The sequence below is a fragment of the Leifsonia sp. 466MF genome (assembly GCF_900100265.1).
Classification (GTDB): domain Bacteria; phylum Actinomycetota; class Actinomycetes; order Actinomycetales; family Microbacteriaceae; genus Leifsonia.
In genome coordinates this window covers 55,505-111,118 of record NZ_LT629696.1, presented here as the reverse complement: position 1 = coordinate 111,118, position 55,614 = coordinate 55,505, and the positions used below count along the sequence as shown (strand labels likewise).

At 69.7% G+C, this 55,614-nt stretch carries 56 protein-coding genes; 17 read left to right on the top strand and 39 right to left on the bottom strand.

Annotation, left to right across the window (positions count from 1 at the left end; translation table 11 throughout):
- Positions 1-128 precede the first annotated feature (128 nt).
- The 5 genes from BLR91_RS00550 to BLR91_RS00530 are packed head-to-tail and all read right to left on the bottom strand — an operon-like array spanning position 129 to position 5,226.
- Positions 129-1,082, bottom strand: coding sequence for a glycoside hydrolase family 43 protein (locus BLR91_RS00550; protein WP_089878340.1), 954 nt, complete (start codon positions 1,080-1,082; stop codon positions 129-131).
- On the bottom strand, positions 1,079-2,047 hold the full coding sequence (locus BLR91_RS00545; RefSeq protein ID WP_089878343.1) for a glycoside hydrolase family 43 protein: 969 nt from the start codon (positions 2,045-2,047) through the stop codon (positions 1,079-1,081). Before BLR91_RS00545 ends, BLR91_RS00550 begins: the two co-directional genes overlap by 4 nt.
- A 2-nt stretch (positions 2,048-2,049) precedes the next feature.
- The gene (locus BLR91_RS00540) at positions 2,050-2,940 is read right to left on the bottom strand and encodes a carbohydrate ABC transporter permease (protein WP_018192416.1); all 891 of its coding nucleotides are present in this window, start codon (positions 2,938-2,940) and stop codon (positions 2,050-2,052) included.
- The gene (locus BLR91_RS00535) at positions 2,937-3,920 is read right to left on the bottom strand and encodes a carbohydrate ABC transporter permease (protein WP_089878346.1); all 984 of its coding nucleotides are present in this window, start codon (positions 3,918-3,920) and stop codon (positions 2,937-2,939) included. Before BLR91_RS00535 ends, BLR91_RS00540 begins: the two co-directional genes overlap by 4 nt.
- Positions 3,913-5,226 (bottom strand): ABC transporter substrate-binding protein, encoded by a 1,314-nt coding sequence (locus tag BLR91_RS00530; RefSeq protein ID WP_018192418.1) that lies wholly within the window; start codon positions 5,224-5,226, stop codon positions 3,913-3,915. The genes BLR91_RS00535 and BLR91_RS00530 overlap by 8 nt, the downstream gene beginning before the upstream one ends.
- 205 nt (positions 5,227-5,431) lie before the next feature.
- Between BLR91_RS00530 and BLR91_RS00525 the strand changes: the two genes are divergently transcribed.
- From BLR91_RS00525 to BLR91_RS00515, 3 genes are all read left to right on the top strand, one after another.
- Positions 5,432-6,442, top strand: a complete 1,011-nt coding sequence (locus BLR91_RS00525) for a LacI family DNA-binding transcriptional regulator (protein WP_018192419.1) — start codon at positions 5,432-5,434, stop codon at positions 6,440-6,442.
- 52 nt (positions 6,443-6,494) lie between these two features.
- Entirely contained in the window at positions 6,495-8,282 is a 1,788-nt protein-coding gene (locus BLR91_RS00520) for a glycoside hydrolase family 2 protein (protein ID WP_089878350.1), read from the top strand.
- Positions 8,283-8,358: 76 nt separating this feature from the next.
- Positions 8,359-8,784 (top strand): hypothetical protein, encoded by a 426-nt coding sequence (locus BLR91_RS00515; protein ID WP_089878352.1) that lies wholly within the window; start codon positions 8,359-8,361, stop codon positions 8,782-8,784.
- A gap of 80 nt (positions 8,785-8,864) precedes the next feature.
- Here the strand turns inward: BLR91_RS00515 and BLR91_RS00510 are convergent, their stop codons facing one another.
- The gene (locus BLR91_RS00510) at positions 8,865-9,599 is read right to left on the bottom strand and encodes a GNAT family N-acetyltransferase (protein ID WP_089878355.1); all 735 of its coding nucleotides are present in this window, start codon (positions 9,597-9,599) and stop codon (positions 8,865-8,867) included.
- Between the two features lie 37 nt (positions 9,600-9,636).
- Between BLR91_RS00510 and BLR91_RS00505 the strand changes: the two genes are divergently transcribed.
- Positions 9,637-9,969 (top strand): hypothetical protein, encoded by a 333-nt coding sequence (locus BLR91_RS00505; RefSeq protein WP_089878358.1) that lies wholly within the window; start codon positions 9,637-9,639, stop codon positions 9,967-9,969.
- An 83-nt stretch (positions 9,970-10,052) separates the two neighbouring features.
- Here the strand turns inward: BLR91_RS00505 and galU are convergent, their stop codons facing one another.
- From galU to BLR91_RS00480, 5 genes are all read right to left on the bottom strand, one after another.
- A complete protein-coding gene (gene galU / locus BLR91_RS00500) occupies positions 10,053-11,102 on the bottom strand; it encodes a UTP--glucose-1-phosphate uridylyltransferase GalU (protein WP_029042931.1) in 1,050 nt (349 codons plus the stop codon).
- A 107-nt stretch (positions 11,103-11,209) separates the two neighbouring features.
- A complete protein-coding gene (locus BLR91_RS00495; RefSeq protein ID WP_020076563.1) occupies positions 11,210-12,610 on the bottom strand; it encodes a UDP-glucose dehydrogenase family protein in 1,401 nt (466 codons plus the stop codon).
- Between the two features lie 21 nt (positions 12,611-12,631).
- Entirely contained in the window at positions 12,632-14,119 is a 1,488-nt protein-coding gene (locus BLR91_RS00490) for a glycoside hydrolase family 26 protein (protein WP_020076562.1), read from the bottom strand.
- Positions 14,112-15,644, bottom strand: a complete 1,533-nt coding sequence (locus BLR91_RS00485) for a glycosyltransferase family 2 protein (protein ID WP_089878360.1) — start codon at positions 15,642-15,644, stop codon at positions 14,112-14,114. The genes BLR91_RS00490 and BLR91_RS00485 overlap by 8 nt, the downstream gene beginning before the upstream one ends.
- 441 nt (positions 15,645-16,085) lie before the next feature.
- Entirely contained in the window at positions 16,086-16,487 is a 402-nt protein-coding gene (locus BLR91_RS00480) for a DUF7144 family membrane protein (protein WP_018192428.1), read from the bottom strand.
- A gap of 169 nt (positions 16,488-16,656) precedes the next feature.
- On the opposite strand from BLR91_RS00480, the gene BLR91_RS00475 reads away from it, so the two are divergent.
- The gene (locus BLR91_RS00475; RefSeq protein WP_018192429.1) at positions 16,657-17,247 is read left to right on the top strand and encodes a nitroreductase family protein; all 591 of its coding nucleotides are present in this window, start codon (positions 16,657-16,659) and stop codon (positions 17,245-17,247) included.
- Between the two features lie 81 nt (positions 17,248-17,328).
- On the opposite strand, the gene BLR91_RS00470 is transcribed toward BLR91_RS00475, so the two are convergent.
- From BLR91_RS00470 to BLR91_RS00460, 3 genes are all read right to left on the bottom strand, one after another.
- Complete coding sequence (locus BLR91_RS00470) at positions 17,329-18,393, bottom strand: zinc-dependent alcohol dehydrogenase family protein (RefSeq protein ID WP_020076559.1); 1,065 nt, start codon at positions 18,391-18,393, stop codon at positions 17,329-17,331.
- A gap of 67 nt (positions 18,394-18,460) precedes the next feature.
- Positions 18,461-20,614, bottom strand: a complete 2,154-nt coding sequence (locus BLR91_RS00465; RefSeq protein ID WP_089878363.1) for an ATP-dependent Clp protease ATP-binding subunit — start codon at positions 20,612-20,614, stop codon at positions 18,461-18,463.
- Positions 20,615-20,692: 78 nt separating this feature from the next.
- The gene (locus BLR91_RS00460; RefSeq protein ID WP_089881650.1) at positions 20,693-21,106 is read right to left on the bottom strand and encodes an ester cyclase; all 414 of its coding nucleotides are present in this window, start codon (positions 21,104-21,106) and stop codon (positions 20,693-20,695) included.
- Between the two features lie 145 nt (positions 21,107-21,251).
- On the opposite strand from BLR91_RS00460, the gene BLR91_RS00455 reads away from it, so the two are divergent.
- Together BLR91_RS00455 and BLR91_RS00450 are read left to right on the top strand one after the other, a co-directional pair.
- The gene (locus BLR91_RS00455; protein ID WP_089878364.1) at positions 21,252-21,959 is read left to right on the top strand and encodes an HNH endonuclease family protein; all 708 of its coding nucleotides are present in this window, start codon (positions 21,252-21,254) and stop codon (positions 21,957-21,959) included.
- Positions 21,960-21,968: 9 nt separating this feature from the next.
- Positions 21,969-22,313 (top strand): hypothetical protein, encoded by a 345-nt coding sequence (locus BLR91_RS00450; RefSeq protein WP_018192434.1) that lies wholly within the window; start codon positions 21,969-21,971, stop codon positions 22,311-22,313.
- 31 nt (positions 22,314-22,344) lie between these two features.
- Here BLR91_RS00450 and BLR91_RS00445 read toward each other — a convergent pair whose 3' ends face one another.
- From BLR91_RS00445 to BLR91_RS00440, 3 genes are all read right to left on the bottom strand, one after another.
- Entirely contained in the window at positions 22,345-22,545 is a 201-nt protein-coding gene (locus BLR91_RS00445; RefSeq protein WP_157694697.1) for a hypothetical protein, read from the bottom strand.
- A 20-nt stretch (positions 22,546-22,565) separates the two neighbouring features.
- Complete coding sequence (locus BLR91_RS19900; protein ID WP_157694698.1) at positions 22,566-23,240, bottom strand: hypothetical protein; 675 nt, start codon at positions 23,238-23,240, stop codon at positions 22,566-22,568.
- Between the two features lie 384 nt (positions 23,241-23,624).
- On the bottom strand, positions 23,625-24,206 hold the full coding sequence (locus tag BLR91_RS00440) for a dihydrofolate reductase family protein (RefSeq protein WP_089878369.1): 582 nt from the start codon (positions 24,204-24,206) through the stop codon (positions 23,625-23,627).
- Positions 24,207-24,295: 89 nt separating this feature from the next.
- On the opposite strand from BLR91_RS00440, the gene BLR91_RS00435 reads away from it, so the two are divergent.
- Positions 24,296-24,925, top strand: coding sequence for a MerR family transcriptional regulator (locus BLR91_RS00435; RefSeq protein WP_089878372.1), 630 nt, complete (start codon positions 24,296-24,298; stop codon positions 24,923-24,925).
- A complete protein-coding gene (locus tag BLR91_RS00430) occupies positions 24,922-25,863 on the top strand; it encodes a hypothetical protein (RefSeq protein WP_089878375.1) in 942 nt (313 codons plus the stop codon). The genes BLR91_RS00435 and BLR91_RS00430 overlap by 4 nt, the downstream gene beginning before the upstream one ends.
- A gap of 100 nt (positions 25,864-25,963) precedes the next feature.
- On the opposite strand, the gene BLR91_RS00425 is transcribed toward BLR91_RS00430, so the two are convergent.
- Positions 25,964-27,487 carry an APC family permease gene (locus tag BLR91_RS00425; RefSeq protein WP_089878378.1) on the bottom strand — a complete coding sequence of 508 codons (1,524 nt, stop codon included), beginning with the start codon at positions 27,485-27,487 and terminating at the stop codon, positions 25,964-25,966.
- Positions 27,488-27,745: 258 nt separating this feature from the next.
- On the opposite strand from BLR91_RS00425, the gene BLR91_RS00420 reads away from it, so the two are divergent.
- Entirely contained in the window at positions 27,746-28,645 is a 900-nt protein-coding gene (locus tag BLR91_RS00420; protein WP_089878381.1) for a glycerophosphodiester phosphodiesterase, read from the top strand.
- Between the two features lie 9 nt (positions 28,646-28,654).
- Here BLR91_RS00420 and BLR91_RS00415 read toward each other — a convergent pair whose 3' ends face one another.
- The 3 genes from BLR91_RS00415 to BLR91_RS00405 are packed head-to-tail and all read right to left on the bottom strand — an operon-like array spanning position 28,655 to position 32,911.
- Complete coding sequence (locus BLR91_RS00415) at positions 28,655-29,791, bottom strand: class I SAM-dependent methyltransferase (RefSeq protein WP_089878383.1); 1,137 nt, start codon at positions 29,789-29,791, stop codon at positions 28,655-28,657.
- 59 nt (positions 29,792-29,850) lie between these two features.
- Positions 29,851-31,242 (bottom strand): APC family permease, encoded by a 1,392-nt coding sequence (locus tag BLR91_RS00410; protein ID WP_089878386.1) that lies wholly within the window; start codon positions 31,240-31,242, stop codon positions 29,851-29,853.
- Between the two features lie 46 nt (positions 31,243-31,288).
- On the bottom strand, positions 31,289-32,911 hold the full coding sequence (locus tag BLR91_RS00405) for an amidohydrolase (protein ID WP_089878389.1): 1,623 nt from the start codon (positions 32,909-32,911) through the stop codon (positions 31,289-31,291).
- 83 nt (positions 32,912-32,994) lie between these two features.
- On the opposite strand from BLR91_RS00405, the gene BLR91_RS00400 reads away from it, so the two are divergent.
- Positions 32,995-33,675, top strand: a complete 681-nt coding sequence (locus BLR91_RS00400) for a TetR/AcrR family transcriptional regulator (protein WP_089881652.1) — start codon at positions 32,995-32,997, stop codon at positions 33,673-33,675.
- Positions 33,676-33,682: 7 nt separating this feature from the next.
- Here BLR91_RS00400 and corA read toward each other — a convergent pair whose 3' ends face one another.
- Entirely contained in the window at positions 33,683-34,651 is a 969-nt protein-coding gene (gene corA / locus BLR91_RS00395) for a magnesium/cobalt transporter CorA (RefSeq protein WP_018192442.1), read from the bottom strand.
- Positions 34,652-34,732: 81 nt separating this feature from the next.
- Between corA and BLR91_RS00390 the strand changes: the two genes are divergently transcribed.
- Positions 34,733-36,115, top strand: coding sequence for an alpha/beta hydrolase (locus BLR91_RS00390; RefSeq protein WP_089878392.1), 1,383 nt, complete (start codon positions 34,733-34,735; stop codon positions 36,113-36,115).
- A gap of 74 nt (positions 36,116-36,189) precedes the next feature.
- On the opposite strand, the gene BLR91_RS00385 is transcribed toward BLR91_RS00390, so the two are convergent.
- From BLR91_RS00385 to BLR91_RS00375, 3 genes are all read right to left on the bottom strand, one after another.
- Positions 36,190-37,377, bottom strand: coding sequence for a glycine C-acetyltransferase (locus tag BLR91_RS00385; protein ID WP_089878394.1), 1,188 nt, complete (start codon positions 37,375-37,377; stop codon positions 36,190-36,192).
- A gap of 2 nt (positions 37,378-37,379) precedes the next feature.
- Positions 37,380-38,423, bottom strand: a complete 1,044-nt coding sequence (gene tdh / locus BLR91_RS00380) for an L-threonine 3-dehydrogenase (protein ID WP_026307314.1) — start codon at positions 38,421-38,423, stop codon at positions 37,380-37,382.
- Positions 38,424-38,566: 143 nt separating this feature from the next.
- Complete coding sequence (locus BLR91_RS00375; RefSeq protein WP_231918770.1) at positions 38,567-39,415, bottom strand: fascin domain-containing protein; 849 nt, start codon at positions 39,413-39,415, stop codon at positions 38,567-38,569.
- Between the two features lie 165 nt (positions 39,416-39,580).
- Here BLR91_RS00375 and BLR91_RS00370 point away from each other — a divergent pair, with 165 nt between their 5' ends.
- On the top strand, positions 39,581-40,318 hold the full coding sequence (locus tag BLR91_RS00370) for a cysteine hydrolase family protein (RefSeq protein ID WP_089878402.1): 738 nt from the start codon (positions 39,581-39,583) through the stop codon (positions 40,316-40,318).
- Between the two features lie 104 nt (positions 40,319-40,422).
- Here BLR91_RS00370 and BLR91_RS00365 read toward each other — a convergent pair whose 3' ends face one another.
- From BLR91_RS00365 to BLR91_RS00335, 7 genes are all read right to left on the bottom strand, one after another.
- Positions 40,423-40,836: a heat shock protein transcriptional repressor HspR gene (locus tag BLR91_RS00365; protein ID WP_018192448.1), complete on the bottom strand. Its 414-nt coding sequence runs from the start codon at positions 40,834-40,836 to the stop codon at positions 40,423-40,425.
- 2 nt (positions 40,837-40,838) lie between these two features.
- Entirely contained in the window at positions 40,839-41,831 is a 993-nt protein-coding gene (locus tag BLR91_RS00360) for a DnaJ C-terminal domain-containing protein (RefSeq protein ID WP_018192449.1), read from the bottom strand.
- A 132-nt stretch (positions 41,832-41,963) separates the two neighbouring features.
- Complete coding sequence (locus BLR91_RS00355) at positions 41,964-42,629, bottom strand: nucleotide exchange factor GrpE (RefSeq protein WP_018192450.1); 666 nt, start codon at positions 42,627-42,629, stop codon at positions 41,964-41,966.
- A gap of 2 nt (positions 42,630-42,631) precedes the next feature.
- Positions 42,632-44,494, bottom strand: coding sequence for a molecular chaperone DnaK (gene dnaK / locus BLR91_RS00350; protein ID WP_018192451.1), 1,863 nt, complete (start codon positions 44,492-44,494; stop codon positions 42,632-42,634).
- 165 nt (positions 44,495-44,659) lie between these two features.
- The gene (locus tag BLR91_RS00345; protein WP_231918769.1) at positions 44,660-45,505 is read right to left on the bottom strand and encodes a siderophore-interacting protein; all 846 of its coding nucleotides are present in this window, start codon (positions 45,503-45,505) and stop codon (positions 44,660-44,662) included.
- Between the two features lie 51 nt (positions 45,506-45,556).
- Entirely contained in the window at positions 45,557-46,081 is a 525-nt protein-coding gene (locus BLR91_RS00340; protein ID WP_231918768.1) for an AAA family ATPase, read from the bottom strand.
- A gap of 35 nt (positions 46,082-46,116) precedes the next feature.
- Positions 46,117-46,746, bottom strand: a complete 630-nt coding sequence (locus BLR91_RS00335) for a pyridoxal 5'-phosphate synthase (RefSeq protein WP_089878409.1) — start codon at positions 46,744-46,746, stop codon at positions 46,117-46,119.
- Between the two features lie 80 nt (positions 46,747-46,826).
- Between BLR91_RS00335 and BLR91_RS00330 the strand changes: the two genes are divergently transcribed.
- Positions 46,827-47,558 (top strand): GTP pyrophosphokinase, encoded by a 732-nt coding sequence (locus tag BLR91_RS00330; RefSeq protein WP_018192455.1) that lies wholly within the window; start codon positions 46,827-46,829, stop codon positions 47,556-47,558.
- 4 nt (positions 47,559-47,562) lie between these two features.
- Here BLR91_RS00330 and BLR91_RS19895 read toward each other — a convergent pair whose 3' ends face one another.
- The gene (locus BLR91_RS19895; RefSeq protein ID WP_157694699.1) at positions 47,563-48,528 is read right to left on the bottom strand and encodes a hypothetical protein; all 966 of its coding nucleotides are present in this window, start codon (positions 48,526-48,528) and stop codon (positions 47,563-47,565) included.
- A 146-nt stretch (positions 48,529-48,674) separates the two neighbouring features.
- Here BLR91_RS19895 and BLR91_RS00320 point away from each other — a divergent pair, with 146 nt between their 5' ends.
- The gene (locus BLR91_RS00320; RefSeq protein ID WP_089878412.1) at positions 48,675-50,105 is read left to right on the top strand and encodes an MFS transporter; all 1,431 of its coding nucleotides are present in this window, start codon (positions 48,675-48,677) and stop codon (positions 50,103-50,105) included.
- Between the two features lie 15 nt (positions 50,106-50,120).
- Here the strand turns inward: BLR91_RS00320 and BLR91_RS00315 are convergent, their stop codons facing one another.
- The 3 genes from BLR91_RS00315 to BLR91_RS00305 form a co-directional block, all read right to left on the bottom strand.
- A complete protein-coding gene (locus BLR91_RS00315; RefSeq protein WP_089878415.1) occupies positions 50,121-50,480 on the bottom strand; it encodes a cupin domain-containing protein in 360 nt (119 codons plus the stop codon).
- A complete protein-coding gene (locus BLR91_RS00310) occupies positions 50,480-51,205 on the bottom strand; it encodes an alpha/beta fold hydrolase (protein WP_020076530.1) in 726 nt (241 codons plus the stop codon). The genes BLR91_RS00315 and BLR91_RS00310 overlap by 1 nt, the downstream gene beginning before the upstream one ends.
- A gap of 150 nt (positions 51,206-51,355) precedes the next feature.
- Positions 51,356-52,057: a MarR family winged helix-turn-helix transcriptional regulator gene (locus BLR91_RS00305; RefSeq protein ID WP_231918767.1), complete on the bottom strand. Its 702-nt coding sequence runs from the start codon at positions 52,055-52,057 to the stop codon at positions 51,356-51,358.
- Between the two features lie 55 nt (positions 52,058-52,112).
- On the opposite strand from BLR91_RS00305, the gene BLR91_RS00300 reads away from it, so the two are divergent.
- Together BLR91_RS00300 and idi are read left to right on the top strand one after the other, a co-directional pair.
- Positions 52,113-53,048: a MarR family winged helix-turn-helix transcriptional regulator gene (locus BLR91_RS00300; protein ID WP_089878421.1), complete on the top strand. Its 936-nt coding sequence runs from the start codon at positions 52,113-52,115 to the stop codon at positions 53,046-53,048.
- Entirely contained in the window at positions 53,045-53,596 is a 552-nt protein-coding gene (idi, locus tag BLR91_RS00295; RefSeq protein ID WP_018192460.1) for an isopentenyl-diphosphate Delta-isomerase, read from the top strand. Before BLR91_RS00300 ends, idi begins: the two co-directional genes overlap by 4 nt.
- A gap of 85 nt (positions 53,597-53,681) precedes the next feature.
- Here the strand turns inward: idi and BLR91_RS00290 are convergent, their stop codons facing one another.
- Genes BLR91_RS00290 through dcd form a run of 3 tightly spaced genes read right to left on the bottom strand, consistent with a single transcriptional unit; the run spans position 53,682 to position 55,592 of the window.
- Positions 53,682-54,425: a glycoside hydrolase family 16 protein gene (locus BLR91_RS00290; RefSeq protein WP_089878424.1), complete on the bottom strand. Its 744-nt coding sequence runs from the start codon at positions 54,423-54,425 to the stop codon at positions 53,682-53,684.
- Between the two features lie 10 nt (positions 54,426-54,435).
- Positions 54,436-54,963 (bottom strand): hypothetical protein, encoded by a 528-nt coding sequence (locus BLR91_RS00285; RefSeq protein ID WP_089878425.1) that lies wholly within the window; start codon positions 54,961-54,963, stop codon positions 54,436-54,438.
- A 26-nt stretch (positions 54,964-54,989) separates the two neighbouring features.
- Positions 54,990-55,592, bottom strand: a complete 603-nt coding sequence (gene dcd, locus BLR91_RS00280) for a dCTP deaminase (protein ID WP_018192463.1) — start codon at positions 55,590-55,592, stop codon at positions 54,990-54,992.
- Positions 55,593-55,614: the final 22 nt, after the last annotated feature.

Below are 55,614 nucleotides of genomic sequence, written 5' to 3'. Positions count from 1 at the left end.
GGTACAAAATTGTCCTCCATTCAACCTACACAATGGGGACTTTTCCTGTAGTCTCAAAGAGCGGCGGAGGAACCCGAATATCCATCCGGCGTAACCCCGAAACGTATGCCGGGCCGTGTGAAGAAACCCTAGTCTTCCCACAGCCCGGCATCGTGGTTTAACGGCGGAAGCACAGCACGGCGGATGCGCAGGGCGCCCAGGTGCAGCTGACGTGCGGTCGCGTCCGCGTTCCAGGAGTGGAACGCGATCACGTCCGTGCCGTCCGGCGCGACGGTGAGCGAGTTGTGGCCGGGACCGCGCAGGTCGCCTCCGCTCTTCAGCAGCGCCGGCTGGTCCACATGGCTCCAAGGTCCGAGCGGATGCTCGGCAGCGGCGACGCCGACGGCGTACCCGGGCCCCGTCCAGGCGCCGCCGGAGTACGTCAGCCAGTACTGCCCGCCGCGGTGCAGCACGGCAGGCCCTTCGAGCGTGTGCCAGTCGAACCGTCGACCGTGGATGAGCCGGTCGCGTTCATACAGCTGCCAGTCGGCGTCGGGGGCGAGCACCGGGACCGGCGGTCCGTCCAGGGTCGTCATCCCCTCGTCGAGCGGGGCGACGGCGAGGTGGGTGCCCGGGCGCTCGTGGTCGAGTACGTCATGCGCGAAGTAGAGGTACCAGCGGCCATCGACGTCCTGGAACGGGTGCGCGTCGATCGCGAAGACCTCGCCCGGGGTCAGGTCGACGCCGAGGTCGCGGAAGGGTCCGACCGGGGAGTCGGAGCGCGCCACCCGCAGGTGGTGGCCCTCGATGCCGCGGCCGACCGAGTAGTACATCCAGTAGGCGCCGTGCGCGTAGGCCACCTCGGGCGCCCAGTAGTCCGCCCCGAGAGTGTCGTCCACGCGTTCCAGCACGGCCCCGGCGCTCTCCCACTGCACCAGGTCGGGCGAGCGCAGCGCCTCGAACACGCGGTCGCCTTCGCTGCCCGGATGGGTGCCGTAGGCGACGTACCCGCCGTCGGGCAGACGCAGCACGAACGGGTCGGCGAAGTACCCCTCCCAGACCGGACCCCAATGCCGGTCCACGTGGAGGAGGGCACCGGTCACGGCGCGAGCTCCGGCAGGCCGCCCTTCCACGTCACTTGGACGGCGTGCATGCCACGGTAGGCGAACGCCTCGTCCCACGAGTGGAAGAGCATCCAGTCCTTGCCCTGGAAGGTCACGAGGTCCTCGCCGCCGGGCCCGAGGTACCGTCCCTTCGAGCCGGGGGTCGAGAGCAGCGGCTCCTTCTCCTTGGTGTACGGCCCGAGCAGGCCCTTCGCCGTCGCGACACCGGTCACGTAGGAGGAGTTGGCGTAGTCGTTGGCCGAATAGAGCAGCACGTATTCGTCGTCGTGGCGCACGATCACCGGCGCCTCGACGAGCGTGCCCTCCCACGACTCGGTCTGCTTGATCAGCCGGGTCGGCTGCCCGGTCAGCGAGGCGCCGTCGGCCGACAGCGGCTGAGCGGAGATCCAGGTGTCGTAGCCGCAGCAGTTGCCATCGTTCTTCCAGACCAGGTAACGCTGGCCGCTCTCGTCGGCGGTCACGCTGGCGTCGATCGCACCGCCTTCGTCTTCCGGGCAGACCAGGGGCTTGTCCGCCGTCGAGGTGAACGGCCCCTCCGGCCGGTCGGCGAACGCGACGCCGATGCACTGGAACTTGCTGGCGGCGTCCGACGCGGTGAAGTACAGGGCGAACCGGCCGTCGGCGAGCTCCGCCGGGCCGGGGGCCCAGGTCTTGCCCTTCACCGCCCACGACGGCAACTCGGGCATCGCATCCTCGTCGCTCAGCGTCCACGTCTTCATGTCGTCGGAGGTGGCGACCTGCACGTTCACGGCGGCGGTGTTGGTCGCGTACGCGTACACCCGGTCGCCGACGACCAGCGCGCCGGGATCGGGGAAGTCGCTGTCGATCTGGAAGGGCGCGACCTCGGTCGACGGCGACGCGCTGGGCTCCGAGCCGGCCGAGCATCCCGCCAGCGCCGCCGCCAGAGCGATGGCCGTCGCCGTGACAGCGGCCGTGCGGCGCATCCTCACCCCTTGACCCCGCTGGTGGCGACGCTCTCGACGATCTGCTTCTGGGCGAAGAAGAACAGGATGAGCACCGGCACCGACGCGATCACGGCGCCCGCCATCACGATGGCGTAGTGCGTGGAGTATGCGCCCTGCAGCTGCGACAGACCGGGCTGGAGCGTCAGGTTCTCCGGGCTGAGCAGCACGTAGACCGGCCACAGGAAGTCGTTCCAGTTGGCGAGGAAGCTCAGCACCGCGAGCGTCGCGAGCGCCGGGCGGGCCAGCGGCAGCACGATCTGGAGGAAGATCCGGAAGTCGCCGGCGCCGTCGATCCGCGCCGCCTCCTCGATCTCCGCCGGAAGGCCCACGAAGAACTGCCGGAGGAAGAACACGCCGAACGCACTCGCCGCACCCGGGATGGTGATCGCCCAGATCGTGTCGAGCCAGCCGAGGTTCTGCACGATCAGGTAGTTCGGGATGAGGAAGATGACCGGCGGGACGAGCAGGGTGGAGATGATCAGGCCGAAGACGATCCGCTTGCCCCAGAACTCCAGGCGGGCGAGCGCATAGGCGGCCATGCTCGCCGTGACCAGAATGAGCACCGTCTGCAGGGCGGCTGCCGCGAGGCTGTTCAGGAACCAGCGGAACACCGGCTGCTGACCGCTCGACAGCGTCGTGTACGCCTCGGTCGAGAACGGGTTCGGGAACGCCGAGTACGGGTTGCGGATGGCGTCGCCGTCCGTCTTGAACGAGGTCAGCAGGATCCACGCCAGCGGCAGGATGACCACCAGCGCCAGCACGATCAGCACGGCGTAGAGCAGGGTCTTGCGGGCTGCCGCCTGCGGCGTCTGCTTGCGCCGCGCGCGGATGGTCCGGGGCGTCTCGGTCTTCTCGGGGGCCGTCGTCGTCATGAGGCGCTCTTCTCTGCCCGCTCCCGCTGGAGGCGGAAGTTGATGATGCTGATGATCGCGAGGAAGGCGAACAGCACGTAGCTCATCGCCGCCGCGGCGGCCAGGTTGTTCTGCGACAGGCCCTGGTCGGCGATGTACATGATCGCCGTGCGTGTCGTGTTGCCCGGACCGCCCTTCGTGATGAGGAACGCCTGACCGAACATGTTCGCGCTCGCGAGGATGGTGATCGTGATGACGAAGGTCATGACCTGGCGGAGGCCCGGCAGCGTCACGCTGATGAACTGGCGCCAGGCGCCTGCTCCGTCGAGCGCGGCGGCTTCGTAGAGGTCCGGGCTGATGCCCTTCAAGCCGGCCAGGATGATGACGGTGTTGAAGCCCATGGTCCACCACACGGTGACGCCGGCCAGCGTGACCCACACCCACGGCACGTCGACTGTCCAGGGCAGGTTGTCGGGCAGGCCGATCACCCCCAGCAGGTGGTTGATGATGCCGGACTGGGTGTCGAGGAGGTACTTCCAGATGACGCTGATGACGGCGACACCGAGCACGTACGGGGCGAAGAAGACGCCGCGGAAGAACGAGCCGGCGCGGATCCTCTGGTTGAGCAGCACCGCGATCAGCAGCGGGATGATCAGGAGGAAGGGGACGCTCGCGAGCGTGAAGATGCCGGTGGCGGCCATCGACTGCCAGAAGTCGCCCGACGTCGCACTGCCGGGGGTGAACAGGTCGATGTAGTTCTGCAGCCCGATGAACTTCTGGGTGGCCCGGAACGGGCTCCAGTTCGTGAGGCTGATCCACAGGCCGAACACCGCGGGCGCCAGCACGAACACGATGAAGAGGATGAGGAACGGCGCCAGGAAGATGTAGGCGACGCCGGTGCGCCGGGGTGCGCCGGGACGCCGGCCGGCCTTCCTGCCGGAGCGGGACGGGCGTGGCGCCCCGGTCTCCCGGGGCGCCACGATCGAAGCGGTGTCAGTCACCGTACTTCTCTTTGTTCTGCTTCAGCAGGGTGTCGGCCTTGGCGGCCGCGTCATCCAGAGCCTGCTTCGGGTCCTTCTTGCCGGTGATGGCCTCGTTCACCGCGACGGTGATCGTCGCCTCCACCGTGGTGATGCCCGGTGCGATGGGCTCGTAGTGCGCGTAGGGCAGCTCGTCGAGGAACGGCTTCAGGTTCGGGTAGGTCTGCACCAGCTTCGGGTCATCGCGAACCGAGTTCTTGGCGGGCAGCTCACCGGTCTTCGGCCAGTCGGCCGAGTTGTCGTTCATCCACTTGACGAACGTCGCCGCGGCGGCGGTCTTGTTCTTGTCCTGGCCCTTGTTGTTCATGAACATCCAGTGGGTGGAGCTCGACCAGACGGCCTTCTCGTCACCGATCTGCGGTACGGCGACCGCCTGCCACTTCAGCTTGTCGAACGCGGTGTTGGTGGTCTGCCAGACACCGTTCCAGTTGAAGGCGGTCTTGCCGGCGATGAGGGCGTTGATGTTGCCGTCCTGCGCCACGTCGGCCGGGCTGTAGCCCTTCTTGATGAGGTCGGTCATCCAGGTGAGCGCCTTGACGCCCGCGTCCGAGTTGAATGTCGCCTTCGAGACGTCCTTGTTGAAGAGGTCTCCGCCGTACTGCCAGAGGAGGCTCTCGAACTCGAAGGTCCCGGTGAAGACGTAACCGTCGACCCACTCGCCCTGGACGCCCGCGGCCTTCAGCTTCTCGAGCGCCGCCAGGTAGGAGTCCTTGTCCTGCGGGATGCTGTTCGGGTCGACCCCGGCCGCCTGCAGCACGTCCTTGTTGACGTACAGGCCGAGCGGAGTGATGCTCCACGGCACCGCGTACTGGCTGCCGTTGTACTTGCCGGCGTCGAGCAGCCCCTCCGGGAAGTCGTCGGCCTTGTAGCCGAGGGACTTCACGATGCTGTCCGCCTTGAGCACGAGACCCTGGGCCGCGTAGGTGGCGATGTCGTCGCCGTGGCCGACCGCGACGTCCGGCCCCTTGCCCGCCTTCACGGCCAGGGGCATCTTGCGGGCGATGTCCGCCCACTCCATCGGAACATCCTTGACGACGATGTTCTTGTGCTCGGAGTTGAACTTGTCGATCAGCTTCGGCACGAGCACGGGAGCGGCGCCGCCGGTCCAGCCGTTCCAGAAGCTGATGGTGACCTTCGGTCCGGTGTAGTCGGCGGAGGAGACGTCTCCGCCACCCCCGGAGCTGCTGCTTCCGCAGGCCGTCAGCGCGAGCCCGAGGCCCGCGGTGACCGCCACTGCGATCGCACGTGCGGCGAATCGCTTCTTCATGTGATCTCTCCCTTGAGTGAGCCTTTCACGCAGCCCTTCCATCGGGCCGGCGGCGTGATCGGTGGTGCTGGAGCCGGATACACTCGGCATGCTTGGCGAATTTACAGCGCTGAACAGAGCGTGTCAACCTCACAATGTCTGCATTGGTTGGCTCCCTGTAGAGTGACCCCGCAGGCACCCGATCGATGACGCGGAAGGAGGCGCCATGGCCGTCAGGCTTCAGGATGTGGCGGAGCACGCGGGCGTGTCCATGAAGACCGTCTCGAACGTGGTCCGCAACTACGCGCACGTCAGCCCGGCGATGCGGGAGCGTGTGCAGCGCGCGATCGACGAGCTCGGCTACCGCCCCAACATCATGGGACGCCGCCTCGCGACGGGCCGGACCGGGCTTCTGGCCCTGGCGTTCGCCGACGTGACGCTGCCCTACTTCGCCGAGCTCGCGCGTGTGGTCGCCGACGAGGCGGAACGTCGCGGCTACCGCGTGCTGCTGGAGCAGACCGAGGGGACGATCGAGGGTGAGCGTGCGGTCGTCTCCGCGGGCGAGTCCGGCCTGGTCGACGGAATGATCTTCCAGCCGAGCGTCATGAACTCCGCCGAGCTGGCGCAGTCGCGCACCGACATCCCCCTGGTCGTCCTGGGCGAGAACGCCGCCCCGCTGACCGTCGACCGCATCATGATCGACAACGTGGAGGCCGCCAGGACGGCGACGGAGCACCTGCTGTCGCTCGGCCGGAAGCGGATCGCGTTCGCCGGCCACGAGAGCGCGCGCCCGACGCGGACGTCGAAGCTCCGCATCGCCGGATACCAGCAGGCGCTCGAGGACGCGGGCATCACCCCCGAGCCGGAGCTGCTGATCTCGAGCATCGCCGTGTCGGCGGGCAACGCGGTGCGCGCGGTCGGCGCCGCCCTCGACGCCGGACTGCGGTTCGACGGCCTGGTCTGCCGCGACGACCTCGCCGCCATCGGCGCCCTGCGCGCCCTGCAGGAGCGCGGCATCCACGTGCCAGACGACGTCGCGGTGACGGGATGGGACAACACGCCGATGACGGCGGTCACCTACCCGTCGATCACCTCGGTCGCGCCGGACATGCGCGGGCTCGCGTCGCGCGCGGTGGAGATGCTCCTGGAGCGCGTCGGCGGATTCGACGGCATGGGCCGGCATGAGCTCGCGCCCTTCTCGCTGGTCACCCGCGAGAGCGCGCCGGCTCTCCCCTGAGGCAGCGGATTTCCGACTTTACAGCGCTGCACGAATCGTGCATGCTAATGGGATGCTCACCGAGGAACGCCGCACGGATGCGGCCACCGCCCAGGACGGCCGCTACCCGCGGCCGCAGCTCGTCCGGGCCGACTGGCTCGACCTCTCCGGTCCGTGGACGTTCGCATTCGACGACGACGACCGCGGGCTGCGCGAGCACTGGGAGTCGTCCCGGTCGCTGGCCGGTGTCATCCAGGTGCCGTTCCCGTTCGAGTCGGACGCTTCGGGCGTCGGCGACACCGGCTTCCATCCGGTCGTCTGGTACCAGCGCACCGTCCTGCGCGACGAGGTCCCGGCCGGCGAGCGCCTGCTGCTGAACTTCGGCGCGGTCGACCACGCCTGCGAGGTCTGGATCGACGGACGCTCGGCCGGACGACACGAAGGCGGCTCGACCCCCTTCGCCCTCGACATCACCGACCTCGTCGGCGACGGCGACTTCTCCATCACCGTCCGCGCGCAGGACGACCCCGCCGACGTGGCGCAGCCGCGCGGCAAGCAGGATTGGCGGCATCACCCGCATTCCATCTGGTACCACCGCACCACCGGGATCTGGCAGCCGGTGTGGCTGGAAGCCGCGCCCGCGCTACGGGTCGAGCAGCTGCACTGGCTGACCGACGTGCCGGCCGGCGAGGTCACGGCGCAGCTCCGCCTGAGCCGGTCGGCGCCTGCGGGCACGACCGCGCGGATAACCGTGCAGCTGGGCGGCGAACCGCTCGCGAGCGTCGAGACCGCGATCGCGGGGCGGGAGGTGGAGATCCCGTTCCGCATCCACCGCCAGACCAACGGGCAGGCCTACGAGGAGCTGCTGTGGTCGCCGGCGCATCCCACGCTGCTGGATGCGACCGTCGCGCTGAACGGCGCGGAGGGCGCGGGCGACGTTGTCGCGTCGTACTTCGGTCTGCGCTCGACCGCCGTCGAGGGCGGCCGGTTCCTGCTCAACGACCGTCCCCTCTATCTGCGCTCCGTGCTGAACCAGGGCTACTGGCCGGAGTCGCACTCGGCCGCGCCGAGCGCGGACGCCCTGCGGGCAGAGGCCCAGCTCATCCTCGACCTCGGCTTCAACGCGGCGCGCCTGCACCAGAAGTACGAGGACCCCCGCTTCCTGTTCTGGGCCGACAAGCTCGGTCTTCTCGTCTGGGGCGAGGCGCCGGCGGCGTACGCGTTCAGCCCGGAGGCCGTGCGGCGCAGTGTCGCCGAATGGTCGGCGATCCTCGACCGCGACCGGTCGCATCCCTCGATCGTCACCTGGGTGCCGCTCAACGAGAGCTGGGGCGTGCAGCACCTCGCCCACGACCCCCGGATGGTGTCGTACGCGAAGGCGCTCGTGCACCTCACGAAGACGGTCGACCCGAGCCGGCCGGTCATCTCCAACGACGGCTGGGAGCACGCGGCGTCCGACATCCTGTCCATCCACGACTACGACCACGATCCGGAGCGGGTCCGCGAGCGGTATGCGACGCGCGAGGGCATCCTCGGCGCGCCGTTCACCCTCCCGGGCCGTCGCCTGGTGGTCGACGCTGAGCAGCGGCTCGACGCCCCCATCATGCTGACGGAGTTCGGCGGCATCTCGTACACCGAGAACGGGCCGGAGGACGCCTGGGGCTACTCGACGGCGACCAGCGCGGCGGACCTGGTGGAGCGGCTGCGCGCCCTCGTCGGCGCGGTGCGGTCGTCCGCTCCCCTCGCAGGCTACTGCTACACGCAACTGGCCGACACCGGTCAGGAGACGAACGGGCTGGTCTTCGAGGACCGCCGGCCGAAGGCGCCGGTCGAGGAGCTGCGGGCGATCTTCGGCGCGTGACCGCCCCTGGTGCCGCGGGGCCGGGAAAGAGCAGAATGACGCCGACGCCGTAACCGTCTCTCCTCGAGGAGCGCTCATGTCCGAATCCGCCGCAGCGGTGACTCCCGCCGCGCACCTCCGCCGCCGTTCCCGCGAGGCACTGACGGCCCTCGCCGTTCAGTACCTGCTCGGCATGGCGGCCAACCTGATCGGCGAGCCGGACAGCACCTTCGTCCGTGTGGTCGACACGATCATCGTCATCCTGCACATCCTGATCGCGATCGGACTCGTCGTCGTGAGCATCCGCGTCCTCCTCGCGGCCCGGGCGGCCGGCGTCGGCGAGCGTCTCGCGCTGTGGGGCTTGATCGTGATGGTGATCACGTTCCTCGCCGGTGTCCTCACGATCGCGATCGGCAGCGATTGGGCCTCGTACGTGATGGCCGTCGGCTTCCTCGTCGCGGCCGCGCTGTACGCCGGGACCTTCCTGGCCTCCTACCGCCCGGAGCGCGCGGCGGAGGTGTAGCACCTCCCCTGCCCCTGCAGATTCGTGCCGAATGTGCGGTTAGCCGCGGCCATACCGCACATTCGTGCCGAATCTTCGGGTCAGGACCAGTAGGAGTAGTGCGACGCCGGCCGGAAGCCGAGCGACGCGTACAGGCCGTGAGCCGCGGCGTTGTCCGCGAGCACCTGCAGCCATAGGCCGCTGACGCCGTGCTCGGCGGATGCAGTGGCGAGCGTCTGGACGAGCGCGCGGGCGAGCCCGCGGCGCCGGGCCTCCGGGCGCGTCGCGACGGCGTAGAGCCCTCCCCACTCGCCCACGAGCGCGAGCCGGGCCACGGCGTCCGGCGCGGCCGGGTCGCCGTGGGCGGCGTACAGCGCCGGTCCGCCGCGGAGGATGCGCGCGGCGACATCGCGCTCGGCGGCCCCGCCCCGGCCGTCGACGGACCACCAGGTGTCGAGCCACGCGTCGTCCGGACGGTCGGTGATCCGCACCGCGGGATCGACCGCGGCCACCGCGGCGGCGGCACGGTCGGCGACGAGGATGTCGGTCGGCGAGTGGTCGCGATACCCGCGTCGACCGAGTGCATCGGTCAGCGCGGGAGACGAGGCGGGGCTCACTTGGAACACCGGAGGCAGGGACCGCGCGGCGTACCAGCGCTCGGCAGCATCCACCGCGGAGTCGAGATCGCCGACGGGACCGGAGGTCAGCACCGAGTTCGCTCGGTTGGTGACGCCGGAGGAGGCGCGCAGCGTCCACCCGTCCAGCTGCTCGCGCTCGAGCGCCGGCCAGCCGCGGTCGGCGAAGCGGTCGAGGGTGGCGGCGTCAGGCAGGAGCACCTGTCGACGCTAGCGCAGGCGGCGTACCGTGCGTCGCATGACCGACACCCGAACCGAGACCCCGGCCGACAGCCCGGCCGCGGAACCACTCACCGAGAGCGAGATCGCCGGGCTGAGCGCGAAGACCGTCGCCCACGTCATCCACTACCGGCGGAAGACCTACGTGACCAAGCCGTCCGAAGGCTATGCGCTGCTCAAGCGCGTCCGCACCCTGCTTCGCGACGGGACGACGGATCTCGTCCCGCTGGTGCACCGCGACGGATTCGTCTGGTTGGCCGTCGGGCCCAGCATCCCGATCGCGATCGACGAGATCGAGACCGACCCGGGGCACAGCGAGAAGCACACGCTCAAGCGGCTCGGCCTCGACTAGCCGAAGTACGACCCCCGTCGCGACTCGGCCCGAGTCGTGACAGCTGGTCACGACTCGGGCCGGTACGAAAGCGCGCTCGGTCGTCAGGCGACGGGAGCGGGGACCAGTTCGCGCGTCGGCGCGACCTTGGCGGCCGCGGTCTTCACCCGCGGCTTGGGCGTCGCGGCTGCGGCGGCCGCGGCGGGTGCCGGGACGGCGACCGGGAGCGCGGGGAACGTCGGGATCGGCGCGGTCTCGGCCGGCCCTGCGTTCGTGGCGAACTCCTTGAGCCACGGCAGGAGCTCGGGTCCGAGATCCTCGCGGGCGACGGCCATCTGCACGATCGCCTTCAGGTAGTCGAGCCGGTCGCCGGTGTCGTAACGGCGGCCGCGGAAGATGACGCCGTGCACGCCGCCCGTCCAGGCGGGAGCGGTCGCGAGCCCTTCGAGCGCATCCGTCAGCTGGATCTCGCCGCCCTTGCCCGGCTCCGTCTTCTCCAGGATGTCGAAGATCTCGGGCCGCAGGACGTACCGCCCGATGACCGCGTAGTTCGACGGCGCGTTCTCGCGACTGGGTTTCTCGACGAGGCCGGTGATCCGCACCACGTCGTCATCGTCCGTCTCGACCACCGCGGCGGCGCCGTAGAGGTGGATGGACTCCGGCGGCACCTCCATCAGGGCGACGACGGTCGTGTTGAGCGCGTGCTGCACTTCGAGCATCCGCGCGAGCAGCGGGTCGCGCGCGTCGATGATGTCGTCGCCGAGGAGCACGGCGAACGGCTCGTGCCCGATGTGCATCTTGGCGCGGAGCACCGCGTGACCGAGGCCCTTCGGATCGCCCTGCCGCACGTAGTGCATGTCGGCGAGTGAGGTCGAGTAGCTGACCTTGAGGAGCTTGTCGCGGTCGCCCTTCTTCTCGAGGGCGTCCTCCAGCTCCGCGTTGCGGTCGAAGTGGTTCTCGAGCGCGTTCTTGTTGCGGCCGGTGATGAGGAGCACGTCGTTGAGGCCCGAGGTGACGGCCTCCTCGACGACGTACTGGATGGCCGGCTTGTCGACCACCGGGAGCATCTCCTTCGGCATGGCCTTGGTCGCGGGCAGGAAGCGCGTTCCCAATCCCGCCGCCGGAATAACCGCCTTCGTGACATAACTGGTCATTGGTCGTTCTCCTTGTCTTCTTCGCCGAGGTGCACGTTGTTGTGGCCGACACGCCGTGCGACTGCGCAACAACGTGCACCTCGACGAAAGGTGGGGGCGAGGTCGGGTCAGCGGACGGGGGCGAGGGCGGCGAGGTCGTCGGCCAGCGGGGCGAGCTCGGGCACGGTGCCCATCGCGAGCACGCTCCACCCGGCGCGGTTCCAGGCGGCGGCGTCGAGGCAGTTGCGGCCGTCGATGACCGTCCGGCCCCGGACCAGCTCACGCAGGGCGGCCGGGTCGGCGGTCGTGAACTCGTCCCATTCGGTCAGCACGACCGTCAGATCGGCTCCGGTGAGCGCCTCCTCCATCGAGTCGGCATACCCGAGGGTGGGATAGAGCCGCTGCGCGGTCTCGCGGGCCTGCGGGTCGTAGACGACGACCTGCGCACCGCGGAGGTGCAGGGCGGCGGCGACGTTGAGGGCGGGCGAATCGCGCACGTCGTCCGTGTGCGGCTTGAAGGCCGCACCCAGCACGCCGATACGGCGGTTGAGCACCGAACCGCCGAGCGCCTTCAGCGCCAGGTCGATGACCCGCTGACGGCGACCCATGTTGATCTCGTCCACCTGCTGCAGCAGGCCGACCGCGGCGTGCGCTCCCAGCTCGTTGGAGCGGTACATGAGAGCACGGATGTCCTTCGGAAGGCACCCGCCGCCGAAGCCGAGGCCGGCGTTGAGGAACTGGCGCCCGATCCGCACATCGTGGCCGAGGGCGTCCGCGAGCAGCGAGACGTCCGCGCCGGCTGCGTCGCACACCTCGGCGATCGCGTTGATGAACGAGATCTTCGTGGCGAGGAAGGCGTTGGCGCTGACCTTCACCAGCTCCGCCGTCGGCAGGTCGGCCACGAGGACCGGGCAGCCCTCGGAGATCGGCTTCTCGTAGATGCGGCGGAGGGTGGCCTCGGCCTTCGCGGAGGTTCCTCCGAACACGAGACGGTCGGGCGAGAGGGTGTCGTCCACCGCCTTGCCTTCGCGCAGGAACTCGGGATTCCAGACGAGCTCGACGTCGATCCCCGCGGGCACGGCGTCCGCGATGATCGCGCGGAGCCGCGCGCCCGTCCCGACCGGCACCGTCGACTTGCCCACGATCAGCCCATCGTGCGTGAGGTTCTCGGCGATGCCGCGGGCCGCAGCCTCCACGTAGGAGAGGTTGGCCGCGAACGAGCCCGACTGCTGGGGCGTTCCGACGCAGATGAAGTGCACATCGGAGACGGCGACGGCCTCGGCGAGGTCGGTCGTGAACGTGAGGCGCCCTGCGGCGACGTTCCGGCGGATGAGCTCCGGCAGGCCGGGCTCGAAGAACGGAGCGCGTCCCTCCTTCAGCTCCTCGACCTTGCGCGGGTCGGTGTCGACGCCGACGACGTCGAAGCCGAGCTCGGCCATGGCGGCCGCGTGGGTGGCGCCGAGGTAGCCGGTGCCGATCACGCTGATGCGGGGAGCGGGCTGGTCCTTGGACTTCTTGGGAGCGGTCATGGCGATCGTCCTTTCTGGTGGTCAGGGAGCGGGAGTGAGGGCGAAGTCGTCCTCAGGTCTGGTCAGGCCGGTGATGAAGGCGGAGAGCGAGTCCGCCCGGGAGTCGATGCGCCAGTCGTTGGTGGCGCGGACGCCTTCGACGTAACTGGTCACAGCGAGGTTGAACCAGGAGAAGCCGATGATGTCGTCGTTCTCCGGTTTCGCGAGCGCCTGGAAGAAGGACGTGATCCAGGCGGCCTTGTGGCCTTCCGTCTCCGACGCCCCGACCTCGGCGAGGATGATCGGCTTGCTCGTGATGGAGCGCAGCTCGTTCAGGCTCGCTTTGAACGTGTAGTCGAAGCTGAAGTCGTTGTCGGGCTTGTACGGCGGGCGCAGGTAGCCGGAGAGTCCGACCCAGTCGACGTACGCGTCGCCCGGGTACAGCGACTCGAGGTAGCCGGGCGCCTTGTGCGTGGCGGGCAGGTTGTTGACGATGTTCGGCGCCCAGACCCAGACGACCAGGTTGTTGGCGCCCTCCTGCTGGAAGACGTCGTGGACGTGACGCCACATCTTCACGTAGTCGCCCGCGCTGTTGCCGTTGATCGAGTTGCCCTGGCCGTCGGTCTCGGACCAGGGATACCAGACGCCGTTCATCTCATGGTCGAGGCGGATCGCCAGCGGCAGTCCGGTGGCCACGATGTCCTTGGCGTACTGGTGCAGGTACGAGTCGAAGTCGCCGCGGATGATGTTCGGCAGCGAGTACGCCGGAGCATTGACGGTGTCGTTGCCCGCGTCGATGGGACGCGACTCCCACGTCATCATCGGCATCCGGCCCTGCTGCCAGGAACGGGTGACCGCGTTGGCCCGGAAGGTCTCATCCCAGCCGCTGAAGTAGCCGACCATGTTGGGCGAGACGCCGACCTTCGAGCTGGTGGCGTCGAAGGTGGCCCAGTTGAACGGAGCCTGCTCGGTGTACATGCCGTAGTAGCGCTTGGCGGGATTGAGCAGGTCGGCGCGGGCCGGCGCGGTGATCGGCGCGGCGGCATCCCCGCCGGACGACCCGGACGAACCGGAGCCGCTGTGGCCGGATGCGGTCGAGCCCGACGCCGTCGAGCCCGAGGTGCCCTTCGCCTGGGCCGCGGACAGCTGCGCCTTCACGCTGGCGAGCTGGCTCTCGGCCGCGGCGGCCTTCTGCTGCGCGGTGGCGAGCTGCTTGGCTGCAGCGGCCTGGGCCGCCAGCGTCGCCTTCTGCAGCGCGGTCAGCTTGCCCTTCTGCGAGGCGATCGTCTCGGTGGCCTTGTCGAGGTTGCGCTTGAGTTCGGCGTTCTGAGCCGCGAAGGGCGTCACGGCCGTTGCCGCCTGGTCGACGGCCTTGCGGAGCGGAGCACCGGTCGGCGAGACCCAGACGTAGGCGGAGATCCCGACGAGGACGGCCGTGAGCACGAGGGCGGCCACGGCGGTCGCCTGCGAGCGGGACTTGGACTGGGACCACCAGGCGGCGGCCCGTGCGGGGGCGGTCTGGTCAGACAAGGAAGAGAGCCTCCAGGGTCAGGATCGCGATTCCGATCAGATACGGGATGGCGGCGAGCGGGTTGAGCTTGCGGCGGCTGGCCTTCTTGGGCTTGGCGGCGGGAGCGGTGGCTGCCGCCTTGACCTCGGCCCGCGTCGCGAGCTGCGTTCGGGTGGCCAGCGCGGTCGCGGTGGTCATGCCGCCGACGGAGTCCGGCAGCACGGCGGGCGTGTGACCCGACGGAGCGCCCGCGGTGGCGTGCGCCGCGATCTCCTCCTCGGAGCTGATCTCGCCCGGGCCGCCGGCGTAGGCGCCGGCGCGGGTGCCCCATCCACTGGCGTGCGCCATCCGGAAGAACCCGATCAGGCGGATCGGCATGAGGAAGAACGTCGACACGATGATGAACACCGGCAGGCGGAAGAAGTCGCTGGGCTTCTCGGAGAGGTGGCGGATCTGCCGGATGGACATGCTGATCACCGAGGACGCGACCATCAGGGCCACGACGGTGAGGATGCCGCCCTCGATCCCGTAGGACTTCAGGAAGCCCTCGTAGAAGTTGTAGCCGCCACCGGTGATCGAGCGGTAGATCCAGCCGCCGATGACGCCGGCCAGCATGAACGGAAGGATGATGTCCATCACGAAGAAGAACGCCAGCACCGGGGCATGCCCGAGCATCCACGGGAGCATGCGGAGGGTGTTGTACTGGCTGCCGCGCGCCCAGCGGAGCTGCTGCTTGAAGAGCTTCTTCACCTTCAGCGGGGCGTCCGTGTAGACGAGGCTGGTGTGCTGGTAGACGGTGCGGTAGCCCTCCTTCAGCGTGAGGTTCGTCAGCGTCCGGTCGTCGGAGACCTCGAGGAAGACGCCGAGGAACTTCTCGGTCATGAACTTGTCCATGACCCGCATCAGGATCGAGCGGCGGAAGGCGATGGTCCGGCCGGGGAGGCAGCCGATCTGGCCGACGACGCTCTGCGCGGGCATCGAATAGAGCGCCCGCGAGTTCTCCAGCCAGTCCGCCCAGCGGGTGATCCAGCTGCGGGTGGGCTCCAGGATGCGCTGCTTCGTGGTCACGCCGCCGACGCGGTCGTCCGCGAACGGCTTGACCAGCTCCGCCAGCGTTCCCTCGGTCCAGATCGTGTCGGAGTCGACGAGGACCGTGATCTCGCCGGTCGACATCTTGGTGCCGATCATGACGGCGTTGCGCTTGCCCGGGATGGGCGTGTGGACCCAGCGCACCAGCGGCGCGAACTCCTCGCACACCTCGGCGAGCTCGGGGTTGGGGGCGCCGTTGATGACGACGATGATCTCGCCGGGCTTCTGCTCGACCATGCGGCCGAGGACGTCGCGGAACAGGTCGAGCGGCTCGTCCACGACCGGGACGACCACGCTGGTCGTCCCGTGGAACTCGCCGGTGTAGGCGCGGTAGCGGCGGGACATGAGCACTTTGACGATCCAGATGACCCAGATCAGTGCCGAGTAGATCGCGAAGAGGTAGAACTCGGGGTGCCCGCCCAGCATGTGGCGGAGCTGCAACAGGAAGATGAACACGGACGGGACCTCTCACGGTGGGGTGGGGGTGGCATCCACAGCACTGGGGATCTGGTCGGGTTCGGGTGAGGTCAGTTCTACGGGGCGTGGGAGCGCCCCCGCAAGTGGGGGTGGAACGGGCATCCTCAGCGTGTCGCGCCGTCCCCCTCGGGGTGGTGTCCGCAGACACGCGGACAGCCGAAATGGCATGCGGGATGAGCACCTCTCGACGGAGGGCGTGAGGCAGAGAGGCCGATCAGCGGACAGAAATGCATGCAACTCGACTTCACCCCAGGGTGAAGCGCGGCACGCCCGGGATGCTCGAATCTTGTACCCCGGAGGAGGGGCGTCGGGGGGCACTCTGAATGTTACGAACTTTTACACGTGCGACATGTGCCGTTCACACGGAACGCCCGTCGGCACCTGTGTGCCGACGGGCGTTCGCCCCCTGTCTCCCCCGGGTCAGTCGCGCCGCAGCTCCCTGCCGTGGACCGTCACCGCGTAAATGATGAGGAGGTCGACGGTCACCATCGCGATCGACCACCACGGCTGGGCCGGGAACGCGATCAGCTGACCGATGGCGTGCAGCGCCGCGACGAACACCGCGAAGATGCGGGCCCACAGGGCACCGCGCATCAGGGACAGGCCGGCGATCAGCATCAGCAGACCGAGCACGATCGACCACCAGCCCCACGCCGTGAGACTGAACGTCTGGATGCCCGACGACGACACGAAATAGCCGGTCGAGGGGCCGAGCAGCGCGACGATCCCGTAGAACACATCGAGGATCGCGGCGATGAGCAGGAGCACCGCTGCGAACAGCGCCCATCCCACCCATCCGGAACGGACTTGCACCTCGGACATCGCATCCACCTCTCGATCTGGACCACCCAACCTGCGGTCGAGCACAGCATCGCGTGCGCTGCGTCGTCGCGGATAGACAGCGGGAATTTCCTCGAATCCGATGCGTTTACATGCGTATAGCCAGGCAATGGAGCCGGTAGACCCCGTACCAACACCCCGGAGGAGTTCCATGTCCATCGCCGAAGCCACTGCGCGCGTCGCCGAGACGTCCGCCCCGCTGCTGCCCGCGCTCGCCGAGCGCTGGAGCCCTCGTGCCTTCGACCCGTCGATCGGGATCGACGACATCACGCTGCGCTCCGCCCTCGAGGCAGCGCGCTGGTCGCCGTCGGCCGCGAACACGCAGCCGTGGCGCTTCATCGTCGCCCGGCGCGGCACCGAGGCCTTTGACACGATCGTCGCCAACCTGGCCGGCTTCAACACCGTGTGGGCCGGATCCGCTTCCGTCCTGATCGTCGCGGCCGCCGAGGTCGTCGACGAGGAGGGCAAGGAGCGCCGGTGGGCGACCTACGACCTCGGTCAGGCCGTCGCGCACCTGACGATCCAGGCGCACCACGACGGGCTCCACGCGCACCAGATGGGCGGATTCGACGCCGACGCACTGCGTGAGGCCTTCCAGCTCGGCGAGCGCTTCGTGCCGGTCTCCGTCACCGCACTGGGAGTGCTCGGCGACGCCGAGACGCTGCCTGAGCCGCTGCGGACGCGCGAGGCCGCGCCGCGCACCCGCCGCCCGCTCGACGAGATCGCCGAAGTGCACGGCTGATCCGCTCCGGACCGCAATCGACACGGCGCCCGCCGGGATGTGTTCATCCCCCGGCGGGCGCCGTTCTGTCTGCGTCGACGCTTACGGCCGCACGAGCGTCTTGATGGCGCGGCGCTCGTCCATCGCCGCATACGCCTCGGCGATGTCGGTCAGCGGCACCTCGAGGTCGAACACGCGACCCGGCTCGATGGCGCCCGACCAGACGTCCTGCAGCAGGTCCTCCACGTAGTTCCGCACGGGCGCGACCCCGCCGTTGACGCCGATGTTGCTCTGGAACAGCGGGCGGACCGGCAGCTCCGGGCCGCCGTTCGGCACGCCCACGTAGCCGACCGTGCCGCCGGGGCGGGCCGAGCGGATCGCCTGGTCCATCGACTCCTTGGTTCCGACGGCCTCGAGCACGCAGTCCGCTCCGATCCCGTCGAACAGCTCCTTCACGGCCGCGACACCCGCGTCGCCGCGCTCGGCGACGATGTCCGTCGCGCCGAACTCGCGGGCGAGCGCCTGGCGCGTCTCGTGCCGCGACATGGCCACGATCCGCGACGCCCCCAGCCGGGCGGAGGCCAGCACAGCGCACAGTCCGACCGCGCCGTCGCCGACCACGACGACCGTGCTCCCCTCGGTGACCCCGGCGGAGACCGCGGCGTGGTGGCCGGTGCCCATCACATCCGACAGCGTCAGCAGGCTCGGGATGAGCTCGGCGCGCGGGTACTCCGGGGTGGCGACGAGGGAGCCGTCGGCGTGCGGAACGCGCACGTACTCGCCCTGGCCGCCGTCGGCGAAGCCGCCGATGCGGTCCTGCGAACCCCACCAGCCGCCGTGCAGGCACGACGTGCTGACGCCGTTGCGGCAGTTCACGCACGTCATGTCGCAGTCGTAGAACGGGGCGATGACGAAGTCGCCGGGCCGGATTGTGCGGACGTTCTCGCCCACCTGCTCCACCACACCGACGAACTCGTGGCCGATCCGCCGCGGCTCGTCGGTCGGGGTCACACCCCGGTACGGCCACAGGTCACTGCCGCAGACGCACGCGGCGACGACGCGGACCACGGCATCGAGACCGTCGGATCCTGAGCCGGTGTAGAGGGTGGGAGTGGGGACGTCTTCGAGGCGCACATCGCGCTCTCCGTGGATGACAGCAGCACGCATGCTTCGAGCCTACGCGAAGGGCCCCCACCCGATCGTCGGATCGGGTGGCGGCCCTTCGTCCTGCGGACTACTCGCGGACGGCGGCGACCGTCAGGTGGTCGGCCTCGCGGTCCAGGTCGACCCGGACCAGGTCGCCGTCACGAATCTCGCCGGCGAGCAGAGCGGTGGCGAGACGGTCCTCGATCTCGCGCTGCATCAGCCGGCGGAGCGGGCGCGCACCGTAGATCGGGTCGTACCCGCGCTCGGCCAGCCACGCCCGGGCGTCCGGGGTGACCGCCAGCTCCAGCCGTCGCTCCGTGAGGCGCTGCATCAGGTGGTCGATGCCCAGCTCGACGATCTCGCCCAGCTCCTCCTGCGTGAGCGCGGAGAACACGACGATGTCGTCGAGACGGTTGACGAACTCCGGCTTGAACGCCTGCCGCACCATCTGCAGCACCGCCTCCTCGCGCTCGGTCGGGGTCAGCGTCGGGTCGACGAGGAATTGGCTGCCGAGGTTCGAGGTGAGTACCAGGATGGTGTTGCGGAAGTCGACCGTGCGGCCCTGGCCGTCGGTCAGCCGGCCGTCGTCGAGCACCTGCAGGAGCACGTCGAAGACCTCCGGGTGCGCCTTCTCGACCTCGTCGAGCAGGATCACCGAGTACGGACGGCGACGAACGGCCTCGGTCAGCTGACCGCCCTGCTCGTAGCCGACGTACCCGGGAGGCGCACCGACGAGGCGCGAGACGGAGAACTTCTCGCCGTACTCGCTCATGTCGATGCGGACCATGGCCTTCTCGTCGTCGAACAGGAACGCCGCGAGGGCCTTCGCGAGCTCCGTCTTGCCGACGCCGGTCGGCCCGAGGAACAGGAAGGAGCCGGTCGGGCGACCCGGGTCGGAGATGCCGGCCCGGGTGCGGCGGACCGCATCCGCCACCGCCTGCACGGCCTTCTTCTGGCCGATGATGCGGCGACCCAGCTCGTGCTCCAGGTTGAGCAGCTTCTCGGTCTCGCCCTGGGTGAGACGGTCGACGGGGATGCCGGTCCACGCCGCCACCACGGCGGCGATGTCGTCGGCCGTGACCTGCTCGTTCACCATGCGCGGGTGCTCGTGCTCGGCCTGCTCGGCCTCCGCCAGCTCCCGCTCGATGCCCGGGATGGTCTCGTACTCGATCCGCGACGCCTCCTGGTACCGGCCGTCGCGCAGCGCGACGTCACGCCGGGTCTTGGCCTCCTCCAGCTGCGACCGCAGTTCGCCGACGCGGTTGAGCGACGCCTTCTCGGCACGCCACCGCGCCTGCAGCTCCTCCAGCTGGTCCTCCTGCTGATGGAGGCGCTCACGCAGTTGCGCGAGGCGCTCCTTGCTGGCGTCGTCCTTCTCCTTCTTGAGGGCGAACTCCTCCAGCTTCATGCGCTCGACCTGGCGCTGCAGGGTGTCGATCTCGACCGGGGCCGAGTCGATCTCCATCTTCAGCCGGGAGGCGGCCTCGTCGATCAAGTCGATCGCCTTGTCCGGCAGCTGCCGGGCGGTGATGTACCGGTTCGAGAGGGATGCCGCGGCGACGAGCGCGGAGTCCTCGATGGTCACCCCATGGTGGGCTTCGTAGCGGCCCTTCAGACCGCGGAGGATCGCGACGGTGTCCTCCACGGACGGCTCGCCGACGTAGACCTGCTGGAAGCGGCGCTCGAGGGCCGCATCCTTCTCGATGAACTCGCGGTACTCGTTGAGCGTCGTCGCGCCGATCAGGCGCAGCTCACCGCGAGCGAGCATCGGCTTCAGCATGTTGGAGGCCGCGACCGACCCTTCCCCGCCGCCTGCGCCCATCAGGATGTGCAGCTCGTCGACGAAGGTGATGATCTGGCCCTCGGCGTCGTTGATCTCCTTGAGGACGGCCTTCAGCCGCTCCTCGAACTGGCCGCGGTACATCGCGCCGGCGACGAGCGCGGACAGGTCGAGCGCGACCAGCTGCTTCCCCTTCAGGGAGTCGGCCACGTCCCCCGCGACGATGCGCTGGGCGAGGCCTTCGACGACCGCGGTCTTTCCGACGCCGGGCTCGCCGATGAGCACGGGGTTGTTCTTGGTGCGCCGGGTCAGCACCTGGCTGACACGACGGATCTCGGCATCCCGCCCGATGACCGGGTCGAGCTTGCCGCTCTTGGCGATCTCCGTGAGGTTCACACCGTACTGTTCGAGAGCGCTCTTCGCCTCCTCCTGCGTGGAGGGCGCGCCCTGCATGTTCGCCATCTGGTTCCTTTCCCATTTCTCTGTGGGCAAACTTGAGTCTACTAGGCTCAACTTTGATTGGCGAGGGGATATTCCGGTTCAGGAGGCTGTTTTCGCCGGTTCACCGGCATCCGGGGCCGCGTCCAGGCGCCACCAGTCGAGGTCTCCCCAGGCCTCCGCGATGAGTCCGCCGGCCAGCCGGTACTGGGCGAACTCCTGGATGCGGATGCGGCGCTCGCCATCGGCCGACGTGGCGGTGTCGGTGAGACGGGCGGCGATGCGGTCCCCGTCGACCACGAGCTCCTCGAGCGTCCACCGGAAGTCGGGGAACAGCTCGACGACCCCGGCCAGCCCCGCGCCGTACTCGTGGATGCCGACGCGCACGCCGTTGACGTGAACGTCCGGCGCGACGAACGCATCCAACTCGCCGAAGCGGTGCTCGTTGCAGCGGTCGAGGTACTGCCGGTAGCGCTCCTCGACGGCCGCGCGGTCGTCTGCTGGTTCGGCATCCATGCCGCGCATTCTGGCACGGTGAACGCTTCGCGTCCGCCCCTGGCGTGCCTCCGCCCGGTGTCGGAGGCGGCGCATAGGATCGCATCTCGTGCGCCAGACGGATCAGGATCGGACGAGGCGGAGGCTGTCCGCCTCCGCCGCACTTGTGGCCGCCGCGTTGCTCCTGGCCGGATGCTCCGTCGTCGTGAGCGCCGCGGAGCCGGCGGGCACGATTGCGACTCCGTCGGCGGCCGTGCCAGCGTCCGCGGCACCGGCCGGCTCGATCGACGCCCGAGCCCTGCTGGCCACGCTCCCGGTCAAGGGAAAGGCGCCGAAGACCGGCTACGACCGGGTCGGCGACTTCGGCCCGGCGTGGGATCTGCCCGGGCAGGCCTGCTCGACGCGGGACCTCATCCTCGCCCGCGACCTGACCGACATCGTCCGGGACGGCCCCTGCAAGGTCACCTCCGGCACCCTCCACGACCCGTACACCGGGAAGACGATCAGCTTCCGCCGCGGCGTCGCGACCTCGGCCGAGGTGCAGATCGACCACCGCGTCCCGCTCGCGAACGCCTGGCAGACCGGCGCGCAGCAGCTCACGTTCGAGCAACGCCGGCAGTTCGCGAACGACCCGCTGAACCTCGTCGCCGTCGACGGCCCGACGAACGCGAAGAAGTCCGACGGGGATGCCGCCACCTGGCTGCCGCCGGTGAAGCCGTACCGATGCGAGTACGTGGCGGCGCAGGTCGCCGTCAAGGCGCGGTACCACCTGTGGGTCGCGCCCGCCGAGCACGACGCGATCGATCGCATCCTGGCGGGATGCGCGCCCGTGATGGTGCCTCAGCCCGGCGCCGCGACGCCCACGGAGCGGTAGCCTGTCGCCATGGTGGATCCGGCCGACCTGCGCGTGGTGCTGATGGACAGCCAGACGGCCGCGACCCTGGCCCAGGTGCTGCCGCTCCTGCTGCTGACCCTGATGGTGGAGCTGCGGCGCGTGGAGGTGCACCGCCGCGGCCACAACGTCCGGACGACCCGCGTGCTGCTCGGCCTGTTCTTCGTCGCGTTCGGCGTCGTCGAGACGGTGTTCGTCCTCTCGATCGACGGGGCGCTCATCCCCTTCACCTGGAGCGACCTCATCGCAGCACTCAGCATCTTCGCCCTGCTGGCGCTGCTCTTCGTCCTCTCCCTGCTCGACTCGCCGTCGCGCCGCAAGCACGACGAGGCGTGACGGGGGCGTCGCCGAGCCGCCGACGCTGCGCTCATCGGGACTGATGCCGCCTTCTGTAGCTGACCCACGCCACGGTGACAGCCAGGGCGAAAGCCGCGAGAACAGTCCCGGCGCTGGAGAGTTGTCCGGTGAGGTCGGGGTCGCTTCCGATCTGCGAGATTCCGATCACCAGGAGCGTGGCCGCCGACCCGGTGAGGATCCCGACCAGCAGCAGCGTAAGCCGATCGATCATGGGCACAGTCACCGCCCTCTCTACTGGGCCCAGCATACGAATCCGGCGAACGCCAGTTCTACGCCGGTCCCGTTCTTGCTACAGGCATCGATCGACCACACGCTGTATTGGAGGAGGGCAGGCACAATGGCCGACACTGCTGCGACGCCCATGGAGGCCGCCGTGGCGATGGTCGCTGCCAATGCCGTCGCGCCGACACCAGCTTGAAGGGCAGCGACGGCTTTCGGGACGACGCAGGAGCTGAAACGCGCATGTCCGCCCAAATAGTCGGTCCAGATCCTGTTCTGACCGCGGCAGGTAGCCAAGGCGGCGATCCGAATGGGCATTTGTGTCAGGGATGTCGGATTCGGCGCATTCCGGACTACGCCTCCAGCGAGCTGTACGCCCTGCGCCCATTCCCGGGCCACGGTCTCGTCGGCACCGCTCCGCACGGCGAGAGCGTAATCGAACTCTCCGTTCGCCGTGGCCTCTTCGATCGCTGCGCTGCTGGGTGACAGAGCAGCCAGCTCGGCCTGCTGCGCCGACGGTAGTGAGGCCGCGGACTCGGCGTCGGGGATGACGGGGACTGTCGTGCCGGAATCGGATCCGACTGCGCGCGCGGCGCTGGGAGACGCATCGGCGGGAGCTGCTACGGCAGCAACGAAACCCATCGCCATCACAGTTACGGCTGCAGCAAAAGCTGCGCGCCGGCTCATAGACCGCAATCCTCGAAAGCGCATCTCACGTTCCTCTCGTCGTTGAAAGGACGTCGATCGCGAGTTCGCTGCAGCCCTGGAGGCCCGCGCGTCGCGTCAACGATTCCTCGCTCCACACTGGCTGCGTCGATCGCGAAGAAGGAAACTCGGCCATACGTGATCCTTTCGACCGCGAGGTCGTGAAGCAGCGAGCGACTGCCACATTCATCGCTTCGAAACCAGGCTTCACCAGGGAATCGATGCGCCGTGGCAGCGCGCAGAAGGCAGAGCTCGCAGCGTCTGCGACACCCGCAATAGCGGACATCGAGAGGACGCCCAACGCACGCACCTGCCGGAGCTCGAGCGAAGGCGCTCGTCTCGCTCCGGCTCCGGGTCAGCGCAGCATCACCGACGCACGCGGTAGCGCAGGTGGAGCACGCCGTCCCCCTGGACGATCTCCTCCGGCCCCTCGAGGAGGTGCTGCGCTGCGACGGACCCGAAGAAGCGCTTCCCGGCGCCGAGCACGACAGGTGCCACATCCATCCGGACCTCGTCGATCAGACCCGCGGCGAGCGCCTGGCCGCCGACATCTCCCGCTGCGACCTCGACCACGCGGTCGCCCGCGAGCTCCTGAGCAGTGCGCATCGCGGCCTCGATGCCGTCGACGAACGTGAACGGAGCGTCGGGGAACCAGCCCTCCGGCCTGCCCCGGTGGGTCACGACGACGACGTGCTCGACGCCGGCCGGGGGCGTCCCGTCCCACCCGTCGGTCATGTCGAAGACGTGGCGACCGACGATCGTCACCCCGATCCCATCCCAGTAGGGCCGGACGTAGTCGTACGAGGCCTGCGACACCTTCAGCACGCCGCTGTCGTCCAGCGGCACGTCGCCGCCGAGCAGCCAGTCGAACAGCGGACCGGGCTGGTCGCCGTCATCGGCGATGAAGCCGTCCACCGACACGGATGCGTACAGCACGGTCTTGCCCACGATGCCCCTCCTCTTTCGCTGCCCTCACGCTAGCGGTCGAGCAGACAAAGCACTGGTAGCGACGCTACCGGTAGTGTTACTATCAGCGCGTGCTGATCACCGAACTCGCCGAACGCTCCTCGACTCCCGCCGCCACGATCAAGTACTACGTGCGGGAAGGCCTGCTGCCCGCGGGCGAACGCGTGGGCGGCAACCGCACCATCTACAGCGAAGAGCACGAGCGTCGGCTGCGGCTGATCCGCGCCATGCTCGAGGTGGGCAAGCTGTCCATCGCCTCCGTCAAGACCATCCTGAACGCACTGGATGAGCCGGGCGCCCCCATCGCCCACACGTTCGACGTCGCGCAGCAGGCGCTCTCGCGCTCCGCCGTCTCGGACGTCGCCGAACCGACACCCGAGGCACTTGCGCGAGTGGATGCGGTGGCCGCCCGCGCCGGATGGACCGACTGCGACGACAACATCGGCCGCGAGATCGCCGCGCGCGTGATCGACGCGTTCGCCGGCTCGGGGTTCCCCCTCCCGGACGACTATCTCGACCGCTACGCCGCCGCCGCGCGCATCCACGCCGAAGCCGACCTGGGCGCGGTCGCCACCCTGCCCGACCCGTCGCGCATGACCGAGCTCATGGTGATCGGCACCGTGCTCGGCGACACCCTCTCGCTCGGACTGCGACGCATGGCTCAGGCCGTCGTCACCGAAGAAAGAAGAAGAAGCTCATGAAGACCGTCTTCGCCTGGCACCGTCCGTTGATGACGGTCGCCGCCCTGATGATCGTCAGCACGATCGTCTGCCTGGTCGGACTGCTGGTCGACCCGCGTCAGATCACGGGCATGGAGGCGTGGGCCAAGCCGCTCAAGTTCTCCCTGTCCATCCTGCTGTACAGCGTGACCTGGGCGTGGCTCATCGCCCACCTGCCGAAATGGCGCCGGATCGCCCACGCTGCGGGGACCGTCGTCGCCGTCGCCCTCATCGTCGAGCAGGTGCTGATCATCGGTGCCGCGGCCGCGGGGACGACCAGCCACTTCAACGTCTCGTCCCCGCTCGCGAGCGCGGTCTGGGGCGTCATGGCGATCTCGATCACCGCGCTCTACGTGTGCACCTTCCTCACGACGATCGCCGTGTTCTTCCTGCGGCTGAGCACGCGGTCGACGACCCTCGCCGTGCGCGCCGGCGCCGTGATCGCGCTGGCGGGGATGGGGCTCGCATACCTGATGACCGGGCCGACGGCGGCGCAGCTGGCCGACTTCCGCGGCATCGCCGGCGCCCACACGGTCGGTCTCGCCGACGGCGGACCGGGTCTCCCGGTGCTGGGGTGGAGCACCGTCGGCGGCGACCTCCGCATCCCGCACTTCATCGGGATGCACGCCCTGCAGCTGCTGCCGCTGCTCGCGGTGATGCTCGGCTGGCTGGGCCGGCGCTGGCGCCCGCTGGCCGACGACCGGGTGCGCACGCGCCTCGTCGTCGTGGCGACCGCCGCCTATGGGGCCGTGCTCGCGCTCGTCACCGTGCAGGCGCTCGCGGGCCAGTCGATCGTCCGCCCGGACGGCGTCTTCCTCGCCGCCGGCTGGACGATCACCCTCGCGGCACTTCTGGCCGCGGCCGCCATCCTCACCTTCCGCCCGCGTCCCCTCCCGTCCCCCACCGTCGCCCCCGCCTAACCTCCCCTACCAAGCCAACAGCTCCTGAGTTTTTCGCCCATTTGGCGGCCAAAGGGCGGAAAAACTCAGGAGCTGTTGGCTGGGGTGGCGAGCCCGGGGGTCAGCGGGCGGCGGGGTCGCGGTCGTCGACGTTCGCGGGGGCGGCGGCGTCGAGCTCGTCGGGGAGCTCAAGCGGGCGGCGCGTGTAGTACCCGCGCGCCTTGCGGTAGAAGAGCGCGATCGGCACGACACCGAGGACGATCAGCCCGAGCCCGAGGATGTTGACGACGATCGCGTCGTCCTGGAAGTTCTGCACGATCCCCATCACGAACATCACCCCCATGAACACCGCACCAGCCGCCGGCCAGAGCCCGATGAGGAGGAAGTTCTTCACCGACTTCAGCAGCACCTTCCGGTAGGCGACCACCACGGCCACTCCGGCGAGCGTGTAGTAGAACGCGATCTGGATGCCGATGGACAGGATGGCGTTGTTCATGATCTCGCCGACGTTGCCGACGAAGTTCGATCCGACGAAGAGCACGATCGACACCCCGACGACGACGAGCGTCGCGAAGGCCGGCGTGCGCCACTTCGGGTGGATGCGGCCGAAGGCCTTCGGGATGGTGTTGTCGCGTCCCATCGAGAACAGCGTCCGGGTGACCTGGATGAGCGTCGTCTCCAGCGTCGCGATGGTCGACAGCGCGACGGCGATCACCAGCACTTTTCCGCCGATGCCGGGCCACACGGCGTCGCCGAGCACGGACAGCACGTTGGCGCTGTGCTCCTCGATCGTCCTCTGCGGCAGGATCACCAGCGTCGCGATCGTGAAGATCTCGAACAGCAGGAAGACGATGATGACGCCGATGATGCCCGCCGACCCGGCGTTCTTGTGGCCGTCCTTCGTCTCCTCGTTGAGGTTGGCGGACACATCCCAGCCCCAGAAGTAGAACGCCGCGACCAGCGCCGCCGACACGAAGACCCCCTGACCGGTGAGGTGCTGGAAGCCCAGCCAATCCCACGAGAACGACGGCCCTGCGTGGGCGGACGTCGCCGCCCGCACGATCATCAGCACGGCGAAGAGCACGAGGATGCCGACCTCGATGACCGACATGATCCACTGCGCCCGCGCGGTGACGTGCACGCCGAACAGCACGCACGCCGCCATGACGAGGAACCAGAGCGCGCCGACACCGGTGATGAGCGGAACGTTCTCGGCCTGCTCCGGAGCGAACAGCGTGACCGTCATGGCCCCGGCGGGCAGGGCGCCCGCGACCATGAAGATCGTCGCCGAGATGACCAGCGCCCAGCCGGAGAGGAAGCCGAGGATGGGGTGGAGCGCCCGCGCGACCCACGAGTAGGCGGCGCCCGCGTTCACGTCGAGCCGTCCGAGGTACAGGAACGCCCAGGCGATGCCGAGCATCGGGATGCCGCACCACAGCAGCGCGGCGGGCGCGCCGAGCGCGGCTGCTCCCACGAGCGTCGCGGTGGTGGCCGCGATCGAGTACGCCGGCGCACTGCCCGCGACGGCCATCACGATGGACCCGGCGGCGCTCACACCATCGGCCGCAAGGCCGTGGTGGTCTCCCCGGTGCTGGTCGGCGCCGCCTTCGTGCGAGGCGTCCGGCCGGGAACTGGTCTGCGTCATTGCTCTCCCTGGCTTCGAGGTTCGCTGGTCGACGGGCGGGGGCGCGACGTCGGTGTGCGACAGGGGGACGTTAGCAACATCCGGCCTGAAGGACAAGCGAATGACGACGGATTCGGTTGCCGATTTACTGATTGCACCCTGAAAACGTTGTGAATATCCATATCCACAACGGAACGGGTTGCCGTGCATGCCGGACGCCACGCTCCACCCCCGAGCGGGTCGCTTGATCGACGACGACCGGGATGCCTAGGGTTGCGCATGCCCGACGACGAGGAGACCGCCGCCCCGCCTGCCCGACGCATCTCACGGCGAGCCCTCATCGGCGGGGTCGCCGGCGGCATCCTCGGCGCGGCGGCCGTCGCGGGCGGTGCGTATGTCGTGCCGCGGATCCTCCGCGGATCGGAGGACGGCCTCCTGGTCGACCGTCTCACCGACCGGAAGGGCTTCACCGTCGCCCACCGCGGCGGCTCCCTCGACTGGCCGGAGATGTCGATGGAGGCGTACCGCAACTCGGTGGCGGCCGGGGTCAACGCCCTGGAGATCTCGCTGGCCCGCACGTCGGACGGCGTCTGGTTCGGGCTGCACGACGAGACGCTCGACCGCACCTCCGGCACCTCGGGATTCGTCGCGGCGGAGCACACCTGGAAGGAGGTCCGGCAGCACCGCATCTCGGCCGCCGAGACGAACGATCCACGCCAGCCTGCCCAGCCGTATCTCCGCTTCGAGGAGCTCATCGCCGCTTACGCCGCGACGCACACGATCTTCGTCGACCCGAAAGTGGTCCCCGTCGAGCACTTCGGCGAGCTGTTCGCGCTCATGGCGACGGTCGACCACCCGACCAACACGTTCGTCGCCAAGGGCTACTGCACCGCCCGCGAGTGGCCCGTGGATGCGCGCGGCCGCGGTTTCCGCACCTGGGGGTACTACTACGGGGCGGAACTCGCCTCCGACCCGCAGCTGTTCGCCTCCACCGCCGAGCGCTGGAGCTGGCTCGGGCTCGACTACAACGGCGGCGAGGATGCCTGGCGGACCTTCACCGGGAGCGGCAAGCCGGTGCTCGCGCACATCGTCCCGTCGCGTGCGGCCGCCGACAAGGCCCTCGGATTGGGCGCCGGGGGGATGGTCGTCTCCGGCGTGCGCGAGGTCCTGCGCAGCTGAGTCGTCCCGTCAGGCCGGCTTGCGCGACGCGGTGACCGTGAACTTCGGGTTGCGGGCGATCTGCCGCGTGGGGCCGACCACACGCTCGAGCGCCGCGCGGTAGCCGAGGTGCGAGTTCCACACCGTCCACAGCTCCCCGCCCGGGGCCAGCACCCGGCCGGCGTCGGCGAAGAGCCGGTGCGCGATCCCCGTGTGGACGGCTCCCCCGATGTGGAACGGCGGATTCAGCACCACGAGGTCCGCGGACGCGTCGGGCTGCGACGACAGCCCGTCATCCCGGACGACGGTGACCCGCTCCGCGACGCCGTTGGCCGTCGCGGTCGCAGCGGCCGAGGCGACCGCGGCCGCCGACTGGTCGGTGGCGATGACGCGGAGGCCGGGACGCGCCACGGCGAGCGCCGACGCGATCACGCCCGTCCCGCAGCCGAGGTCGATCGCCGTGCGCGCCTCCGGGACGGCCGCATCGAGAACGCCGAGCAGGAAACGCGTTCCGATGTCGATGGACGTCCCCGCGAACGCCGCGCCGTGCGCGCACACCCACAGCCCGGTGGCGGTGTCGCGGGCGCGCTCCGGCCAGCGGTCGAGCACGGTGGCGGCGGCGGGGTGCGGGTCGCGCACGGTCAGCACGCGCGCCTTCTGCCGCGCGAGGGACGCCTCCACCGAGCCGAAGACCTCGCCGAGCACGTCGTTCATCGCCGTCGTCATGTGCTTCAGCATCCCGCCCGCGTAGACGACGACATCGGCCCTCGCGTGCTCCGCGATCAGTGTCGCGATCTCCTGCAGGGCGTCCAGGCTGCGGGGCAGCCGGAGCAGGACGGTACGCGCACCGCGCACGAGCGTCTCGTCGAGCGGCCGGTGCTCGTACGTGCCGGCGAGTCCCAGCTCGGCGGCGTTCGCGTCGAGGGCACGCTCGCCAGTCAGGGCGTCCTGGTGCACGCGGATGTCGCGCGCACCGCGGGCGGCGGCCGCGAGGGTCAGCGCTCCGTAGCCGTCGCCGATCACCACGAGACCCGGTTGCTGCACCGCATCGCCGGCGATGTCGGCCAGCAGGCGGTCGGCGGCGTCCGCGGCGAACAGGTTCGGCGCCTCGACGTCCGGACGCCGCCGGAGGCGGTCGTACGGGAAGTCGGGCGTTGCGAAGGTCACGCCCCCAGTCAATCAGAGGCGACGGAGGGCGTGACCCCGCATGGATCAGAGGAAGGGCCTCACGAGGCCCGGGCGGCCTCCTGCTCCAGTTCCTCCTTCTCCGAGAAGTCCATCGTCGGCGGCTTGCGACGGAATCCGCGCGTCAGGACGGCGAGGTAGATCACCCCGACGAGCATCCACGAGAGCCCGACGATGAACGTGGTGGCCGTGAGCGACGTCCACAGCCAGACGGTGAGGACGAACCCGATCGCGGGCAGCACGCCGTAGCGCACCCACTCCCCGGCCGAGGGCGCGGTACGGCCGCCCTTCGGGAAGAGGTGGTGCTTGATCACCGAGAGGTTGACCATCGAGAAGGCCGCCAGCGCGCCGAACGAGATCATCGTCGCGGCCTGATCCAGCGTCAGTACCAGGGCCAGCAGTGACACGACGGAGACCGCGAGCGCCGCCACCCACGGGGTGCGGAACCGCGAATGGAGCGTGCCGAAGATGCGCGGGAGCACGCCATCCCGGCCCATCGAGTAGATGATGCGCGAGACGCTGACCTGGGTCGTCATCCCCGATCCGAACGCGCCGACCACATAGACGGCGACGAAGAACGACGTCAGGAACGTGCCGCCCACCTTGGCCATCAGGTCGACCCCGGCCGAGTCGACCTGGGCGAAGTCGCGCCAGTCCGGGTACACCAGGGCGCCGAGCCAGGAGACGACGATGAAGATCGCACCGCCGATGAGAGTGGTCAGGAGGATGGCGCGCGGGATGTCGCGCTTCGGGTTCTTCGCCTCCTCCGACAGGGTCGAGACCGCGTCGAAGCCGAGGAACGACAGGGCGAGCACGGCGGCGCCCGCGAAGATCGGCCCCAGGCCGCCCTTCCCGGGCAGGAACGGCTCGATCAGGCTCGGTGTCTCGGACGACGGGTTGGTGAGCAGCTCCTTGATGGCGAGCACCGCGAACACGACGACGAGAAGCACCGACAGGGCCACGATCGCGACGTTGAGCCGGTTGACCAGGGTGATGCCGAGCACGTTGAAGAGCAGCACGAGCAGCAGCGACGCCAACGCGAACACCCAGCCCGGGATGTCCGGGAACTGGGTGTTGAGGTACAGCCCGATCAGCAGGAAGTTGATCATCGGCAGGAAGAGGTAGTCGAGCATCAGCGTCCACCCGGTCAGGAAGCCGATGTGGCCGCCGAATGTCTGCTGGGTGTACGTGTACGCCGAACCGGACACCGGGAACGCGCGCGCCATCGCGCCGTAGCTGAGTGCCGTGAAGAGCATCGCGACCAGCGCGACGACGTAGGCGGACGGCAGGTGGTTGTCGGTCGACTGGGTCACGATGCCGTAGGTCGTGAAGACGGTGACAGGGGCGAGGTAGGTGAGGCCGAACAGCACGAGGGCTGTCGGGCCGAGCGCCCTCTTGAGCCGCGGCTGGGGCGGCAGGTCGGTCGTGGTCATGTGGTGCTGCCTCTCTGGGATGGAGTGGTGCAATCGGGGGTGGGTATCAGCTCCGTACGGTGGTCGCGCGGCGGACGCCGGCGACCCAGGTTCCGAGCACGCGGACGGATCGCAGGTCGTGCGGGTCCACGTGGCGCGGGTCGGTGTCGAGCCAGACCAGGTCCGGGGACGACCCCGGACGCAGCTCGCTGCGCGCACGCTGCGCGAAGGCCTGGCGGGCGACGCCGGAGGAGTAGGCCTCCAGCGCGTCGGTGAGCGGGATGCGCTCGGCGGGGGTCCATCCGGCCTCCGGAACCCGCTGCTCGGTCTGGCGGGTGACCGCCGTCGCGACTCCGGGGCGCCAGTCGGCGCTGCTGACCGGCCAGTCGCTCCCGAAGGAGACGCTCGCCGACTCGAGCAGGGTGCGGATGGGGTACTGCAGTCGTTCGCGCTCGGGGCCGAGGCGCGGGATGGTCAGGTCGAGCATCATCGGATCGAGCTGCGCCCAGAGCGGCTCGAAGTTGGCGATGACGCCGAGGCGCTCGAAGCGGGGCAGGTCGACCGGGTCGACGACCTGGACGTGCGCGATCACCGGACGGCGGTCGCGCGCGCCGTTGGCGCTCTCGACCGCCTCGAAGACGTCGAGGGCGGTGCGCGTCGCGGCGTCGCCGATCGCGTGCAGGTGCAGCTGGAAGCCGAGCTTGTCGAAGGTGACGGCCGCCGCGGTGAGTTCGGCCGCATCCCAGTTGGGGAGTCCGCGGTCGCCGGGGGTGTCGGTGTAGTCGGCGAGCATGGCCGCCGTGTGGTTCTCGATCACGCCGTCCACGAACACTTTCACGGTGGCGGCGGTCAGCAGCGGATCGCCGAGCTCCTCGACGCGGCGGCGCGACTCGACGAACTCGGGCACCTGGTCATGCCAGCGCACGGGGTCGGCGCGGAGGGCCAGATTCACCCGCGTCGACAGCAGACCTCGCGTGGACGCCTCGAGGTACGCCTCGACCTCGGCCGGCTCGACCCAGGCATCCTGCACCCACGCGATCCCGAGCTCCGCGTACTCGGCGGTCGCGAGCCGCAGGGCCTCGACACGCTCGTCGTGCGTCCGCCCGGGCTCGGCCGGGATCAGGAGGTCGACCGCTCCGGGCTCCTGCAGGATGCCGAGCGGAGATCCATCGGACCGGCGCGGGATGCGGCCCAGCGCCGGCTCGGGCGTGCTCGCGTCGATCCCGGCCCTCCGAAGCGCCTCCGAGTTCACCCACACCGTGTGGTAGTCCCACGCCCGCAGCACGACCGGGCGGTCCGGGATGGCGGCGTCCAGCCAGCGCGCGTCGAACATCCCGTCGGGCGCCAGGGTCGCGTCGTAGCTTCCGCCGTAGATCCACTCCTGCTCGGGATGCGCGTCCGCCCACGCCGTGACGCAGCCGACGATCTCCTCGACCGATGTGCAGCTCCGCACCTGGGGGCCGAGCTTCTCCAGCCCGCCTTGCAGGGGATGCGCGTGACCGTCGCCGAAGGCAGGAGCGAGCACACCGCCGAGCAGGTCGACCGTCTCATCCGCCGTGGCGCTCAGGGCGCGGGCCTCGGCGTCGATGGCGATGATCCGACCGTCCTCCACCGCGACCGCGGTGTGCTCGACGGCGTCGGAGCGATAGCTGCTCAGGATGGTGCCACCGGTGAAGACGGTCGTGCTCATACAGCCTCCGTGTTACAGAAAAATGAACGGCGTTCTTTTATTTCGTCAGATACTAGGGTGTGATCGAGCCGGAGGGGAAGAGCATGGCCGAGATCGATCGCCCGGCGCGTCGGGTGGGGCGCCCGAAGACGACGGTGCTGACCCGCGATCTCATCGCCGAGGCCGCCCTCCGCCTGCTCGACGAATCGGGCGCCGAGGGCTTCACGATGGCGCGGCTCGCGCAGGCCCTCCGCGTGCGGCCCAGCGCCCTGTACAACCACGTCGACGGCAAGGAGGACGTCATCGCCGGCGTCCGGGAGCTCATCTCCGACCGCATCGACGTCAGCGCGTTCGCGACCCTGCCGTGGGATGCCGCGATGCTCGACTGGGCGCACTCGTATCGCCTCGCCTTCGCGACGCATCCCCCGACGATCGCCTTGCTCGCCACCCTGCCGCTGACCGGCGCGCTGCGCACGATGCACATGTACGACACGGTCGTCCAGGCGATGGTGCGCGCCGGGTGGCCGGAACCCGAGGTGCTGCCGACGATCGTCGCGGTCGAGTCGTTCATCCTGGGCTCGGCGCTCGACGCGATCGCACCCGCCGACATGTTCGACCCGTCCGGAGCGGAGGACCAGGTTCCGTCGTTCGCCTCGGCCTACGCGGCGCGCGACCGGGCGCTCGGCGCGACGGCGCCCGCGGATGCGGCGTTCGAGATCGGGCTCACCGCCCTGCTCGACGGCCTGCGTGTGCGCTACCAGCGCGTGCGCATGCCGGTGGGATGACGCGGGGCTAGATCCAGCCCTTCCGCTTGAAGACGACGTATAGCCCGACGCCCATCCCGAGCATCAGCAGGAGCGCGAACGGGTAACCGAAGGCCCAGTGCAGTTCCGGCATGACGCGGAAGTTCATGCCGTAGATCGTGCCGACGAGGGTCGGGGCGAACAGGATCGCCGCCCAGCCGGAGATCTTCTTCACCTCGTCGTTCTGCTGCCGGCCCACGAGCGCCGTGTGCACGGTGAGCGCGTTCTGCAGGATCTGACGGAAGCCGTCCGCGCGTTCGGTGACGCGGATCACGTGATCCTCGACGTCGCGGAACCTATCCCGCAGGCCCTCGTCCGCCTCGTGGGCGATTAGGCCCTCGCGCAGGCTGCGCAGCACATCCTTCAGCGGGTCCACGGCGCGCTGGAAATGCATCACCTCGGTCGACAGCTCGTAGATTCGCCGCGTCACCCCGCGGTCGCCCGAGAACAGCTGGTCCTCGATCTCGTCGATGTCGTCCTCGAGGCCAGCGACGACGGGCGCGTACTCGTCCACGATCTCGTCGAGGATGCCGTACAGCGCCGCGATCGGACCGTGCGCCAGCAGCGCGGCATCCCCCTCGAGCCGTTTGCGGACCCGCGCCAGGTCGGGGGTCTCGAAGTGCCGGACGGTGATGACGAAGTCGTCGCCGAGGAAGACGTGCACCTCGCCGAACTCGACCTTCTCCGTCTCGTCCACGTAGCTCGCCGGCCGCAGTACGACGAAGAGCATGTCGCTGTACTTCTCGATCTTGGCGCGCTGGTGACCGGAGAGGGCGTCCTCGACGGCGAGCGCCGGCAGGTCGAACTCCTTCGCCACGGCGGACAGCTCGCTCTCGCTCGGCCGGTACAGCCCGATCCAGGCGAAGCCTCCGCGGTCGCGCACCGTCTCGCTGGTCTCCTCGAGCGACGGCGGTTCGGTGCGGACGCCGTCCACGTACACGGCGTTGTCGACGATCATCGCGCCTCCTTCTTGAGCAACCGTACGCCCGACGCAGGCTCCTCCCGGACCACGGACACGGGCGCACCTAGACTGACAACGATGTCCGCGCTCGCCTGGCTCGCCGCCGCCCTCGTCGTGGTGGGCGCGTACCCGGCGTACCGGTTCGCCCGCCGGGCCTGGCGGTTCCGTGCGACCGCGACGGTCATCGCGGTGATCGCCGGGCAGCTCGTCGGACTCGCCCTCGTCGTGCTCGGCGTCGTACTGCTGCCCCGCCCGGATCTGACCGGGGCCGGCTGGTTCGCGGTGCTGCTCGCCGCGACCGTGCTGCCGCTGGCGATCGGGGACGTGCTGCAGTCGGCCGGGCAGCGGGGTGCGCGCATCGCTGTCGCCGCGGTCGCAGCCGTGCTGACGGTCGGAGTGGTCGGTGTCACCGCGCAGCCGGCGTTGGCCCGGCCCATCGTCGCCGGCCGCAGCATCCCCGTCACGGCGAAGACCCTCGCCGAGGGCTACCAGCTGGCGGTGCGCATCCCGGCCACCCGCTCCGGCTTCGAGGCGCGGGCCGCGCACCTGTTCGTGCCGCCCGGGTGGCTGCGCGACCCGTCGGGCACGCGTCCGGTCGTCGAGATGATGATGGGGCAGCCCGGCAACCCGACGCTCGGAGCCACTCTCGACGCCCTGCACAGCCTCGGGCAGCAGCGGCTCGACCAGGCGCCGTTCGTGCTCGTCGTCGACCAGCTCGGCGCCGTCGACAAGAACCCGCCGTGCGCCGACACCTCCGCGGGCAAGCTCGACACGTACCTGTCGCAGGATGTCCCCGCCTGGATCGACGCGAACCTCCCGGCGTCACCGGACCGCGCCGACCGCGTGATCGCGGGCTTCTCGCACGGCGGCGAGTGCGCTGCGTACCTGGGCGCGAAGTACCCGGACACCTGGGGAGCTGTCATCGACGTCTCCGGGCCCGACAAGCCGGGCGAGTACCGGCCGACCGTCACCCGCGACCGCTACTTCGGCGGCGATCAGGCGGCGTACGAGAAGACCTGGCCGGCGAACGTCCTCGCCGCGAACGACTACCCCCGGCCGACGGTCGGGATCTTCGTCGCCGGCGCGGAGGACCCGCACTTCCGCCAGCAGGTCGAGGACACGGCGACCGCCGCCGAGAACGCCGGCTGGAAGGTCACCTACTGGGCCGTCCCCGGCGAAGGCCACTCCGGTCCGACCCTGGTGAAAGGTCTGGCCACCGGCTACAACCAGCTGATCGGATCGTGGGTGAAGACGGGCGCGACAGGCCAGGGAGACCGGTTCCTGTGTGCCGCGGACCAGACCGGCCGGGCGTGCGGCCTGACGCAGGCGGCGGCGGTCGGCGGGACGGTCGCGATGGTCGACCTGTCGGTGCTCGCGGTGTTCCTGATCATCACGCTCGGCCTGTTCTTCGCCCGCCGCGGTGTGACGCTGCGCCGGCCGCGCGCGTCCCTCGACGACTGAGTCCACCCCCTCACGATTTGCGCCAAATCTCGGTTATCCGTCGCTCATAACGGAGATTTGGCGCAAATCTCGTCCTACGCGGCGACGGCCTCCCGCGACGCGACGAACGCATCCAGGCAGCGGCGGATCTCCTCCTCCGTGTGCGCGGCCGACAGCTGCACGCGGATGCGCGCGCGGCCCTTCGGCACCACGGGGTAGGAGAACGCCGTCACGTAGACGCCCTGGCGCTGCATCTCGTCGGCCATGCGCGCGGTGAGCGCGGCATCCCCGAACATGACAGGGACGATGGGATGCGCCCCAGGCAGCAGTTCGAATCCCGCCTCGGTCATCAGCCGCCGGAACAGTTCCGCGTTGGTGACGAGCTGCGCCCGCAGATGGTCGGACTGCTCCAGCAGGTCGAGCGCAGCGAGGGTTCCCGCGACGATCGACGGCGCGAGGGTGTTCGAGAACAGGTACGGCCGCGAGCGCTGCCGCAGCAGGTCGACGATCTCGCGACGGCTCGAGACGTAGCCGCCGGAGGCGCCGCCGAGCGCCTTGCCGAAGGTGCCCGTGTAGATGTCGACGCGGTCGGACACCCCGCAGAACTCGGGCGTGCCGCGGCCGTGCTCCCCGACGAAACCGACCGCGTGCGAGTCGTCGACGAAGACCAGGGCGCCGAACTCGTCCGCCAGGTCGCAGATCTCCGCGAGCGGGGCGATGTATCCGTCCATCGAGAAGACGCCGTCAGTGACGATGACGGTAAAGCGAGCTCCCGCATCCCGCGCCGCCTCCAGCTGCGCCCGCAGATCGGCCAGGTCGCGGTTCTTGTAGCGGTACCGCTGGGCCTTCGACAGGCGGATGCCGTCAATGATGGATGCGTGGTTCAGCTCGTCGGAGACGATGGCGTCCTCCGGACCGAACAGCGTCTCGAACACGCCGCCGTTGGCGTCGAAGCAGGAGGAGAACAGGATGGTCGCCTCCGTGCCGAGGAACCGCGACACCCGCCGCTCCAGCTCGAGGTGCTGCTCCTGGGTGCCGCAGATGAAGCGCACGCTGGCCATCCCGTAGCCCCAGTCGTCGAGCGCCGTCTTGGCGGCGTCGCGGAGGGCCGGATGATCGGCGAGCCCGAGGTAGTTGTTGGCGCAGAAGTTGAGCACCTCCTGGCCGTCGGCGGTGATCAGCGACGACTGGGGGCCGTGGATGCTGCGCTCGCGCTTGGTGAGGCCGGCCTCCTCGATCTCCTGCAGCTGTGTCGCGATGTGCTCCCGGAAGCTCCCGTACATATTCAGACCTCCGTCCAGTCGAGGATGACCTTGCCCCCGCCCGCGGACGCGGCGGCGGCGAACCCCTTCTCCCAATCGCGGGCGGGGAACCGGTCGGAGACGATCGACGCGATCGCGTCGTGCAGCTCGACAGAGGTCTGCAGCATCGCGCCCATAGCATTCCAGGTCTCGAACATCTCGCGGCCGTAGATGCCCTTGAGGGTCAGCATGTGGGTGACCACGATGCCCCAGTCGACGGCGATCTGTTTCGACGGCAGCCCGAGCATGGCGATGCGGCCGCCGTGGTTCATGTTCTCGATCATCGACGGCAGCGCGGTGGGGGCGCCGCTCATCTCGAAGCCGACGTCGAAGCCTTCGCGCATCCCGAGCGCCTTCTGCGCCTCATGGATGTCGTGCTGCGACACATCCACGGTGAAGTCGGCGCCCATCCCGCGCGCGAGTTCGAGCCGCTGTGCGCTGATGTCGGTGCCGACGATGAAGCGGGCGCCGACGTGGCGGGCGACCGCGATGGCCATCAGGCCGATGGGTCCGCATCCCGTGACCAGGACGTCCTCGCCGACGACCGGGAAGGCGAGCGCGGTGTGGACGGCGTTGCCGAGCGGGTCGAACAAGGCGCCGACCTCCGGCTCGATGGCGCTGTGGTGCACCCACACGTTCGTCGCGGGGAGGACGAGCTGCTCGGCGAAGGCGCCGTCGCGCTGCACCCCCACACCCTGGGTGCGGATGCACATCTGACGGCGGCCGGCTCGGCAGTTGCGGCAGGTGCCGCAGACGATGTGCCCTTCGCCGGACACCAGGTCGCCGACCTCGACATCGCGGACCAGCGGTCCGACCTCGACCACCTCGCCGAAGAACTCGTGGCCGGGGATGAGCGGGGCCTTCACGGCAGACGCCGCCCAGTCGTCCCAGCGCTGGATGTGCAGGTCGGTGCCGCAGATGCCGGTGCGCAGAACGCGGATCCGGACATCTTCCGGACCCATCTCGGGCTCGGGGACATCCACCAGTTCGAGGCCGGGCCCGGCCTCGCTCTTGAACAGGGCTCTCATCGTCGCTTCCTCGTGGGAGTCGGGGTGCTTCATCGCTCGGCCGCCGGTGCGCCTTGTGGGCGGGGGCGGCCGAGCAAAAGCCTAGTCCTCGCAGCATCGGGTGAGTCGTCGATGACGACGATGGCGCCGACCACCTCGAGTTGTCACTGCATCAGGAACTTCTCCCCCACGCCGATGGTCGTCCGGTTGGCGATGAGCGCCCCCGTACCCGCGTTGTCGGCACTCACGTACTTTCCGTTGGCGACCGCCAGCAGGCTGATCGTGCCGTCCCTGTTGGGGACGACCGTGAACTTCTCCCAGGGACCGATCGCGGTGCGATTCGCGATGAGCGCGCTGGCGCCCTCATCTTCTGCGACGACGTACTTGCCGTTGGCGCCGGCGCGGAGGCTGACGGTTCCGTCGCCATTGTTGAGCACGGTGAACTGCTCCCACAGCCCGGCCTGCGACCGGTTCGCCATCAGCGGCCGCTCGCCCTCGTCTTCCGCCGTCACGTACAGTCCGTTGACCTGCGCGACCAGCTGGACATCGCCGACCACCGCCGCGGGCAGCACGGTCACGACCTGCGAGCGGGCCGACAGTACCCGGTAGCCGCCCTGGGACGCCTCCCAATAGGCGCTCACTTCCACGGTGTAGTCGATGTAGCCGACTCGGAGATCGAGGGGCGTGACGACGTGCTTCAGCGTCGCGACGAACTGCTCCCCGGGCTGAAGCGGGTCTTCTCGGACGCCCCACGGAGAGCCGGGGTCGTCGGCTCTGTTCCAGCGCGTGCCGTTGAGCGCGACACTTCCGGTGTTGGCGATCGTCGTGCGGATGGTGACGGCGTCGCCCACACGCGCCGGGTTCGAGGTGGTCCATCCAGGATCCACCAACTCTGCTCGCGCAGTCACATGCCCGACCTCCTGCACCTGCGCGCTGACCCGGCTGGACAGGTCGGCGGCCGATGCTGCTGCCGGCTCGGCTGGCATGAGCAAGCCGGCCCCGGTGAAGGCCATGATCGCCGCCGCCGCGATTGTTCGGTACTGACGAGAGACATTTCGCACTCTGGGCTCCAATGTGAGGTGGTAGCACCCAGCCTGACATGGACCCCCGACGTTCGGCCAGGAGCATATTGTCGAGATGCGCTGTCGACGCGACGGCGAGACCTTTAGAGTTCAGCCATGAAGCGCGCGCTGATCGTGATCGACCTGCAGAACGAGTACGTCACCGGCAACCTGAAGATCTGCTACCCGGATCTGATGACGTCCATCCCCAACATCGAGGTCGCGTGGGACGCGGCCGACGACCACGGCGTTCCGGTCGTCGTCGTCCAGCACATCGAGGACGAAGGGTCGCCGGTCTTCGCGCGCGGCTCGGACGGCGCCGCGCTGCACGAGACGATCATCGATCGCACGCCCGCGCACGTGGTGACCAAGGGGAGCGTCTCCGCGTTCCCCGGCACCGATCTCGAGAGCTGGCTGCGGGCCAACGACGTCGACACGGTCACCATCGCCGGTTACATGACGCAGCACTGCTGCGCGGGGACGGCTCGAGATGCGTCCGAGCTCGGCTTCACCGTCGAGTTCCTGTCGGATGCCACGGGCACGCTCGACCTCGTCAACGAGGCCGGCGCGATCTCGGCGGACGCCCTCCACCGCAGCGTGCTGGTGACGATGCAGTCGGAGTTCGCCGCCGTCGCCACAACGGAGGAGTGGACGCTCGCGGTCGAGGCGGGCGACACGCTGCCGGTGTCGAACCTGTGGGACAGCACCGGCCACGCACGGCTCCCGGAGAAGCACGCCGAACTGCACAAGCTCATGCGCGAGGTGCGGGCCGGGATCGACGACGACATCGCCGCGACCGAGGCGCACAACATCCAGAACACCCTCTACGTCGGCCAGGGCGTCTCGTCGCTCTGACACGGCGCCGAAGCGCACGTTGTGGCGGCTATTTCGGGGATTTGGCAGCCACGACGTGCACTTCGACGGAAGATGGGACTCGGGGGACGCGAGCGGTCGAGCGGTCAGCGCTCGAGGGGGCGCCAGACGACGAGCTGGTTGCTGCGGCGCACGCGGGTGCCTGCGCGCATCGAGACGACCTCGCCCTCCGAGCCCGCCGCGAACACGCGGCGGCCCGGACGGTTCAGGAGCTCGTCGGCGAGGGCGCTCTCCAGCTCCCGGACGCGGCCGCGAAGTTCGCCCACCTGATCCTCCAGTTCGAGGATGCGGCGGATGCCCTCCAGGCTGACGCCCTCCGAGCCGAGGCGGGCGATCTCCTGGAGCTTCTCGATGTCGCGCATCGAATAGCGGCGCGACTTGCCGGCCGTGCGGCTGGGGCTGACGAGTCCGAGCCGGTCGTACTGGCGGAGCGTCTGCGGGTGCATGCCCGCGAGCTCCGCCGCGATCGAGATCACGAAGACCTGGCTGTGCTCGTCCATCGTCAGCTCCGGGCCTTGGCCAGGATGTCGTCGCGCGGGTTCTCGTCGGGAAGCTTCGCGGCGAACGCCTCGAGCGCCTCCTTGGCGTCAGCGGACAGGTGCGACGGCACGGCGACCTGGACCACGGCGAGCAGGTCGCCGGTGCCCTTGCTGGTCTCGACGCCGCGGCCCTTCACGCGCAGCACGCGGCCGCTCGGGGTTCCGGGGGCGACGCGCAGCTTGACGGGGTCGCCGCCGAGCGTCGGCACCTCGATGGTCGCGCCGAGCGCGGCCTCCGCGAAGGTGACCGGGACGTTGACGCGGAGATTCAGGCCGTCGCGCTCGAAGACGGGGTGCTTGCGCACAGAGACGGTGAGCACGATGTCGCCCGCCTCCCCGCCGTCCGGGCTCGGCTGGCCCTTGCCGCGCAGCTTGATCTTCTGCCCGTCGGCGACGCCGGCGGGGATCTTGACCTTGATGGGCTTGCCGTCGGACGCCTGCAGCGTGATGGTCTCGCCGCGCGTCGCGGTCACGAAGTCGATGGTGGTGTGTGCGGTCACGTCGCGGCCGCGCGTCGGGCCGCCGTAGCCGCGGAACCCGCCGGTCGTCGTGCCGAACCGGCCGTTGCCGAAGAGCCCGCCGAAGACGTCGTCGAAGTCGCCGCCGCCCTGCTGGAACGTGTAGCGCTGGCCGCCCGCTCCGCCCTGGCCGAACATCCCGCCGAAGACGTCGTCGAAGCCGCCCTGGGCGCCAGATCCCGGAGCCGTGAACCGGGCACCGGTCCCCATGGCGCGGATCTGGTCGTACTCCTTGCGCTCCTCCGGATCGCTGAGCACCGAGTAGGCCTCGCTGATCTCCTTGAACTTCGCCTCCGCGGCGGCATCGCCGGGGTTGGAGTCGGGATGGTACTTGCGGGCGAGCTTGCGGTAGGTCTTCTTGAGGTCCGCCTCGCTGACGTCCTTGGAGACGCCAAGGACCTTGTAGAAGTCCTTGTCGAACCAGTCTTGGCTAGCCACGGGCGCCTCCTCTCAAGTCGTTGTCGGTGTTCGTGGATGAAGTCTGCATGAAAAATCGTGCGCGCACAGGCCGAGCGGAGCGGCGGGAACCGTTCCCCGCCGCTCCGCCATGCCGTGCGCCGTGTCGCCGGGTCAGGCCGGCACCGCGACGACGACCTTCGCCACCCGGACGGTGGTGGAGCCCAGCCGGTAGCCGGTCTCGACCACCTCGGCGACGGTGTCCGCCGTCACGCCGGGGGTGGGCTGCTGGAAGATCGCCTCGTGGATCTGCGGGTCGAAGGGCTCGCCCTTCTCGCCGTACGGGGTGAGGCCGAGACGCTCGACCGCGGTCCGGAGCTTGGCGGCGATGGTGAAGAACGCGCTGCCCTCCCCCAGATCGCCGTGCTTCTCCGCGCGCTCGAGGTCGTCGAGCACGGGGATGAGCCCCTTCACCGCATCGCCGACCGCACGCTCGCGCTCGATCTCACGGTTGGCCTCGGTGCGCTTGCGGTAGTTCGCGTACTCCGCGGTCACCCGCTGGAGGTCGGCGAGACGCTCGGCCGCGAGCTGCTCGGCGGTCGTCTGGCCGGACAGGATGTCGAGGTCGTCATCGCTCAGGATGGGACCCTCCTCCTGGTTCTCGGCCGGTCCGACGTCGACGAGCTCCTCGTGCGCGAGGTCGTGCTCGCCGGCGTCGTCCGCCTTCTGCTCACCCTCGGGCTGCCGGACCTTCCCGGTCTCGGGGTCGATCCTCCGCTTGTCGCGGATGATCGGCTCCTCGTGTTCTGGCTCCGGGGAGCCGCCGTTCTGGTCCGACATGATTACTTCTTCTCCTCGTCCTCGACGACCTCGGCGTCGATGACGTCCTCATCGTCGGAGGAGGACTCGCCGGCCTGCTGGCCGTCGCCCGCCTCACCGGCCGGGGTCTCGGTCGGCTGCGCCGAGGAGTAGATCGCCTCGCCGAGCTTCTGCTGGCTGGAGCTGAGCTTCTCGTACGCGGTCTTCACCGCCTCGTCGTCGTCGCCGGCGAGGGCGGTCTTGAGGCCGTCCACATCGCCCTGGACCTCGTTCTTGACGTCCTCGGGGAGCTTGTCCTCGTTGTCCTTGATCAGCTTCTCGATCGAGTAGACGAGCTGCTCGGCCTGGTTGCGGGTCTCGGCGGACTCGCGGCGCTTCTTGTCCTCCGCCGCGTGCTCCTCGGCCTCGCGCACCATGCGGTCGATGTCCTCCTTCGGCAGGCTGGACCCGCCGGTGATGGTCATCGACTGCTCCTTGCCGGTGCCCTTGTCCTTGGCGGACACGTGCACGATGCCGTTGGCGTCGATGTCGAAGGTGACCTCGATCTGCGGGATGCCGCGGGGGGCCGGGGCGATGCCGGTCAGCTCGAAGGTGCCGAGCGGCTTGTTGTCGCGGGTGAACTCGCGCTCGCCCTGGAAGACCTGGATCGCGACGGACGGCTGGTTGTCGTCGGCCGTGGTGAAGGTCTCGCTGCGCTTGGTCGGGATGGCCGTGTTGCGCTCGATGAGCTTGGTCATGATCCCGCCCTTGGTCTCGATGCCGAGGGACAGCGGGGTGACGTCGATGAGGAGGACGTCCTTGCGCTCGCCCTTCAGGACACCGGCCTGGAGTGCGGCGCCGACGGCGACGACCTCGTCCGGGTTCACGCCCTTGTTGGGCTCCTTGCCGGTCTCCTGCTTCACGAGCTCGGAGACGGCGGGCATACGGGTCGATCCACCGACGAGCACGACGTGCGCGATGTCGGACACCTTGATGCCGGCCTCACGGATGACGTCCTGGAACGGCTTCTTGGTGCGGTCGAGGAGGTCGCTGGTCATCTGCTCGAACTGGGCGCGGGTGAGCGTCTCGTCGAGGTTGGCCGGGCCGTTCTCGGTGAGCGACAGGTAGGGCAGCTGGATGCTGGTCGACATGCTCGACGACAGCTCCTTCTTGGCCTGCTCCGCCGCCTCCTTCAGGCGCTGCAGCGCGATCTTGTCCTTGGAGACGTCGACGCCGGTGGAGTCCTTGAAGCGCTTGATCAGCCACTCCACGATCCGCTGGTCCCAGTCGTCGCCGCCGAGGCGGTTGTCACCCGCGGTCGCACGCACCTGGATGGTCGAGAAGTCGTCGTCCTTGCCCACCTCGAGCAGGGAGACGTCGAAGGTGCCGCCACCGAGGTCGAAGACGAGGATGAGCTCGTCCTCCTTGCCCTTGTCGAGGCCGTACGCGAGCGCGGCAGCGGTGGGCTCGTTGATGATGCGGAGCACGTTGAGGCCCGCGATCTCACCGGCCTCCTTGGTGGCCTGGCGCTCGGCGTCGTTGAAGTACGCCGGGACGGTGATGACCGCGTCGGTCACCGTGTCGCCGAGGTACTGCTCGGCGTCGCGCTTCAGCTTCTGCAGGATGCGGGCCGAGATCTCCTGCGGCGTGTACTTCTTGCCGTCGATCTCCTGGGTCCAGTTCGTGCCCATGTGGCGCTTGACGGACGAGATGGTGCGGTCGACGTTGGTCACCGCCTGGCGCTTGGCGGTCTCGCCGACGAGGACCTCGCCGTCCTTGGTGAAGGCGACCACCGACGGGGTGGTGCGGAAACCTTCCGCGTTCGCGATGACCGTGGGCTCGCCGCCCTCGAGCACCGCGACGACGGAGTTGGTGGTTCCGAGGTCGATTCCTACTGCACGTGACATGTGTGCTTCTCTCCTTTGTTGCTGGCTTGTGGCCGTGAAAGTCTGTGGTCAAGACTTGAGCCTCGACGGCTCAAGACTGTCATCCACAAGGGATGGTGTCAAGACGTCAAGCCCAAAACTTGAGTACACCAGACTCAACTTTGGAGGGGGGATGCGTATTCCCCGTCAGTGCCGCGATTTCCAGTATCCGCAGAACACGATGTCGGCCTTCGCCGTGCCGGTGGAGAGCCAGTGCCTGCGCATCCCGACCGCCAGCTCCGACTCGCCCACAGCCCAGCCGTACGAGCGCACCGCGGGGACGGCGAGCGACCGCGCGGCATCGGCGGCGAGCGCGCCCGGCACGCCACCGCGCTCGCCCCGGACAGCCCAGCGCACATCCATCCCGGCCGGCGCGATGAGCTCCTGCACGTCGTCCGGGTTCGGCACCTCGATGACCGCGGTGCCCTCCAGCCCCGGCGAGACGCTGGAGCGCTCGGCGAGAGAGGCCAGGATTCCGGCCACGGCGGGAAGTCCGGTCTCGTCGGCGACGATCCGCAGGTGCGCGATCTCCGCGGCCGGAGCGAAGGTGCGGCCCTCGTCGATGATGGCGACCGCATCGCCGCGCGCGCATCCCTCCGCCCAGGATGCGGCCGGACCGCTGGAGCCGTCGGCCGCCCGGTGCAGGACGAAGTCCACGTCGAGCTCCGGCCCTTCGGGACCGTCCGGCCGGAAGGCCCGGACGGTGTAGTTGCGCAGCACCGGCCGCACGGCCTTCGAGATGGCGAGGTAGCGGGCGTAGGCCAGGGTGTCGAGCTTCGTGGGCAGCCGGTCGAGGGTCGAGTCGTCACCCACCGGGATGAACAGCCGGAACCACTGGTCGTATCCCAGCGGCACGAACCGCTCGATGTCTCCGCCGCCGAGCGTCACGCGGACGAACCCGGACGAGATCCGTTCGCGGCGCAGAACGTGCAGGACGAGCAACTCGGAGCGCTCCGGCTTCACGCGCGTCGCCTGCATGTTGGTTCGTGCCATCGGAGCTCCCGTCGCCAGATTAGGTAAGCCTTACCTTATCTGGCGCGATGATCACGATCCACCCGTGTGCACGATCCAGCGGTCGAACAGCGCGAGTTCCGCGGCATCGGGAGCCTCGAACCTCTGCAGCGACTCGTCGAGCAGCTCTCGCGTGATCGGAACCTCTCCGTGACCCGGACGCGTATTCCTGCCTTCGAGTCGTCGCCACAGCTCCTCGACGGGGATGTCGAAGACGTGCAGCTCGGTGGTCGCCCCGAAACCCCGCGCGACCCGCCGGAGCTCGTCGCGCTCTGCCCGTGTCCACGACCCGTCCTCGAGGATCACGCTCTGCCCGTGTTCGAGCAGCTCCCGCCACAGCCGGTCGAGCCGCGCCTGCACCCGGTCGCGCAGCGGATCGAAGTAGTCGAGACCCAGGTCGGCCATCCACTCGTCGGTGCTGAAACGGATGGGGCTGAACCGGATGGCGCTGAACCCGATGGCGCCGATCTCCCGCGCCCGCTCGCGCGCCGCCGTCGTCTTGCCCGCGCCCGGCAGCGCGCAATACAGGATGAGGACCGGCCGGGCCGTCGCATCCACGGTTTCCTCCCCGACCACCGCTTCGTCCCCGCCCACTACGGCTGGACGCGCGAGACCGTCCACGCGCCGCCGTCGACCCGCACGTAGCGGAGGCGACGGTGCAGGCGGTCCGGGCTGCCGTGCCAGAACTCGATGAGGTCGGGCACCACGCGGTACGCGTACCAGTGCTCCGGCCGGCCGATCGGACCCTCCGCGGCCAGGATGTCGCGGGCAGCCCCGCGCAGCAGGTCGAGGTCGTCGAGGGGCGCATCCTGCTCGCTCACCGTCGTCGCGGCCTGCGCCTCACGCGTCCTGCGCGCGAACAGGTCGTCGGACTCGTCGTCGCCGAGCCGCTCCACCCGGCCGGTCACCCGTACCTGCTGCAGGAGCTCTCGCCAGTAGAGCACGACGGCGGCGCGCGGATCGGCCGCGAGCTGTCGTCCCTTCCGGCTGTCCGACGACGTGCCGAACTCGACGCCGTCGGCCGTGAGGCGCCTCAGAGCGACGGTGCGCGCATCCGGCGCGCCGTCCTCGTCGGTGGTCGCGAGCGTCGCCGCGAGCGCCTCGCGCACTCCGCGCTCCTTCGCGCGGCGGACCCACTCCTCGAGCAGTCCACCCGGCTCGGCAGGCGGGTCGTCGAACTCCGGCAGGAACAGATCGGCGTCTCCGGTGAGCGTGTGGGCCATAGCGTCACCATAGGCCCGGCACCGCGCGGCCCGGTGCGATTCACACCGGCCGCACAAGCACCGTCGATAGCGTCGGGATCATGGAAACGGATCCCGCCGCAGCCCCGCTCCTCTCCACGCGCGCCATCGAGGCGCTGCAGAACATCGACCCCGCGACGCTCAGCGAGGTGCAGGCGTTCCGGGACGATTTCGCGCGGTTCATCATGCCGTACAAGTTCGGCATCGACGAGATCTCGACCAAGGTGAGCATCCTCCGCGAGGAGTTCGCCGAGCTCCACGACTACAACCCGATCGAGCACCTCTCGAGCCGCCTCAAGTCGCCCGAGAGCATCGAGCAGAAGGTCATCCGCAAGAACTGCGAGCCGAGCTTCGATGCGATCCGCGAGGCGATCACCGACATCGCCGGCATCCGGATCGTGTGCAGCTTCGTCTCCGACGTGTACCGGGTGTTCGACCTGCTGACCGCGCAGGACGACGTCCGGGTGCTGCGCGTGAAGGACTACATCGCGCATCCGAAGTCGAACGGGTACAAGAGCCTGCACGTGATCGTCGAGGTTCCCGTCTTCCTCAGCGACGGGCCGGTGCTGGTGCCGGTGGAGATCCAGCTGCGGACGGTCGCGATGGACTTCTGGGCCAGCCTCGAGCACAAGATCTATTACAAGTACGACGGCGAGGTGCCGGCCGGTCTGCTGCGCGATCTGACCGCAGCGGCAGGCACGGCCAGCCAGCTCGACCTCACGATGGAGGACCTGCACCGGCAGGTGCGCGGCGACGACCGGGGAACGGTCTACAGCCTCCCCGCGTCGCGCTGAGCGGTCAGTAGCCGACCACCCCGGTGAAGTCCGGCGAGCCGTCGGGACGCGCGGGGAGCGGCTGGCCGTTGATGTAGCGCGGCCATTCGAGCCGGAGTCCCGCCGAGGCGTCGAGGCGCGGATATGCGGAGACGGGCGCCGCGGCGGAGGCAGGCGCGGCGGCGGGTGCCGGTGCCGCAACGGGCGTGGGCGGAGCGGTCGGCGTCCAGCCGGGAGTAGCAGCCGGCGCCGCGGCCGGCGCGAACGTCGGACCCTGGGCGGGAGCCTGCACGGGCGGCGGCGCGTACGGCATCGCGCCCGGACCGGCATAGGGTGCCGGCGCAGGGCGCACCGCCTTCGGCCCGAACAGCGAGTACGTGAGCGGGATGAGCACCGTGCCGAGCGCATCCAGAATCGCCACCACGGCCACCAGACGCCAGTACGTCTCGCCGAAGTCGACGTGCGTCCAGATCAGCGGCAGCGACAGTCCGGCGGTGAGCAGCCCGACGAGCACGAGGGTCGCCACCGTCACCTTGCTCATGATCGGCCCGGTGAACCGGCGCTGCGTGTTCAGCACCAGGTGGATGTGGAGCAGGCCGATCCGCGTCACCAGCACGAGCAGGAACCAGGAGAACGGCTGCCACCACGGGTCGTAGCCGTCGGACCCGTACAGGCCGTCGACCGGCTGCACGTCGGGGACCCACACCTTCCACAGCCCGATCCCGAACAGGTACACCGACGTGACGACGCTGACCGCGCCGAACCACGACGCCCGCCGCGCCGAGACGTCGGCGTCGTACCAGGAGATCAGGGCGAAGAAGACGAACAGGGCGATGGTGCCGATCAGCCGCCAGCAGGTGTCGTCGAACCGGCCGAGGATGACGGCGTAGACGCCGACGAGGGCGGCGGCGATCAGCGCGCCGATCACCACGCGGGGCAGCAGGTGCCGCACCCAGGCGTACGGGTTCGGGGCGGACGAGGCGGTACTCACGATGGAACCTCCACGGGTCGGGTGCTCGTCACGATACCGGTGGCCCAGCGGTGGGCTGAATCCGTGCGGCCACCCAAAAGGCCACCGTGCGGTCGCGGAGCCGCGCCGTTCACCGGCCGTTCCCCGCCACGCCCTACGCTGTGGCTATGACAGGTGCCGAACCCCGCGGCGTCGACGGCGACGCCCTGGTGACGACCGCGAGCCCGCTCTTCGCCGACAGCGCGACCGACCGCCGCATCCCCCGCGGGTGGGTGGTCGCCTGGGCGGCCTGGGACTGGGGCGGAGCCGCCTTCAACGCGGTCATCACGACCTTCGTGTTCACCGTCTACCTGACCAGCAGCCTCTTCGTCTCGCCCTCGATCGTGGCGGCTCGGGATGCCGAGGCCAGTACATCAGGACCGGCGCATGCCGCGTACGACGCCGCTGTCGCCGTGCTGTCGAGCGGGCTGGCGTGGGGCGTCGGCATCGCCGGCGCGGTCGTGGCCCTGCTCGCTCCCGTGCTCGGCCAGCGCACGGACGGGTCGGGACGCCGCAAGCTGTGGCTGGGGGTCAACACCGGCGTCGTGGTGCTGGTCACCGCATCCATGTTCTTCGTCGTCGGCGAGCCGTCGTACTTCCTGCTCGGCGTCGCGCTTGTGGCGATCGGGACGGTGTTCTACGAGATCGCGACCGTCAACTACAACGCGATGCTGGTGCAGGTGTCGACGCCGAAGACGGTCGGGCGCGTGAGCGGGTTCGGCTGGGGCGCCGGGTATCTGGGCGGCATCGTCCTGCTCCTCATCGTGTACTTCGGGATGGTGACGGGCTCGGGCGGTCTGCTGCATGTCCCGACCGAGGACGGCCTCAACATCCGCATCATCGCGCTGATCGCGGCGGCGTGGACGCTGATCTTCTCGCTCCCCGTGCTGTTCGTCGTGCCGGAGATCCCGCCGAACGCGCGCACCCCACGCGTGGGCTTCTTCCGGTCGTACGCGGTGCTCGTGCGCGACATCGGCAAGCTCTGGAAGGAGAGCCGGAACACCGTCCTCTTCCTGATCGCGTCCGCCCTGTTCCGGGACGGCCTGGTCGGCGTGTTCACGTTCGGCGGCATCCTCGCCCAAGGCACCTTCGGGTTCACCAGCGGACAGGTCATCATCTTCGCCATCGCGGCCAACGTCGTCGCCGGCGTCAGCACGCTGCTGTCCGGCCGGCTGGACGACCGGTTCGGCCCCAAGTCGGTCATCGTGACGTCGCTCATCGGACTGATCGTCGCCGGCCTGGCGGTGTTCTTCACGCACGACCTCGGCGCTGCCGCGTTCTGGGTGGGCGGCCTGGTGCTCTGCCTCTTCGTCGGGCCGGCGCAGTCGGCCAGCCGCACGTTCCTCGCGCGGGTGACGCCGGCCGGGCGCGAGGGCGAGGTGTTCGGGCTCTACGCGACGACCGGTCGCGCGGTGTCGTTCCTGGCGCCGACGCTGTTCGCGGTGTTCGTGGCGGTCGGCGGAGCGCAGTACTGGGGCATCCTCGCAATCGTGCTCGTGCTGGCGGCGGGTCTCGCGCTGCTGCTGCCGGTGCGGGCGCCGCGCCGGTCCGCCGCCTGACGGGCGGGGCCCGGCTCAGTCCACGACGGGATCGCCCTCGTCGACGAAGACGGCGAGCGGCTCCCCCACCTCCACGATGTACGTCGAGAGCATCTCTCCGGTGCCCGGCCCCACATCCAGCGCGTTGTGCGGCGTGCCGGGCGGGATGAGGAACCCGTCGCCCGCGTTCAGGTGCAGCGTCGGCCAGTCGCGGATGCGCATCTCCACCGACCCGGCGAGGATGTAGCCGACCTCCTCACCGGGGTGGATGTGCCAGCCCGACTCCACCCCGACGGGGATCTCGGTCAGCACCTGGACGATCTCGCGCCCGGGGATCGACGACGGCTGATGCTGCACCTCCGTCCGCCGCAGCTTGCCCGCAAGCGCATCCGACATCAGGAGACCGCTTTGAGCGCGCGGAGGATGTGGTCGGTCACGGCGCGCGGCTGCGAGATCATGATCACGTGCGAGCCCTCCAGCTCGATCGCATCGGCGCCCGCCCGCTCGGCCATCGAGCGGATCACATCGGCGCCGGCCGCCTTGTCGCCCGCGGCGACGACGGCCCACGACGGGAGGGTCTTCCACGCGGGCGACCCCGTCTTCTCGGCGAAAGCGGCCGCGGCGACGGGCCGCTGCGACGCCCCGAGCACGGCCGACTGGTCCGGCGGCAGGTCGCTGGCGAACGCCTCGTGGAACCGCGCCGGGTCGACGTAGAGCTCTGGAGCGGGCTCGCCGTCGGTCGGATACGTCGCCGGCTTGAGCGCCGCGTTCAGCACGCTGTCCGTCGAGCCGGCCTCCACATCCCCGAGCGCCTCCCCCTCGTCCGGCGCGAACGCGGCGACGTAGACGAGGCCGCGCACGTTGGCGAGACCGGTCGTGGCGTTCGTGATCACGGCGCCGCCGTAGGAGTGGCCGACGGCCAGCACCGGACCCTCGATCTGCTCGATCACGCTGCGGACGTAGGCGGCGTCGGCGGCCAGGCCGCGCAGCGGGTTCGCGGGCGCCTGCACCTTCACGCCCTCGGCGAGCAGGAGTTCGACCACCCCCGCCCAGCTGCCGGCGTCGGCGAAGGCGCCGTGCACGAGCACGACGGTGGGAGAGGAAGCGGCGTTATCGGTCATCGCGGGTCTCGTCTCTGAACTCGCCGGCCGCTCGACGACGATCGTCAGCGAAGCGAGGTGAGGCGGTTCATGCGACCGGGTGCGCCGTCGCCCGCGAGCCGGGAGGGCCCCAGGATAGGGAGCGGCCGGGGCGGCGGCAAGAGGATGCGGTCAGCTCTCAGCGTCCCTCTCGCCGGGGCGCGGCCACGCCCGCACGAAGCGGTCGAAGAGCTCGGCGAAGGTGCGTGCCTCCTCCGGCGTGAACGCCGACAGCGCCGCCTCGACCGCGGAGCGGCGGTGCGACCGCAGCTCGGTCAGCTGAGCCTTTCCGGAGGTGGTGAGCTGGATGAGCGCACGCCGCGCGTCTGACGGGTCCGGCACCCGACGCACGAGTCCCCGCTCCACTCCCTCCTGCACCAGGCGGCTCGCGCGTGGCTGGTCGACGCCGATGGCCTCGGCCACGCCGCTCACCGACAGGCTGCGACCGTCGGCCTCTGCCCCCTCCAGCGCCTCGAGCATCCGCACCCGGGCGATGCGGCCGAGGGAGCCGTCGCGGCCCCGGCGTCCGGGACCGGGGCGCGCGGAGTCGCCGAAGGGCGCGCCGGCCGGTGCACCGGGACCGCCCGGCGCGGCCCCGGACCCGCCCGACCCGGGGGCGAAGGGACCGGCCCCGAACGGTCCTGCACCGAAGGGACCGCTGCCCCAGTGGCCGCCACGACCCCCGTGGTGCCCATGGCCGTGGGGCATTCCGTCGGCCCACGGCGGGCGCCTCCGCGACTGGTCGCGGCGCACCGCGAGCAGTGCGTTCTCGACCATGGCGACGATGTCCGCCTCTGGCGGAATCGGCGGATCCTCTTGACGTCCATCGCTCATGCATGTAACTATACATTTACTTGTAACAGTACATACATCGAAAGGAGAGTCCACGATGACGAACATCGACGACTCCGCACAGACACCACCCGCACAGACGCCGCCCGGGTACTGGTTCGGCGTGATCGAAGGCCGGCTGCACGACCGCATGCGCGACGCACTGGCCGACCAGGGACTGCGCCGCGGAAGCTGGCGCATCCTCCACACCCTCGCCGACGGACCCGCGACTCCCGACGAGCTCGCCGCCCGGATGCCGCACGGCGACCGAGGCGACCATGGCAACCGAGGCGACCGTGGCGACCGGCCGGAGAGGTCCGGCGGCCGCGAATTCGGTCGCGGCTACGGCCACGGCCATGGGTTCCGCCCGGGATGGCGCGGCCAGGAGCCGCGGGACGAGCGACCGGCCGGTCCCTCCCCCGAGCACGGCGGCGCACATGAGCACCACGGCGACGACCCCCGCGGTGACCAGCGCGGGCACCACGACCACCACGGCCACGACCACCCGAACGCCTTCGAGCGCGGGTACGAGCGCGGCTTCGACCGCGGGTTCGCCTTCGGCACCGTGCGCGCCGGCCACCCCTTCGCCGCCTACCCGCCGCACGTCGGCGGCCCCTTCCCCGGCGGATACCCGTTCCCGGGTCCCGCGCGCGACTTCGGCGGACCGTGGGGCCACCGCCACCACCCGTTCGACCGCGACCGCCGCGGCGGACGTCGGGGCGCCCACCGCATCCACCGCGTCCTCGCCGAGTTCGTCGAGCGCGGCTGGGTCTGGTTCGACGGCGACCGCGCGACGCTGACCGACGAGGGACGCGCCGCTCACGACGAGGCCTTCGCCCGCGTCGAGGCTGTGCGCGCCGAGCTCGCGAACGGCATCTCGGAGCAGGACTACGCCACCACGATGAGCACGCTGGAGACCATGGCACGCAACCTCGGCTGGCAGCCGGGACGCCCGGCCGGGTCGCAGGATGGCGCGCCTAGTATGGACGCATGACGCCACCCCGCGAAGAGGTCGTGCTGCTCGCCGAGGACGGCACGCCCATCGGCACGGCGGACAAGGCGACGGTGCACACGGAATCCACTCCGCTGCACCTCGCCTTCTCGTGCCACCTCTTCGATGGGGAGGGTCGCATCCTGGTCACCCGCCGCGCTCTGACGAAGAAGACGTGGCCCGGGGTCTGGACCAACTCGTTCTGCGGGCACCCCGGCCCGGGTGAGGCGATCGAGGATGCGGTCGTCCGGCGCGCGGAGCACGAGCTCGGCGCCCGCATCGACAACCTGACGATCGCGCTCCCGGACTTCCGTTACCGCGCGGTGGATGCGGCGGGCATCGTCGAGTACGAAGTGTGCCCGGTCTACACCGCCACCGTCGTCGGCGAGCTGTCGCCCGCCGCGAGTGAGGTCGCCGAGTGGGCGTGGGCCGACCCGCGCTCTCTGCTCTCGGCCGTCGGCGAGACGCCGTGGGCGTTCAGCCCCTGGCTGACCCTCCAGCTGCCCGCGCTGTACGCCGACCAGAGCCTCGAAGCTTCGGGCCAGCTGTGAGTCCTGCTCATATTTTCCACCTGTGAAATTGACTGTGGATAACTAGCGCGGCGTATGCCCGCGCGGGCATCCCTGATGGCACGAATCAGTTCGCCCAGACCCGGTCGACCGAGAGCGTCGGCACGAACACTCCGCCCGCGCGGTCATCCGGCCACTCCGGGAAATCGAACACGGCGAGCATGAGCTGCAGCGGGTACTGCGGGGGCGCATCCAGTATCCGCACCACCCGGCCGTCCACCCGGAACGTCGCCTCGTCGCCGTCCCAGTGCGCTTCGTAGGCGTGCGGCTCGGTCACGTCGATCGGCAGCCGGATGCGCTCGAAGTCCTCGGCGAGGCGCGGGTCGCGGAACGCGTGGAAACCCATCCCGACCAGCGCTTCGTCCTCCTCGACGTCGCGGCCGAACACCTCCATCACGCACAGCTCCCCGCTGCGCTCCGGCTCGTCCTCGAAGCCGACCAGCCAGAGCGAGGCCATCGACCGCGGGCTGAGGTAGAGGGAGGCGCGCAAGCCGACCGTGCCGCGGTCGACCAGGCAGCCGCGGAACTCCTCCTGCGCCTCCCGGACGCGCAGTCCGTCGCGGAACGGCTGCTGCCCGACGGTCGAACCGACCGGTCCGGAGAAGTTGCCGGTCTGCATCCCGGAGACCCTCAGAGGGGGCTGGTGCTCGTCCGGGCACCACAGGCCCTGATCCGGCGGGATGCTCAACTCCAGGCGGGAGTCGTGGATCAGGTAGCTCGCACGCGTCTCGGCGAGCGAGCTCCACGCGGGCAGGTAGTGCGGAAGCCAGACCGAGCGGTCGAGCTGCGGCGCGTCGAAATCGTCGAACACCGCGCCGGCCTCATCCCGTGCGGGTGGCGTCGATGTGCTGCTCGAGCCACCAGGTGCGGCCCTCGTCGTCGGAGACCCAGCCGTCCCACTCGAACGAGTCGTCGGTGATGTTGGAGAAGTTCCAGCGGATGGGGCGGCCATCGGTCTGCGTGCCGTCCTGCCGGATGCCGTCGCGGCGGTAGGGCGTCGCGACGAGCGTGCAGAAGTCGCCGGCCGCCGCCCCGAACCAGCTGACCCGCCATGCGCCGAGGGCCGTGTCGTACACACGGACCGTCGAGCCGCGGCCGCGGGTGCCGTCCGGGTCGGTCTCGTCGCGGATCACGAGGACGTCCTGCACCGCCCGGCCCCCGAGCGTGTAGGCGAAGATCCACTCGTTGGTGGACTCACTCCACACGCCGTTCTCCTCGTCGAGCAGCCGGACGTCGGCGGTCCAGCTGCCGACCAGCCGGCCGAACAGGTGCATCCGTTGCGGGTTCTCCGGCATCGGACCCGAACTGATCAGGGCCCGTGCGAAGGCCGCGTCGGTGGTCTCGCTCATGGTGCCCCTCTCGGTCGGCGTGCGGGTCAGGCGGGACGTCCTGCCTCGGTGGTGGAGACGTCGGTGCGGTGGAAGTTGAGGTACGAACGGGACGCCGTCGGCCCGCGCTGCCCCTGGTAGCGGGACGAGTACTCCGCCGATCCGTACGGCCGCTCGGCGGCGGACGATAGCCGGAAGAAGCACATCTGGCCGATCTTCATGCCCGGCCACAGCTTGATCGGAAGCGTAGCGACATTGCTGAGTTCCAGCGTCACGTGACCCGAGAATCCCGGGTCGATGAATCCGGCGGTGGAGTGGGTCAGCAGTCCCAGCCGGCCGAGCGAGCTCTTGCCCTCCAGGCGCGCCGCGACGTCGTCGGGCAGGCTCACCAGCTCGAACGTCGACCCGAGCACGAACTCGCCGGGGTGCAGGATGAACGGCTGGTCCGCATCCACCTCGACGAAACGGGTCAGCTCGGGCTGGTCTTCCGCCGGGTCGATGAAGGGGTACTTGTGGTTGTCGAACAGCCGGAAGAACCGGTCGAGCCGTACGTCGATGCTCGACGGCTGGACCATCTCCGCCTCGAACGGCTCCAGAGAGATCCGCCCGGCACCCAGCTCGGCCTTGATGTCGCGATCGGAGAGAAGCACGTGGCCAGCCTATCGGGTGGGC

Coding starts and splice junctions, on each gene's coding strand:
- BLR91_RS00530 (WP_018192418.1), bottom strand. CDS start 5,226: ATGAAGAAGCGATTCGCCGCACGTGCGATCGCAGTGGCGGTCACCGCG.
- BLR91_RS00400 (WP_089881652.1), top strand. CDS start 32,995: ATGGCCGAGATCGATCGCCCGGCGCGTCGGGTGGGGCGCCCGAAGACG.
- BLR91_RS00480 (WP_018192428.1), bottom strand. CDS start 16,487: ATGTCCGAGGTGCAAGTCCGTTCCGGATGGGTGGGATGGGCGCTGTTC.
- BLR91_RS00330 (WP_018192455.1), top strand. CDS start 46,827: ATGGAAACGGATCCCGCCGCAGCCCCGCTCCTCTCCACGCGCGCCATC.
- BLR91_RS00525 (WP_018192419.1), top strand. CDS start 5,432: ATGGCCGTCAGGCTTCAGGATGTGGCGGAGCACGCGGGCGTGTCCATG.
- BLR91_RS19900 (WP_157694698.1), bottom strand. CDS start 23,240: ATGAGCCGGCGCGCAGCTTTTGCTGCAGCCGTAACTGTGATGGCGATG.
- BLR91_RS00390 (WP_089878392.1), top strand. CDS start 34,733: ATGTCCGCGCTCGCCTGGCTCGCCGCCGCCCTCGTCGTGGTGGGCGCG.
- tdh (WP_026307314.1), bottom strand. CDS start 38,423: ATGAGAGCCCTGTTCAAGAGCGAGGCCGGGCCCGGCCTCGAACTGGTG.
- BLR91_RS00305 (WP_231918767.1), bottom strand. CDS start 52,057: ATGAGCGATGGACGTCAAGAGGATCCGCCGATTCCGCCAGAGGCGGAC.
- BLR91_RS00410 (WP_089878386.1), bottom strand. CDS start 31,242: ATGACCACGACCGACCTGCCGCCCCAGCCGCGGCTCAAGAGGGCGCTC.
- BLR91_RS00505 (WP_089878358.1), top strand. CDS start 9,637: ATGACCGACACCCGAACCGAGACCCCGGCCGACAGCCCGGCCGCGGAA.
- BLR91_RS00425 (WP_089878378.1), bottom strand. CDS start 27,487: ATGACGCAGACCAGTTCCCGGCCGGACGCCTCGCACGAAGGCGGCGCC.
- BLR91_RS00460 (WP_089881650.1), bottom strand. CDS start 21,106: ATGGATGCCGAACCAGCAGACGACCGCGCGGCCGTCGAGGAGCGCTAC.
- dnaK (WP_018192451.1), bottom strand. CDS start 44,494: ATGTCACGTGCAGTAGGAATCGACCTCGGAACCACCAACTCCGTCGTC.
- BLR91_RS00365 (WP_018192448.1), bottom strand. CDS start 40,836: ATGGACGAGCACAGCCAGGTCTTCGTGATCTCGATCGCGGCGGAGCTC.
- galU (WP_029042931.1), bottom strand. CDS start 11,102: ATGACCAGTTATGTCACGAAGGCGGTTATTCCGGCGGCGGGATTGGGA.
- BLR91_RS00475 (WP_018192429.1), top strand. CDS start 16,657: ATGTCCATCGCCGAAGCCACTGCGCGCGTCGCCGAGACGTCCGCCCCG.
- BLR91_RS00445 (WP_157694697.1), bottom strand. CDS start 22,545: ATGATCGATCGGCTTACGCTGCTGCTGGTCGGGATCCTCACCGGGTCG.
- corA (WP_018192442.1), bottom strand. CDS start 34,651: ATGATCGTCGACAACGCCGTGTACGTGGACGGCGTCCGCACCGAACCG.
- BLR91_RS00465 (WP_089878363.1), bottom strand. CDS start 20,614: ATGGCGAACATGCAGGGCGCGCCCTCCACGCAGGAGGAGGCGAAGAGC.
- BLR91_RS00470 (WP_020076559.1), bottom strand. CDS start 18,393: ATGCGTGCTGCTGTCATCCACGGAGAGCGCGATGTGCGCCTCGAAGAC.
- BLR91_RS00515 (WP_089878352.1), top strand. CDS start 8,359: ATGTCCGAATCCGCCGCAGCGGTGACTCCCGCCGCGCACCTCCGCCGC.
- BLR91_RS00345 (WP_231918769.1), bottom strand. CDS start 45,505: ATGGCACGAACCAACATGCAGGCGACGCGCGTGAAGCCGGAGCGCTCC.
- BLR91_RS00320 (WP_089878412.1), top strand. CDS start 48,675: ATGACAGGTGCCGAACCCCGCGGCGTCGACGGCGACGCCCTGGTGACG.
- BLR91_RS00300 (WP_089878421.1), top strand. CDS start 52,113: ATGACGAACATCGACGACTCCGCACAGACACCACCCGCACAGACGCCG.
- BLR91_RS00370 (WP_089878402.1), top strand. CDS start 39,581: ATGAAGCGCGCGCTGATCGTGATCGACCTGCAGAACGAGTACGTCACC.
- BLR91_RS00430 (WP_089878375.1), top strand. CDS start 24,922: ATGAAGACCGTCTTCGCCTGGCACCGTCCGTTGATGACGGTCGCCGCC.
- BLR91_RS00540 (WP_018192416.1), bottom strand. CDS start 2,940: ATGACGACGACGGCCCCCGAGAAGACCGAGACGCCCCGGACCATCCGC.
- BLR91_RS00310 (WP_020076530.1), bottom strand. CDS start 51,205: ATGACCGATAACGCCGCTTCCTCTCCCACCGTCGTGCTCGTGCACGGC.
- BLR91_RS00385 (WP_089878394.1), bottom strand. CDS start 37,377: ATGTACGGGAGCTTCCGGGAGCACATCGCGACACAGCTGCAGGAGATC.
- BLR91_RS00520 (WP_089878350.1), top strand. CDS start 6,495: ATGCTCACCGAGGAACGCCGCACGGATGCGGCCACCGCCCAGGACGGC.
- BLR91_RS00375 (WP_231918770.1), bottom strand. CDS start 39,415: ATGGCCTTCACCGGGGCCGGCTTGCTCATGCCAGCCGAGCCGGCAGCA.
- BLR91_RS00545 (WP_089878343.1), bottom strand. CDS start 2,047: ATGCGCCGCACGGCCGCTGTCACGGCGACGGCCATCGCTCTGGCGGCG.
- BLR91_RS00405 (WP_089878389.1), bottom strand. CDS start 32,911: ATGAGCACGACCGTCTTCACCGGTGGCACCATCCTGAGCAGCTATCGC.
- idi (WP_018192460.1), top strand. CDS start 53,045: ATGACGCCACCCCGCGAAGAGGTCGTGCTGCTCGCCGAGGACGGCACG.
- BLR91_RS00335 (WP_089878409.1), bottom strand. CDS start 46,746: ATGGCCCACACGCTCACCGGAGACGCCGATCTGTTCCTGCCGGAGTTC.
- BLR91_RS00495 (WP_020076563.1), bottom strand. CDS start 12,610: ATGACCGCTCCCAAGAAGTCCAAGGACCAGCCCGCTCCCCGCATCAGC.
- BLR91_RS00450 (WP_018192434.1), top strand. CDS start 21,969: ATGGTGGATCCGGCCGACCTGCGCGTGGTGCTGATGGACAGCCAGACG.
- BLR91_RS00355 (WP_018192450.1), bottom strand. CDS start 42,629: ATGTCGGACCAGAACGGCGGCTCCCCGGAGCCAGAACACGAGGAGCCG.
- BLR91_RS00420 (WP_089878381.1), top strand. CDS start 27,746: ATGCCCGACGACGAGGAGACCGCCGCCCCGCCTGCCCGACGCATCTCA.
- BLR91_RS00315 (WP_089878415.1), bottom strand. CDS start 50,480: ATGTCGGATGCGCTTGCGGGCAAGCTGCGGCGGACGGAGGTGCAGCAT.
- BLR91_RS00285 (WP_089878425.1), bottom strand. CDS start 54,963: ATGAGCGAGACCACCGACGCGGCCTTCGCACGGGCCCTGATCAGTTCG.